Raw genomic sequence first — 57,671 nt, forward strand, 5'->3', positions numbered from 1 at the left:
TAAAAAAGTCGGGGGTGGCGTTCTTCTTTATGGACCACCTGGCTGTGGGAAAACCTATATCGCTAAAGCGACAGCGGGAGAATGTAAGGCTAATTTTTATCCCGTTCATATTACAGATATCTTAGATCCTTATATAGGTGTAAGTGAACAAAATTTAAAAGCTATATTTGATAAAGCTCGTTTCCAAAAGCCTAGCATTCTGTTTTTTGATGAAGTTGATACAATCGGGATGAGCCGATCTCAAACAACCTCACACGTTCGAGGTATCATTGATACATTTCTTACGGAGATGGAGGGTGTGGATACTAACAATGATGAGGTTTTAGTGATGGCTGCTACCAATACACCTTGGGATGTTGATAGTGCTTTAAAAAGACCTGGTAGATTTGATCGACTCATCTTTGTTGCGCCACCAGATGAAAAAGCCAGAGAGCAAATTTTTAATTTGAAATTAAAGGGAAGGTTCGTTGAAAATGTTGATACAACCGTATTAGCAGCCAAAACGCGATTTTTCTCAGGTGCAGATATAGCAAATGTAGTGGAATTAGCTACTGAAAACGTGCTAGAAGAAATATTACTATCAGGTAATGAAAGGCCGATTACTACCGATGATTTAGTAATGGCACTACAAGAACGTCAGCCTTCTACATTAGATTGGCTGCGTACAGCAAAAAATTATGTCAAATACGCAAACCAATCAGGGTTGTACAATGACGTGGAAAAATATCTCCGAGCCCATGCACGTTATATATAAATGGGCACTCGCTCATTTTTGAGACCATTTCACTAAACATAAATCCTCTTAACATAAGCCTTCTAAACATTCATTGTTTGACAAAATGTATGTTTAGAGGGTTTATTTACATATGAAAATATAATTTTCGGTCATGGATCAACCATTAAAGCCATACTTTACAGATGAAATAATTAATTTAATTATTATGAGGAACGTAGGCTTTATTAATATGTCTAAAGTGACGAAAGGCAACAAATATTCATAACTAGCTTTTCGTTTCCTTTAAATCTCGTAATTGTGTAATATATGTAAATAATAACATATTGGCACTGGGAAATGGTGAAGAGTTTACTGGCAAAAACAAGCAGAGAGGAACTTATCTATTAATAAAGATTGCTCAGTTGCTGCTATTTGATAGTAAACCAAAAGGAGTTGTGTTAAAGGTTTAATTTAAATCAACGTAGAGTTTCGTTGAATGAAAGAATTCGGGGTGGAGTTGTGAGCGGGATAGATAAACGAAATAGGCTAAACGAAGAACCATTTACTTATCAAATCACAAAAAAAGGGACAATTGTTATTTATTATGAAGGTAAACAAATTAAAATCGTGAAGGAGAACGAGGCTGAGCATCTTCTAGCAAAAATTCATAAAGTGGAGGGTCAAACAAAGGAAATCCAGTTATTGTTAGCTAAAATTACGGGTAATTTTAAGCGTGGTAACGAAAAATCGGGGAAAAATAAAAGAACATTTTGAATGGGGGAATAACTTTTTAATATAAGAATTATGCAAATCTAGTATGAACATTTTTAAGGAAGAAGGTATGGGAGTTAATTCGAAGTTAATAAATGCATATAGTTCGACTCGCCATTTGAATCCAATTCCTAGACCTTGCTAATGTAATATTCATAATAAAAACATATTGATAGGATAGATTAATGGGAAGAGGAGAGGCAAATGAGGTTATGGCATGTAGATTTAATCGAGTATTTACCGAAAGGGCAGCTACTTTCACAGTGGAGAGAGCTAAATAGCATATTTGCTAAAGAAGACCAGCATATTTTGATTAATTATGTCTACGAATACCCTAAAGAGGACCTGTATGTGTATAGCGAAAAAGTCATGGAAGAAATGAAGAAGCGCGGTTATCAAATTAGAACATATGAAAAAATGAATCGTTACTTTGATGGCTTGGGGCCAGTAAAGGATAGGAAACCGTTTCAACAGCATCATGATAAGGAATATCTTGAAATTTGTTTTTATAATTTAAAAGAGAAATATATTCGTGGTCAGAAGGATTATGCAGAGGAACTATATCAGCAATTATGCATGTATGTAAATAACGTGCTTTAACTAGGAGGAACACTCATGTTGAGAGCGATTATTTTTGATGTAGACGGGACGATTTTGGATACTGAGCAAGCGATTTTACAGTCATTGCAAAGAACGTTACGGGAAGAAACGCAAAAAGAGTATTCATTTGAGGCACTACGATTTGCTTTAGGTATCCCAGGGAAAGATGCCTTACAGAGGCTCAAGGTCGATAACATAGAGGCTGTTCATCAGAAATGGTCTGCAGCGGTTCTTGATTTTTCACACGAGGTGACCGTCTTTGAAAATCTAGAGGCGGTCATCAAGCAGTTAGCAAAAACATCGCTACAAATGGGCATTGTGACTTCTAAAACAGCTCAAGAGGTAGTGGATGAGTTTAATCCGTTTGGGTTAAGTGATTATTTCCAACATATTGTTAGTGCTAGTGATACGGAAAAGCACAAACCACATCCAGAGCCCCTTTTAAAATGTCTGGACACATTGCAGGTAGCTCCAGAAGAGGCTATCTATATTGGCGACTCTATCTATGATTTCCAATGTGCTAAGCAAGCCGGAGCCAAATTTGCCCTTGCCCTCTGGGGAGCCAAAACCACTACTGGATTTGAGGAGGTAGATTACATTTTATATGAGCCAAAGGATATTTTGACAATCAGTTAGATAAGAAAAAAACACCCGAATTATGACAAAACACTTAAGGTATGGAGTGTTTTGTCATAATTCGGGATTTTCATTGCTTACAATTCTTTTGTTCCCGTCCCTTCGATTGCTTATGTAAAAATTGGAGAAACCTTTCTTGCGCTTGCTTATTCTTCATCATTCGCTTGACCCGAACATTACTTTGAAGGTATTTTCTGACATGGCGATTCGCAAAAAATAGGCTGCGGTATTGATCATGATGGTAAATGTCGTGAAACCAATCGCAGTGCTGTAGCCTTGCTATATTTTGATCAATTTTTCTTGTATGTAAAGTTGGTTGACCGACATAGGTATTTGATAAGAAATTAATAATAAATTCTAACATAAATCCACATCCCATAATGACGAATAAATTCTATCATAATGGATGTCGTTGAAGTGTGCAATAGCAAAAAAATAGAAGGGACACTCGATAGAAGTGCCCCTTAGTAACAAATCGGGAGGTGCCATGTTAAACGAATTCGCTTAACACTACTATTTATATGATAAGATTACTTGGTTTTATAGACCATCATCCTGAGTAAGCTAAAATTTACACTTCGTATCGAAGAATGGCTGTTATCCAGTCTTTTACTAAACGTTCCCGCTGTAGCAATGAGCTATCTAAAGGAAGAGAAAGACTTTGCAACTCTTTGGGGAGCAAGTGTATTTTGTGACGAATCATTTCATTGTCAGGTGATTCTGTATCGATAAATAAAAGATAGCGTCCGATTAAATCTTCCTTGTACATAGATGGAAAATCAAGAGCTTTTAATACACGTGTAGAAAATTCTACACCATTTAGGTTCACTTCAAAATGTCCCCGCACATTAAATCCACAGCGAATATGTGTACCAGGCAATCGATGTAGCGCTTGGACAAAAGCAGCTAATGTGTTTTCACTGATGAAATAGGTTTCAAAATAGTATTGATTCTCTGTATGAAGATTTGAATTAGCATCATATGTATCATATCTTATTTCTAGTGTGTCTTCTGCTGCGTCAGGTTTTTCCGTAGTGAGGTAATGCCGAACAATTTTTTTAATGGTGTGATGATCTAAGTCACATCCATAGCTGAGAATAGTTACTTGTCTACGTTGTGCTTTGGCGAATAACCACATTTCCAAATGTGCATCATCATTTAAATCCCAGCCATAGCGTGGGTTGTAATGGATATATTTACTTTTGCTCATGGAGTCCTCCTTTTTGCCTTGTCTAATAATAGTATAAATAATTTTGTCTAATTTTCCTTATTTTTCTTTTTAAACTTTTGGATTTTAAGTCTCGTATAAACTGGAAAATACTTTTTAGGAGGTAAACATGGCACAATCCTTCTATGTACTTTGCTATTAACAGCCTGTACAGCGGAAACCGTTCAACCTAAAGAGCAAATACAAGAAAAAAACGATGAAAATATTGTGGTGACAAAGGATGGTAAAATAACTTTTGAGATTAAAAATATATCAACGTTCCAAAAGAAAAAGTAGCTATCTTAAAAGATGAAATCCTTAAGGCGTATGATAACATTCAGCAATCCATACATACTTCCTATGTGCCATCTGACAAGATAACTATTTGACGGTCAATCATGGGGCGTAGCATCAAAAATCGAGTTAACTGGCGTTAAAGAAGATATATATCCACTTGTCCATGAAATGACACATTCTTTACTTGGTTATGGCAATAATTTTGGATCTGACCATGGCTATTTTACGCAAGAGGGTTTTGCGAGTTATATGGAGGATCAATATGGAAAAAATAAATTATATTTGAAAAATACATGAAGCATTATATGGATTCAGACAAGTTAATTCCTATTAGTAAGTTAATTGATCCAAATCAAGATGATGCCTATTTTCGCCCAAAACTTTCAAATATAAAAGAGAATCAAATCCTTATGGAGCTGAGCTACACACATGCGGCTTCATTTACAAAATATTTAATTGATACCTACGGACTAGAAAAGTTTGAACAGATCTACAATGAGAAAGATTTAGCAAAAAAAGTAGAGGAAGTTTACGGAAAGAATAGCGGTGAGTTAGAAAAGGAGTGGTTGGCATTTATTCAAAATCAAAAAGAATTTACTCATGAGGAAAAATTTAAGTCGGGAAATTTTTATGATATGAATACAACTCTTATTCAATTAGATCTAAAATATTTTGAGAAAGAATAATTTTTTCTAAATCATCAAGCATACCCAAGTGCTCTTTATTTTGAGTTCCTGGGTTTTCTTTTGTATGAATGTGGATGAAATTGTCTATGTAATAAATGAACGCCCTGTAAAATGGACAGGACACCAATGATTCTTAATAATATATTTTTGAGCCATACCGTATCGTCAACCGTAATGGCAATCAACATAGGACCAACCATAATCAATGCGATTCCTAGTAATGCTTTTATTACTCTCAACATGTAGGGTTCACCTCAATTTGCCATTTCAGTTAGGTGGGATATTGTTACAAAGCTAATTCTTCTTCATTATCGCACGTCTGTCTGAAATATAAAAGGGTCACTAGGCTGGTAAAGCGACCCTTATAAAATGGTTAAAATGACTTCACACGGCTTTAGCAGCGTGTAAAAGGGTGTTCTAGGTGCTAGTTGGGATGATTAATACATGAAAGAAGCGCCAACGATAACTAATAGAATGAATAACACGACGATTAATACGAATGTTGATCCGTAATAGCCGCCACCGCCAGAGTCGCCGCCATAATAGCAGCTGTTGTTGATATTACCTACGTTTCCACTGTATCCCACTGAAAATCCCCCCTTTCTACAACATATAATATGTATCGATGCAGAAAGGGGAAATGGTATTTACCCTATGATTGCTTTTTTTCTTTTGATTCGCCAGAGATTCACATGACAATATAAAACATAAATAGAGGAAAAACCCTTTATTTGTTGAGACACCTTTCAGGAAGCATGTTATTTGGATATGTTATGATTAAATTTGTGAAGAGATGTAGCATAGTTAAGTGAAACAGGAGGACAGAAGATGGATAACCAATATTTCGCAGGTTGGGGCACATTGGCGTTGATAAATGCTGGGCTTGCACAAGGGAAGAATAGATCGGGGTTAAATTGGTTTTTACTTTCTCTTGTATTAGGTCCATTGGCAACACTCATTTTGTTGTTTGTTGAAAAGAGACAGTAATACAGTAAAAGCACTATTCTTATGCGAAATAGTGCCTTTTTTGAATCCCTCTATTCTGTTTTCAGAGCCAATGCTATTCAATTTTACTAAAGATATTACATTTTTATTTAAAATGGTGTCGAAACTGAGTATGCAATTAGAAAATGTTAAACATAGTATTGACAATCGAGTTAGAGTTGTAAAGTATGTTAGAATTAGATGCGGGATTTGATGGGAGGACTTAATTTGGCTGCAGAAAAAAAGTTAAAAGTTTGTGAAAAAGGACATACCTTTTACAAAAGCACGGATTGTCCAAGTTGCCCTACATGTGATCAAGAAAATAAACCAACTAGTGGCTTCCTTTCAAAACTTAGTGCACCTGCAAGAAACGCTTTAGTACATGAAGGCATTGATACGTTGGAAAAGCTATCTACGTATACGGAAAAGGACATATTAAAAATACATGGTATTGGACCAGCCTCCTTTCCCATTATGAAATCTTCATTGGAAGAAGAGGGCTTGTCATTTAAATAAGCGAGGGGGAAGACAAAGATGACAACGAAGGAATTATCACAAGAGCAACGTGAGGAACTAATCCATACTTTGCAAGTTCGTTTTGAGAAAAATACGCCTCGTCATGAAGGGCTTGACTGGGCTAATGTACAGGCTAAGCTAGAGGCTAATATGGAAAAACTAGGGTCGCTCCATGAAATGGAAGCAACGGGCGGTGAACCAGATGTAGTTGGCTATGATGCAAATACAGACGAGTTCATTTTTTATGATTGTTCTGCGGAAAGCCCTAAAGGTCGCAGAAGTTTATGTTACGACCGTGAAGCATGGGAAGCCAGAAAAAATCACAAGCCAGAAAATACGGCGATGGATGTAGCCAAGGATATGGGCATTGAGCTTTTAACAGAAGAGCAATATCGACATCTACAAGAGCTTGGCAAATTCGATTTAAAAACATCGAGCTGGGTACAAACACCCGACAACATTCGAAAACTCGGCGGTGCTATCTTCTGCGACCGTCGCTATGACACGATCTTTATGTATCACAATGGAGCAGAATCCTACTACGCAGCAAGGGGCTTCCGGGGCTCATTACGAGTTTAAGAAATAAAGGCATGCGTTCGATATACGGTCGAGCACATGCCTTTTTCTATGGGAAAGGGGGTTCACGTCAGCATCTAATGCTGAAAACATAAGGAAACAATATTACATAAGAAGCCTCTCGAATGTCTAGTTATCTTACATTGTATGATAAACTAAAAAGGAGGTGGAAAGTAATGTTAAATTGTTTGAAAATTATTTTCTCAATCATTGGTATTTCTCTCGCTGCTTCTGGACTAATCACACGTGATTTCCAACTGAATTACCTCATGATATTGTTCTTAGGCTTATTCTTGTTCACTTTAGGCATTCAAGAATGTCAAAAACAGAGAACCGTTTATGGGTGGTTGCTAATCGGGCTATTTTTATTTTCAATCTATGTGTCCATTCAAAGCTTTGTCTTGATTTAACGGAAGAAGTAAGGTTGTTCCAAGAATCAATTAGTTCGATTAAAGCAGGAACCACTTCTTCATTCAAATAATACATATCGTATAAATAAAACCTTCCTTAATCAAATCCTTCCAGTTTATATAATGGTCCTTCATCTGTATGAAGTTCTATTAAAATGTTGGCGTTTTGCATGGCATTTTTAATTCGATGTTCACAGCATGTCCTATTTCTTGTCTATTCCCTTCACTATTTGCCCCTTGTCCCGTCACCATTCATCAGGAAATGCAAACATTGTTACTCAGTTTTCACATTACACCCTACAAGTAATAACAAACTGAATAATAAGAACATTTTGGTCCTTTTCCATTTGATTATATACATAATGTTGAAATTTTGAATGGACTGACACGATCCTCAGCGTTAGCTAGAGCGTGTAACGAGATGGAGTGATTTATGTTATAATTTACATTAATTACATAAAGAGGTGAGATAATGGGAAATGAAAAGTTAGTTTGCAAGGTTTGCGGTCGAGATACCTTTACAACTGGACAGGTTGGGGGTACGACGAGTCAAGGTAATATAAGACCTATAGGAGCAATAATGGCAGTAGGGTCACCACTTTTGATGACTTTCTGTAAAAACTGTGGGGAAGTAGCTTCCTTTAAAGTGGTAAAACCAGAAAAATTTTAAATAATTGGTGAAAGGACCACTGAATGGAAAGTGACTCTTTTTATATAGTGAAAGTTTCAGATTACCAGATATAATCAGAGAGTCTCAATAAATTTTACTTTCACTAATGGGAGGGAGCAGGCTTAATGATTGAAATAATTTATGATACGAATTCACTCGAAGGTTCATGTTATATCGAGATTTTGCCAGATCAATACAGGGGCGAATGCTGGAATAGTTCTTCTATTTACTTTACCGAAGACAACTTCGGATACATTTTGCCTGCGATCGACAAGCACTACAAGAAATTCGATTATTTTGCTTTCAATGAAATAGAGATGGGTATATGGGATTTAATCAATCAGGAATTGGAAAGAATGAAACAATTTTTAAATAGTAAGCCCAATCCTAATTCATTAAAAGAGGGTATAGGATTTCTATACGGCTATTCAGGGCAGGAGTTCATAGAAAACTATGATACTAATGTCCAACAGCTAATTACTATGATAACGGAATTTCAATCTTGGATCATGCAAAAAAGATCAACAACCCAGTTCATTTCTGTTTTGGGGATCTAATCTATAAGACAGGTGTGAAACGACACCAATTCAAGCATCTCGCCGTTCATTTCTCCTGAAACCCGCACACTTGAGATTGAGTAATTAATTAATCGAGTCATATGTAGGCTATTCAAAGGGGGTTTGAAAATTAGAAATTCCACTTTGTAAATTTAAAAACACCCTCTAATTATTTGGAGGGTGTTTGAACGCTAATAAAATTAGATTGAATGTCGATAAGCGTTTAATGTTGAATTGTGCTTAGTGTTTGATAAAATTTTTTGGAGATTGTATTTCCCCCATGGTCCTAATGTTTTAGCACTAGAGCCTAACAAACCATCCTTAGCAGCACTTTTAAGTGTTTCAATCTGTTTCGCAGAGAGTCTGGAGGTTTTGCTTTCTTCAATAATTTTACTCACACTGTTAATTCTCTCTTGACCCTTTGTAGAGGTGTTATTAGCTTCATTGCCAGTCTGTTTTGTTAACCCATAGTACTTAGATGAAGACCGACGTGCCATTAAATATTGCATGTTTGAAAATTGAGAAGAGATCATAATTGAATTTACTCCTTTCTATTAAATAATTTATGAATCCATTTTGTTATCGAACAAAATCTGGAATAATTTAGTGTCTGTACATATTTTATAGACAAATATGTACATTTATTGAATTGATTTGAGCCTGGGCGTTTTTGTTTTGATGAAAAAGTAATATCGATTGTATAAATTCCATTTTTGGATGTATAACGACCCTAGATAAAATAATTATCCGTTACACAAAAAAATTCGCATTTCTCTCTAAAACTCATGAAATTGAATAATAAGTATGTCTTTATGCATTTGTATATAAAACTTACTATATTTTCTTATTTAACGTAATTATTGATTCTGTTGCGAAAAAATCATTGTTAAAATAACAAACAACTAATTGCTAATAAAAGACCAGACAATAATTTTTTGTAATATGCTTATATATACTACCTTTTGTGCTCATGTTTACAAAATTTTAGCAGTAAGTATGCTGTGATATATTCAATGTAGGGAAATTCAGTAAAAAAGGAGAGTGGTCAAATGAATAAAATAGTTTTACCAATACTACTAGTTATTATTTTGACCGGATGCAATGTATTTCCAACCAGTGTTCATAAACAACCAGAAGGTAAAGTTATTTTTGATGATGAGCATTACACTATGATTTCAAGTAATTATGAATGGAAAAACGGGGATTATGAAGTAAGCCTAAAAGGTTCTTCTGATATTAGCGAAATAGCAGATAACTTTGAAACATTAGAAGTCGAAAAAGGGGATATATTAAAGTTTAAAATTGATAAGAATCCTATCTCCATTAACGCAACTAAAATGAATGAAGATGGCACAATTGAAAATGTTGAGATTAAAGATGAAAAAATAACTATGCCATCTAAAGAAGGGTATTATATTTCTGAACTTAATACTCTATGGGATAAAGGAAAAGAAACATTTGTTTTTGATGTTAACGTAAAATAATCAAGAATCCACCAAATCCTATCCCGTTTCTATTACCTCTTTAATAAATGCATTTGCATCCAGTTCAGGTAAGATAAGATTGGTGAAGTAGAAAGAAGGGAAAGTGTTTTAATTTGATTACATATATATTAGTTTTTCTATTGGCTATATCATTTATAGTGGGAGAGATTGATATACTATGTGCTTTATTATTCTTATTAATCTTATCTTTATTTCATGAATATATACTTAGAGAAGCAAAAAGGTATTTTGAAAATTATAGAATGAAAAACAAAAGATGTATTATTGTTACTGGAACACTAATGATTACTGTAGGAGTAACTTTTACTATCAACCGTATATTTTTGAAAATAATGTATTTTTACTATAAATATGATTTTTTTTATAAAATTGGAATTAAACTAAAAAATGCATTAAGTGATTCAGGGATTACAATTAATAATGATATCGAATATATTACTTTAATAATAATAACTTTATTTTTAACATTTTTTGGTTCTTTATTGATTTTAAAATATCTAAGTAAATTTTTAAATAGTAAAATTAGTAGTTATAAATTTTTCTATTTATTTGTTGAATCAAATCAAAAAACTAAGGATATTTTTTCTGTTATAATATTGTGGTTAACACTGGTACCAACTTTTCTCGGTGTTTTTTTTGTGAAAAGTATTGACGAGGAGGCATTGATGCCTTTAATTTGGTTTATTCTAACCATAAGTATTGCCTATAGTATGATTTTTTTGGATATTTACACGTATAAAGAAAGTTCTATTAGCAATCTGGAGGACAACGAAAGATAATAGCGATACGCTGATATCTTTCGTTGTCCTCTTTTTATTTTATCCAAAGGAATGAACAATATACGAACATTGCAAACTGGATTAATGTGTAAATAGTTTAAGGGATGCCCTTGTGATAACGCAGTGACTGAAGCGATGTCTAAGCTATTTAATGCAGAATTCGCTAGCGGAAGACATTTCTCTACTCTTGAACTTGATGATTATGTCTATTGGTTCAATAACATTCGAATTCACGGAATGATAGGGCATTTATCACCAGTAGAATTCGAGCAACAGATCTTGTGATTTTTGGTAAGTTTAGTGTTGACATACCAGTCAGTTATCAAGGGAAGGGGACGTTTGAGGAGTTTAATCTATTAATTGGCATATGTAAAAACGTATGTTAATATATATATAATATATGTTTAACATATATTAATTGTTTTGCAGAATTTTGAAAATACATATAGGAAGGAGCATAATATGAGTTCTCTAAAGGTGATTAAGAAAATTGAGGACGATGGCTGGGTGTTAAAACGTATTAATGGTAGTCACCATCACTTTAAGCACCCTACGAAATCAGGTCTTGTTACAGTACCACACCCTCAAAAAGATATACCAATCAAAACTCTTAATAGAATTTTGCAACAGGCAGGCTTATCAAAATAAGCCTCCTGTCCGATGGAAATTTAAGAGATAGAAAGAAGGTGATATATGGATAGATTAAAATATATAATTTCTTATTGAGTTTATAATATTAGATGAAAAATAAAATTTTGTTCAACATTATATTTATCGCTAATATTTAAATATAAAATTAAAATCAAATTATAAAAATAAAAATCCTAGAGAACTTAAAATTGTGACTTGAAATCCTATAAATTTAAATTTTGTAAACTAAATGTATGTTAAAGAAAGAATATAATTTTATCAAATAACGAGGAGAGATAATATGTCTAAATATACGTATATATTTATGTGGGATTATAGTTGATAGATAAAAAATAAAATTTTGTTCAACATTATATGTATTGCTAATATTTATATACTAATTATTAAATTAAAATCGATTTATAAAAATAAAAATCCTGAGGAATTAATAAATTATTATGACATAAGATTCTATGAATTTTGTAAATTAAATGTATGCTAAAGAAGGAATGTGGTTTGAGAATTATTTAATTTAACCAAGAAAAAGAATTTAAATTAAAATATTGGGATCTAAATAATGAGGAGAGATAATATGTCTAAATATACGTATATATATTTATTTTTATGTTGAGATTATAGTTATTGCTAATACTAAAATATAAAATTAAAATCGATTTAAATAATAAAACTCCTAAAGAACTTTCAAATAACATTAAATTTGATCCTACAAATTTTGAATACTTAATATGTGTTTTTAAGAAGAAACAGAATTTGATAAATACTTAATTTAAACAAAGACTTAAATTAAAATACAGATATCTAAATAATGAGGAGAGAAAATATGCCTAAATATATGTATATCGCATACTTTGAATGGGAAGAAGAGTCGTCAGTATACAACGTGAGCTTTCCTGATTTGGCAGGGTGCGTGACATTTGGAAAGGACGTGGCTGCAGCCATTAATATGGCAAGAGATGCTTTAGAAGGATATTTGTTAGTTTTAGAAGATGACAAAGATGATATACCAAAAGCTTCAGCTTACCATGAATTTAGACATAATATAAATGAACAAGATTTTATTCAATATATAGAGGCAGATACGGATGCTGCAAGAAAGAGAGAAGATCAAAAAACTGTAAATAAGATGGTAACTTTGCCAAATTATTTGGTGCAATTAGGTAAAGCAAATAATATTAATTTTTCTGCTTTACTTCAAAAAGCATTGAAAAATGAGTTAAATATTAAATAATAAAATGCTTGAGAATAGCATATCTAAAGTTTCTTAAAAAAAACGAAACTGGAACAATAGTGATACATTAAATAATAGTAAAAATAATTTAAACTAATTTCTTTTAGATAGAATTCTAGAGTACACTGAAGAACAACATTGGATAGTAGCAAAGGCTCTATTATCTTTTGTTGTTCTTTTCGTAATTACATAATTTAGGGAATTGTGTATTCTTTTAAACTTGTGTTTAATTAAGAAAGGTTACCGAGAACCTCACTAGTATAACGCCAAGTTGATTTATTTGTTTGGAAAGAAATGCACTCGTTGTCACCAAGTTTAGAAATTACATCACAAATTGTTTTTTTAGTTTCTCAATATCTTGCTCATTGAAGTTGGGGAGAGACTTATAACATTGCTGTAATGATGGGTTGTTAAGTAAAGGCACTTTTAATGCAGGTTTATAAAGAGATCATCTCAAAACTGCCGTTTCAATCAGCTTTATTTCACAATATCTATATGCCATTGGTATTTGTTGTAATGTTTCTGATGTTAGTTTAATAGGAGTATCTGTACGATGATTCTTGCCACAATCAAGCATACATAAGTAAGGCAACTTAATGTTTATATACGCTTAGCGACATCATGTAGACCTTCATTTTTAATTATAGAATATTAGAATAGAGTCATTTAAGTAGTAATAATAATCTAGTATGCATGCATTATCTATTTAAAAGAGCACTTGGCTATTATCGGCCCAGTAAAACTATTGAATACTTCGATGTGTAGCTATTTTTTAAAAATTAAGTTGGTGTGTTTTAAAAATGTCCAATTTATATAAAGAGGCTGGGACATAACTCATTTTATTGAGAAAAAGCAAAAAATGAATGTTATTTTTGTGATTTATTAAAGTATATGTGTTCTAATAACGCAAAAAAATGTTAGACCAAACTTGTAAATGGTCTAACATTTTTTCTTTTGTCCCAGCCTCTAGAACATATCTTTTTCAATTAAGAGTCGTCGGAAATTCTTGAATACAATGTTTTCAAAATCAGGAATTTGGTTTTCGAATTCTGAATATATATATTTTAAATCTTTAGGATATAAAATTTTTCTATTCAAACGTGCAAATGGGCCGTCTGTTTCAAATAGAATTAAGTGTTTAGGAATTCTGCTCAAAATTTTTTGACCGTTTTTGCTGTAAAGCATTTTAGGATTGACAGAAAAATAATAACCTTGTTTTGCAATTTCATCTAGGGTTGTTAATTTACCACTATACCAATGGAATATTGCATGCTTCACATTATTTTTCTTCAAAATGCTTAAAATAATATCTTCTGTACCTTTACTGTGAATAGAGTATACTCGCCCTTTGTTAAAATTTTCTGATGTAATATATTCAAATGCATTAATTTGTGCTTGTTTGTTTACTTCATCAGAGTCTTGGAAATCTAAACCGACTTCCCCGATATACCTTGTTGTTTGTACGTAATCACAAAATAAATCCATATTAAATTTATATTCACTTGAAACCTGAGGATGATAACCGATACAAAGTCGTACATATTTAAAATTTTTAAATGATGATGAATGTTTCTTGAATATTTCAGGCAAGTTTGTCACAAACATTGCGTAAATCTTTAGGGATTCATATTCTAGAGCAACTTTCATTGGATCAGGATAAAAATCAATATGGACATGTGTATCAATTAGGGGCATATTTCTCCATGTACCTTGCATAATCAAATTTGGACAAATATTAATAATCAACCTGCCGAAGTAAGATGCTTTGTTAATAAAGATGGTCAAATAGAGAGTTTTGATATGTTCTTTCGTGCGGTAAGTCAGCCTAAACCAGGGGCAAATTTGATTATCGATTAAAAAAATGAGGATGAAAATTTCATGAAAAAATTGCATTTGAACGGACATTCACTTACACAAAATGAAAATATATTATCTTTCGCAAGTTTTTCTGAAGATGAGAATAAAACTTACTATTATCAATATAATGGTGAAGATATAAAAGAAATATCAAGAGAATCGTATGCGAAAATTAAATTTGATAATAGATGGGGTATTATATCTAGTCAATTGGAAGTATCAAACTATTCATATATAGAAAGTATAGCAAAATGTTGGATAAGTGAAGGAGGAAAAAGAAAGTTAATTAGTCTTAGTGAATACTATAATAACACGTATGGTGAGGATTGGGGAGATAACTACGATTTTGATATAATACCAAATAATATTTTTTCTGATGTTACTAATTTTATGACATGTGCTATACGAAATGAAACGATTTGTCTTCTCTGGCCTCATAATATCATATTGCACTTTAATGAGCATGATCAGCTTGTGCAATATATTTTGTTGGAAACCTCTGACTATTATGATACATTACATAATATTTGTTCAGATGGACAAGCAGTCTGGAGTGTATCCCCGACTATGAATTCTGTTGTAAAATATAGATTTCCGAGTTTTGAAATAGAAAAAATCTACCGTTATACTACTGATGTAGAACTTGCACGAAATCCAGAAGCTATAAATGATGATCTCCATGTAATTTATTGTGAAAATGAGCTTATAGGTTTACAATACCCAGAATATATTTATTATCTTAATGAAGGATTTTATATTTGTGATATGGAAAATAAACGCATTGCAACTTTAAATCCTAACAGTGGGAAAATTGATCCATATATTGCTCTGAATTCTAAACCATTTGAATTTTTAAAATATAAAAATCAATTTGTTATTCAAACAGATACAGGAATATATCTATTGAATGAGAATGAAAAGAATGATTTTTTTGATTAAAAACTCATTAATTTGAGCTGATCCCCTTTTTTGTAGACAATGTTACAATACTTACAGTCCGCTGTAGATAACATTTTCCTTAAAGGGGGTTTTTTCTATCTTGAGAAAAAGATACGCATTCAAATGAGTTGGAGAAGTAGTACAGGCTTATTTGGCGGGAGAAGAAAGGTATGCAAAAGATAGCATAAAAATACAATGTTTGTAAGATTTCGCAAGTAAAGGTTTGGGTGATGATGGGTAGCCATTCATAAAGGTAATTGCCACTATAATCCTGCATGGAATCCTTCTTCTCACATTTTAAAAGCGAGTGTTTGTAACTTTCACAAGATCAATCTAAAGACGAAATGATCCGAGCTGTTGAGCAGTATATCTACGTTTATAACTATAAAGCTCCCAATAACGACTCAACCACCTGACACCGATAGAATATCGACATCAGATGGCCACTTAATCTTTTTAAAACTGTCTACTTGACGGGGAGCTGTTCAGAGTACAAGCTTGGGCTTTTTTATTTCCATGAAGATTGTGGAAATTCATTTTTTAGGTTAGTAACGACTTTAAATAAATTCATTCTCTGTTACAAAAAAGTCAAATTTCCCCAAAAATCAAACAAAAAGCATGTCTTTGTACATTCACACAAAACCTTGCTATAATAAGCTTTGCGAATACATAGGAAAGAGGGGAAAAGCATGAACGCTTATGATGAATATATGAAGCAGGTTGTGAAGCCGATGCGTGAGGAGCTAGTGGAGGCTGGGTTTACAGAGCTGACAACGGCTGATGCGGTGAATGAGTTTATGGCAGAGACGAAGGGGACTTCGTTAGTGGTTATTAACTCGGTATGTGGATGTGCGGCAGGACTTGCTCGTCCAGCAGCGCGCGAGGCAATTGCTGCGGTGAAGCCTGACCATCTTGTGACGGTGTTTGCAGGGCAGGATCCAGAGGCGACTGCAGCAATGCGCGGTTATTTTGAAGAGGTGCCACCGAGCTCACCGTCTATGGCGATTTTAAAGGACGGGGAATTGGCTTACTTTATTCCACGTGAACAAATCGAGGGATTCCCTGTGGAGCAAATTGTCTCTCATTTAACTGGCGTGTTAGAGCAAACATGCGAGAACTAAAAACGATTGTGACGACAGCGGGCAGACCAGACGAAGTATCGATGGTGCTCGCTGCTTTTGCGTGTCAAACATTAGGTGCTACATTCGAGCCACGGAAAAAGCGCTCTGTTCGTAAGATTTCACAGGAGTTGCAGGCACATGTGATGGTGGCGGGGAAGAATCGCTATGAATATTATGCCTATGGGGCACAGGAGCCCTTTTTCTTTCATCCGAATTCTGCAGCGTTTCGACTAAAGCGTGTTGCTCGTGGTGAGGCAGAGCCCTTTTTGGAAGCGGCACAGCTTCAACAGGGTGATTCGGTGTTGGATTGTACATTAGGTCTTGCTGCAGATGCTATGTTAGCGGCTTATATCGTGGGGGAGACAGGCCATGTAGTAGGGCTGGAAGCAAATCCAAATGTAGCGTTTATTGTCAGTCGGGGGACGCAAACCTATGATACGTCCGAGTTACCATTAACCGCCTGTATGCGACGAATCGAGGTAGTTCAGGCTGAAGCGATTGCTTATTTAAAAACCTTGCCAGACAAGGCCTTTGATGTGGTCTATATGGACCCGATGTTTGAAGAGGTCATTGAAGAGGCGAATAATTTTCAGGCGTTACGGCTCGCGGGTGAGCACGTTACATTAACGGATGAATGGGTTTATGAGGCCAAGCGTGTAGCGAAAAAGCGGGTGGTATTAAAGGCACATTTTCGTTCAGAGTGGTTTGCACAGTACGGTTTCCAGCAATTGACGAGAGTAACCGCGAAGTTTCATTATGGTGTGCTAGAAGTCTACTAAGCTCCAATAGATGTAGAATATATGACAAAAGATGTCCAACAGTTCGAAATGTCTGACTTGGGCATCTTTTGTCATTTTAATTTTTGCGGAAGTGAAGTAGTAGAGGACATTATAATGCATCAGAATATCTGAAATGTGTGAGTGCTACTGAATATTGCTCTCCATGATCCTTGGATAGAGCAAGCCTTTCAACAATTTTAGCTTGCGCAAATTTTTCATTAAGTTTTTTTGTTGAGATGGTTATTTATGAAGGCTTAAAAAAGTTTATAATAGAATATATAAAAGCTTATGGAGGGATTGTGATGGAATTGAAGACATGTCCAAATTGTAATAGTCAGAACATTCTTAAGGGTATTATTCGAGCTGTTCATGCTCCGCTCCACATGTTTCCAGAAGAATCATTTAAAAAAAAATGCACCGCTTAATTCTCATCTAGGAAATTCCTCTAAAATAACCTCATACTATTGTCAAGATTGCGGTTATATTTTAGGCGCATTTGTAGATGAACCGAACAAACTTGTTAAATAAGTTAAGGTTAAGAATGAAACTTTTTATGAAAATCTTAGCTATAAAGAAAACTTCACTATTCGGGGCTTTTTGTTCATTTCACAAAAAATCTCATTATACTAAAATATACGAAATGAAGAACGGGAGAAATTAGCATTTCGTAATACTAGTTCACTAACTGACATTAGGCTTGATAATATGGGCAGTTCATTTGGGGGTATTTTTGGAAACAAACAGTGATGGTATCGCCATTCGTGGATTTACAAAATCATTGGCTGTTGGCAATTTCGTCTTTGCCCTCAATATTTTTGGCTATTATTTAGTCGGCTGGCTGATTGGTGCAGGGTTTTATCGCTATGGCGGCTTGTTTGGTCTAGCTTTTATAATCATGGCTTTCGTTATTGTTTTGGTACAGGCTGTTTTAGTAAGGGCTGTACTTGGTTTGCCATTAAACTCAGCGATTGTATCGTTTGATGTGCCTGCTGTGATTGCAGCCATAGGGATTTTAACAGTCATCAGCCTTGATCCGTCAACTAACAAAAGGGTTGTCATTAAAATGTAGAGTGGAAATGGAGTATGCAATAATAAAATCAGTATGCTAGGTGACATGTCCTACCATACTGATTTTTTGTCATATATCATGATGTGTATGTTGTATATAAATTTCCAATGTTTATCTACTTATAAACTGGCTTTTTTACAGAAATCACAGGTATTTGAGATTGTTCGATTTACTGAACAGGCACTGTTTGTTGAAGTAGAACTTTCATTTCCTGTGCATAGGATTCTTGATGGAAGTTTTCAGCGTGAATGTACAATTGTTCAGAGGCTCTTGTGATACCTACATACATAGTTTTTCGATATTTTAATGCTTCTTCTTTTACAGAAGTAGAGATAAATCGATCTGTATCCAATAAAAATACGATCGGAGCTTCTAATCCTTTTGCTGATTGATAAGTTGTCACAATAATTTTATGCTCAGTGGATGCTTTTTTATTTAATGATTCCGCTTTTGCTTGTAACACCTTTGGAAGTGTTTGGATGAAAGTGTTAGCTCTCTGCCAGTCTTTACAGAGTACCATTATCTCATTTGGATTATAGCCAGCTTTATAAATCAATTCCTCAATTTTTATGGCTACCTCTTCAAGTTCTCCCTCAATCATCCCGATGCCATTTTCAACCGAATTTTCATACTCAATTTCCTTCATAGGGCAATAAAATTTTTCTACCTCGGCTTTTAATTTTTCATCTACACTTAAAAATTGTAGAGCTAAATCAATATGCTCATTGGCTGAACGATAGGCTTTTTTTAGTAATTTACTTCTGCCGCGCATGTCTAAAATAGGGTCAATTTCTGTCCAAGGTGTATCTGTTGAACGGTAGAGACCTTGTAAGCGATCGCCAGCTAAAAATAAATTAATGCTGTTTTTTTCTTCTTTTTTACTATCAATAGTTTTAAAAGTCTTACAGCTTTGAATGGCTAAACGAATCCAATCGTCTAAAAAATCTTGGTATTCATCAATTAAAATTGCATCATACTTCGGTTTAGCTTTTTGTAGAGACAAACTTGGCAAATCATAGTCCCACCATTTTTGCTGTTCATCACCAGATAGTTTTGGGACAGAGGCATGTGCTATATCTAGTGCAAACTTGTGGAAGGTACTGATTTCAATATTCTCAATATGTATATCTAAAAATGATAAATTTTCTGCTAAGCTTTTTACTTTTTGTTCTAGTTTTGTAGCTAAACTTCTATTGTATGTTAAAACGCGTATTTTCCAATCGGGGTTTTCTCTGATCAAATGAATTGCTCTTGCTAAAAGCATAACTGTTTTTCCACTGCCAGGTACTCCCGTCACCATATAATGACCGTATGAAATATTTTTAGCAAATCGTTCTTGCTCAGCATCTAATGCAGCAATTAGTTCCTGCGTGTGGTTTTCACTTGTAGAGAGAATTTGAATCTCTGGGAAGATAATTGCTCTGAGCATCTTCAAATACATAGGGCTTAAAGGCTTAATTTCTGAAAATAAGTCTGAGATTTCTAAACCGTTAAAATCCTCCGATAATAGATAGTGTGCAGGTTTCTGATTAAAAACATCTGCTAAGCGATTTTCTTCAAAGGTAGCTCTTTTTAAATGAGGCAAAATAGCAAAGGAAGAGAGCTTCACATCTAGTTCACCTTGCGTGTTGTATAATCTATCATCCATTGAAAATAAGCCTTCCAGAGATTTATAATATTGACCAGCTTTAAATACTGGATTATCTAGTTTTTCGCCATTGATATTTTTAATTTCTAGACGAGTCCAAGAGGCAAGGTAGTCAATACTCCAGTCCTTCACTTCTAAAATACTTACTCCTCTTAAACAATCAATTAGAATAAAATCTGGAATAAGATTTTTAATCTTGGGTTGAATATAGAGATAGGCATCACTTTGTTGTGTTTTATATAAATTTTTAATCTTATTGAGCACACTGCGCTCGCCCTTAGTTAATGTAGGAAGATCATTTGGTATGATATGTAGCAAAATATATTAACCTCCAAATATTAGTGTGTTATACAATATTTATAATACACTATATATTGTAAAAAACAACAACTTTAGTCTTGTGGTAAAAAAGTATTATTATAAGCTAAAACATTGGTTATTTAAAATATGATCCTTTCTAAAGAGGAATTTTTATGAGTCTTTAGGTATATGAATTAGAAAGAGTAAAGAGTGAAAAAAGAGTGTGAAATTGTATTTTGTATAAAATATTTTACTTATTTAATTCACTGTGCTATAATAAGAGACGTGCTATTTTAGGTAGCATATTTCTGTAATCTGGCATTCTGCTTTTTGTTTTTGTAGATACTTATTCACACTGGCGCATGCTTTGGGGCTGCAAGGACGCAAAAGATGGTAGGGTTTGCGTTGCTTAAGTTAGAAGGCACACAGTGGAATTTTACCGCGGTGATGAAACGAATCTGGTTTCAAGATAATATTCCCCAGACGATTGGGTTGAGACTTTTACAATTTACGAGAATGTTACCTATAAATACTAAAGGGGTAGTTTCGCAATAGCGAGGCTGCCCCTTGTCTAATTTTCCCAGCCTGTCGTCCCTAGCTACGACAGGCTTTTTTGGTATACATTACCGTTTACTCTATACCTTAAATAAGTGATAATAAAAGCATGAATTTTAGTAAGAATCTAAATTCCGACATGAAAAAACTGAAAAATCAAAAAGGTGAGGGATATTTATGGAAACAATGAGCACACAATCCACGAATGTGTTTACACAAATAACAGAAATGGCTGCAGCACGGCAAGAAAATAGGGAACAGCTAGTATCACTTTATTGTCAAGAAAGGCTCCTTTATCGTTTATCTGTCTCATCATATAACGATCAATTTTACTTAGCAGGGGATTTATTATTATTTGCATTAACAGAGGGATTGGTGAAGCCCACAAAAGAAATCACACTGCTAGCGAAGCCGAGTGCTCGTCAACAGGAAATAGTGAAACAAGCATTGAAAGAAATTTGTTCGATTGCAGTACCAGAGGATGGCATTGAGTGGAACGCAGAAAAAATAGAGAGTGCTTTAACAGAAGACGGTATTCATTTCACAATACCAGCTACACTAGGCCAAACAACAACATACATAGAAGTAAGAATAACCTATAAAGAAAGTGTGCCAGTGACACCGAAAACCATTATGTTTCCAACCTTACTAGCCAGCGAGGTGGCTGTGCTTTATACATATCCAACGGAATTCGTGATAGCACAAAAATTTATCGAAATGTATCAATATCCAGCCTTAGAGAAAACATCAAAAGCAATGTTGGAAGTCAATCAACTGTTGCAAACCCAAAACATAGAAGGACGTATCTTACAGGCGTATATAGAAGCATTATTTGAGCGCCATCATTTTACAATTGAGCTAAACACTACACTCGAATTAACAGGCGTACTAAAACAATTTTTCAGCCCAATTCATGAAGTGCTATTGGCTGAGCATGAATTTTTCCAGCAGTGGCACTTTGACAATCAGGCTTGGCAATAACGATAGAAACCCGCGGACATTATGTTGTTCGCGGGTTTCTACGTAGTATAAGTAGTTATATGGGAATAGAATAAACATTTTTAGTTATTATCTAACGCATCAATGCATTAAGAAGTAGACATTATAAACTAAAAAAGGAGAGCGGATTTATCTATTATGACTGATGAATTTTCCCTTCTAGAATCACTAAGGGATTAGGTGAAGAATAGGATAAAGCTGGCTAGCTTATGTGTTCAAGAGATTGTTCAAACAGGCGAATTGCTGTGCAGCCGACAAAAAATATGTCTGAGGCGGGGAAAACTTTGCAAGAGGTATAGTTAGATAAAGTATTTTTGCTTGCCTTGACATCCTCAAATAGTATTTGTTATGTTGTAAATCTGAATGAGAATGATAATCATTGAAGCTGTATGATCTATGGGAAGGAGCAATCTAATGGACAGGATTAATAATGTTCATTTCGTGGCAATATTATGAATATAAGCGAAGAAATTCAACTGTGGAATCAAGTCGTCATTCGTGTACTGGACATTCGGGTAAAACGACTTGGGCGTGGTGATGAAATTCGTAATTATGTAACACCAGCAAGCACGTTTATGTTTGTGGCAAATGGACGTGCTGAGCTGTGGGTAAACGATGAAGTATGGCTATCCGAACGGTTTCATTTAATACATATCGGCAAGGGGCAGCGGATAACGGTTCAATCTACTGACTTTCTTGACATCTACATGATTTTATACAATGCTTCTTTGCCAGCTTCAGCATTGCGGGAGTTTCATATGATGATGCAAACAGACAATCCATTTATGAAAAGTTGGGCAGTGTCGCCATCCGAACCGCTCGTTATGTTGGAGAGGCTAGAAACAATGTTGAGCGATTGGCAACAAATAGATAATGGGCAGATAGACAAAGAGAAAGACATGAAGGATATCCATGAATTAAGAAGATTGAAGGCTAAGGGGGAGTTCATCCGTTTCGTCCATGCAGCGTTACAGGAGCGGATGGAGCTTGCACACGCCCCAACGTTGGCTGAACAAGTTGTCCGCTATATCGCAAGGAATTATCGTGGAATGATTTCCATGGAGCAGTTGGCCCATCAAATGAATTACACCCCACAGTATGTTTCAAGGAAATTTAAAGAGCAGATGGGATGCAGCCCACTTGATTATACGATTCGATTACGCATAGACTTGGCACGAAATTTGCTGTGTGATACCGAAGCGACGCTACAAGAAATAGCTGCTTATGTTGGTTATCCAGACACAGTCTATTTTAACCGTATGTTTAAGAAACAAACAGGTATAACTCCAGGGGAATATCGCAGGCAATACCAGTTTGTAGGTTCGAAAGATACTATGAATTGGACAGATTTGTCCATTGTTGCTCCACATCCAGCCATGTATCATTTAAACGGTGATGATATTCATTATCAATTAATGTTAGATGGAGGAAATGATATGGCAATGAGTAAAAAAAATATGTTAGCGATGACACTATTGTGTCTAACAATGGTTACATCGGCATGCGGGACATCATCAGAAGGGACAAAGGGAACTAGTGGCGCAGCCAAATCTGATCAATTGAATGCAGAAGCACCTGCCAATATCGAAATGCGAACAATTAAGACCGCTCTCGGAGATGTGGAAGTGCCTGCGCATCCACAACGTGTAGCAGCATCGGCATTTTTAGGTACCGTGTTGGCACTAGACGTCCAACCAGTGGCATCTGATTTTTTATTGATGGAAAGTCCGTATTTAGAAGGGATGCTTGACGGTGTCACTAATGTGGGAGATTCGCTTGAAGCACTGGTTGATTTGAAACCAGATTTAATCATTACAAATATTAATAAAGAAGAAACAGTGGACAAATATTCGCTCATCGCGCCAACAGTGGCTATGCCTTATAATAGCTTTGAAAGTATTCAGGAGGAAATGCGATATTTCGGTGATTTATTAGACAAAAAGGATGTCGCTGAACAATGGATTACCGATTTTGAGAGTCGCACAAGTAAGTTACATGATGAAGTTCAAGCTGTACTTGATGAGGGAGAGACCGTCTCTATCATGCAGGAGTATGATGGAAAGGTATTCTTATTCGGACCGAAGTCTGGACGAGGTGGTCGAATCATGTACGAAATATTGGGCACGAATCCGCCTGCTACGATTCCCGAACATATGCTAGCTGAATCATTTTATGAATTTTCACTGGAATTGCTTCCTGAATATACTGGAGATTATTTGGTTTTAACAACAGAATCGACATTGGAGGAACTACAGGCTGATCCGATTTGGGGTAACCTGCCTGCGATTCGCGATGGAAAAGTATTCTTGTGGACTGAAAGCCAGTCATGGTTCCGAGACCCAATTGCTGTAGAAGGGCAAATAGACAATTTAGCTAATTGGATTCTGGAAGCTGCCAAAACAAAATAAATATTGTAGCGTAAGAACTGACTTACTTAGGCTAAGTAGCTGAAAAATATTGTCTTCTTCATCATCTCGTTTTTCCTCTATTATTTACAATGAATTTAATCCCTTTACAGATTCCTAACAAGGCTCTAGAAAGCAACCGATTAAAAGTTGCTTTCTAGAGCCTTCCCTTGTCACAATTTCCTATGTATAGATACCTCGTCTGCTTTTTGCAAATTTCTTACGAACGTATGATGATAGGTAAAAATTAATAAATTGTGACAATTGATACTACCATCAATCATTTTATTGCATCCTTCTGCCCTAAATACAAAATAAATAATATATTTAGGGAAAGAAACGATTAAAAAACGATTAAAAACAATCCATATGTCTTTATAAAAGATAGTTTAACCCCTTTTTTGTGAAAATTAGTGACATTTAATATGATATGTACATTAGATAATCTATGAACGCCCCTAGCCAAAAGATCAAAAGTGTACACACTCATTGGTGATGGCACGTTGTATGGATACGGTTAACGTTCATAAATGGGATAGTATAATCAGAAGTTCTATAGTATAGGAGGTCAAATGAAAAATGAATATTAACAACGTAAAAGGAATGATGAATTACAATAATGTATTACATGGTACAAATAATAAGTCTAAGTTCAATAGTATCTCGAATCAATTTAATCATTTCAAAGATGCAGTAGAACTCTCTAGTACAGGGAAAACAGTGATGGAAACACTTGATAAGGGCACAGCAATCAAAACGACACTTTATGTAGATTCCTATACCTATAACCAAATTTTAAACTACACTACCAATAATCCTGAATGTCAATGGAGTGAAATGGGCTTTGATGGTGAAAAACGTTGGGTTGTTGTGAATGGACAACGTTTTGAGTGTCCATTAAGCGAAAAAGAAAAAGCAGCTAGAAAAAGGGCACAACTTACTCTTTTAGATTACATGGAGGAACATCGATTACAGAAGGAGAAGACTAGGCTAAAACATAAAAAATATGAGCAAATAGACATTGATTTTACTGGCACATCTAATGCTAGTATCCTTGGAATTGATCCTAAAATCGATCATTTATTGAGCAATGAAAAAGCAATAAACATGCTTAAAGATATTTCTAAATATACAAATGGAAAGATCTCTTTATCGTCTAATATATAATTTCTTTTTTAGACCGAATTGTAATTTAGGTAATCGTTGATAACTAAATACAGTTTTCTGTTGGATGTCAATCAGAGCTAGTATACTTTAAAGCTTTTACAGTTTGGAACGCCTCTTTTAAAGGCGTGTCTATTCGTTTTTAACAATATAAAATGAGTTCTACAAATACTAGTAACTATATGCATGAATCAATCAATGTAACAACTAGCTACTAATTTAGCTATAAGGTTCTTAAATACGCAGCATAAAATTTTCGATTCTATCCCATTCTTTGTGTATCAAAATAGTACTTAGAAAGGAAAGGAGATAAACGTGAATATAAATTCCCTTTCTATCGAAAATCTACTTTTCACACAAACACTCCTTCAAGAATTGCCTGAAAATAAAACATTAAATTTATCAGAAAAACAAAAAGCTTCTTTCAAACAAATATTAACAGAAGTCCTTCTTAAGAGTTCAGATACAAAAAATTTATCTGATTTACAAAACCAACTGTTTTTAAAAAATCCTACATTATTTAATTTGATCAATTTAAATACTCAGAGTGGTTTTCTAAATCTACTCGAAGCTCAATTAGATGAGGATCGTTATCTATCCAAAGTGCAAAAACAACTATTAAAAAGTACTGATTTAACGAGCGAAGGATTTATCTCACCTTCTTCAAATATAGTTATGAACACGTTAGTAAATTCTAGATTAAAACCAAATAAAATGGCGGCTAAGTCTCATGTAGACAAGCATAATACAGCTAAAGCAAAAGCATCATATCCACAACAAATCCCAATAATTTTAAGTACAAATATGGGTGAAATGTTCTCAAGAATTCAACAAATTACATCTAGTTTTTGGTTTAGAAATCCATTTTCTCTTTGAAGAAACTGAGGTTTAAATATCTTCTGTCGATTGTAGAGGCGGTACACCACCGCCTTTTTCGAAGGTATTGGTTTTAACTTTTCTTAGCTTAGTAAGAGACGTTTAAGTTGAACAAAATAGATTTTTTCTTCAAAATTTGAATAATTGTTGTATGATAATAATCTGCTGATTCTAAAATAGCAACAAGTATTCGTCCTATTATCGATTGAATCGCTATTATATACCTCGTAAACTTATTCAATTTTTCACAATTAAGCTTTATTAGAGAATTTCCCTATATGAATCTCTTTTTTGAGAATCCTGCATCTTACTTCCCACTTAGCTATATTACTTCCTGCTACTGCACTCATTTTTTACCTCCTCTAACCACTATACCTTCGTTTGTTATACAAGATATACGTCCCAACCAACCCGCAACATATTTTTACTTTCATTCTTGGAAAACACTAAATCAATCCTTATCGTTCAAGTTGAATTCATTTTTTTGACATTTTACTATTCAAACGAATGGACTGATAAGAATTATGCGTATTTAGCTTCTATTTGTGCTGCGTTTATACAGAATAATAAGCGATTTTTTTAATTTCAGAGAAAAATCAAATCAATAAATTATGACAATTTATGCTAATTTTTATTGTTTTTTATATCCTTCTGCCATAAATACAAAATAAACAATATATTTAGGGATAGAAACTATTAAAAAAATAGTAAAATCAATCCATATGTCTTTATAAAAGATAGTTTTAACCCCTTTTTGTAAAAAATTGTGACATTCGATATTATATTTATATTAAATAATCTATTAATATTAGATATTTAATAAAAAAATATTAGGAGGGTTTCACAATGAAAAATAAAATAATACTGTATGGTGTAGTAACAAGTACTTTATTGGCAGGCGGTCCCTTTTCTAATAATGCAAGTGCTTCTGAAAATCAAGGACTGACGGGGAATAATATTGGAGTTGTTTCAAGCAACATAAAAGCGGCTGAACAAAGTCAAAATAAAAATAGTGCCTATCAAGATATTGATGAAAGAGTGAAAAAGATGCTGATCAGTGCTGCTTTTGATGGTACAGAATATAGATACCACCATATAAAAGATACCGAATTAAACGGTAATATTATAGAAGGGTCTATGATTGAAAACGCTCAAATTTTGACAATTGGAGAAAATATTTTAGAAAATAATCTAGGGCATGAGGTAACGTTATTTACTAGTGGATATGAGCATGAATTTAAGGAAATGACTAGTACAACCAATACTTCAGGTTGGACATTTGGATATAACTACAATGCAACCCTATCTGTAATGATGGTCTCAGCTTCGCAAAGTTTTAGTGTTGATTATAATATGTCCACTTCAAACACTACAGAGAAATCACAAGTTAGAAAGTTCACTGTGCCTCCACAAGGATTTCCTGTTCCAGCAGGGAAAAAATATAAAGTTGAGTATGTATTTGAAAAAATAACAATATCGGGCAGAAACAGACTGAATGCAGATTTATATGGGGACGCTACTTATTATTACAATAATTTACCGATGAGCCCTCAACTTTTATATTCTGCCATGAACTTTGCTTCAGATACTCAAGGATTTGAACGCGTAATTAGAGATAATGCAGAAGGAAATGATCGATTTGGAATTAGAGCGACGGGCGAAGGACGATTTAGCACAGAATTCGGTACACGTTTATATGCTAAAATAACAGATATTACAGATTCGAAAAAGCCCGTAACAATAGAAACAAAAAAAATTCCTGTTAATTTTGAAACCCTTTCTGTGGCTACTAAAATAATTGAATAAGAATAGAAGCATGCAATACCCTTAGCGTATTAAAAGTAAGGGTATTGCATTTTTATATTGCCTCTAAAAATTGGATAACATTTTACATTATCAAAATTTTTATAGCTTTAGGTATGTTACAATGAATGGCAATCGAAACGATAGATTATCAATCAACTTTGTGAACAAAACATTCTTGGAAAACACTAAATCAATCCTTATCGTTCAGGTTGACTTCATTTTTTGTGAAATTTACCCTGGGAGAAATACTTCCATATTCTTGCCTAAAGCATATGAATTATTTTTTGTGACATTTTAATATTTAAACGAATGGACCGATAAGAATTATGCGTATTTATCTTCTAATTGCGCTACATTTATACAGTGAATGAACCAATATAGAATAATAAACGATGTTATTTTTAGTATTTTTGTTTAATTTAATGAAGATTCGCAATTGAAAATAATAATCTGTATGATTGTAACAAAGGAAAAGCAACAGGATTTCCAAGAAAGGAGGAACCACATGAGAAATTTTTTCGAAGATCAATATATAAATAGTGGTGAGCAACAAATAATAAACTTAGTTAGTGAAATTAGTGAATATAAAGGAAAGTTGACCGCTTACCAAGAGCAAAGACCTGATATGTTCACTAGGCTTGCAAAAGCGATGCCACTACAATATATAAAAAACTATGTTTCTGTATATGAGGATATAAAAGTTTCTAATAAGCGCTTAAAAGAACTTATTTTAGAAGATATGATACCCCAATCGATCTCAGAAGATGCGATATTTTGTTATTATGAAACGCTGACACTTGTACATGAAAAATCTAGTGCTTTCTCTATTAGTCCAGATACTATACAAGAATTGCATTTTCAATTAGTTCATTTTATTACCTCTGACGGTGCAAAATGGCGTCAAAAGCCATTCTCTATCCCGGGAATTCCGGAGAAAGGGATGCACACGATTGTTTATCGTCCTCTTCCTCCTGAAAATATCCCAATGGCTGTAGAACAATTATGCAACCAGTACAATGTATTAAACCATAAAAAAGAGTTACCTACACTTATATTGATAGCTCGTTTTATATTCAATCTTTATTGTATAATCCCATTTAGTCAAGGTAATGGTAGATTAATGCTTATGTTAATGCAATTATTACTAGTAAAAAGCGGACATACATTTGTTAAATATGTTTGTTTAGATGAATATATCAAGAAAAGAGAGGCAGAATACTATGAAGCCGTCTATCAATCATCGGTAAATTGGTATTGTAATGGGCATAATATGAGCTTCTGGTTAAAAACATTCTTATCTATTATTTTAGAGGCTTATAAAAATCTACATAACAGAATACGGGATTCTATATGCAGACATACTAAGATAGAGCGAATTCAGAATTTTATTCTTAATCAAGAACAACCCTTTACAAAAGAATACATTCGAAGTATTTATCCTGATATAGCCGAAAGTACAATTAGTAAAGCTTTAACTGATTTACAAGTAGGTGGTGAAATTAAACTGATTTCAAAAGGGAGAAATGCGTGCTGGATGAAAGTCAAATCTTGAAGTCGGAGGGCTACTAAGTCAGAAAAAATAGTAGTAATGCGAAAAGGAATATTGGAATTACACTGGCCAAGTCACTTATCCATGCTTCACGTTCAACCACTGTGCAAATGGTAGGAATGAAAACGAAATGTGCTAAAAACTAACTGAGAAAAATAACAAATCGTATTGGTTGTAAAACGTTGGTCATTTTATGTTATACCACCTCCTAATGATACTCCTCTTGTTTGATGCCATCTAATCTAAGTGGACACGTTTTAGTTTCTATTGACTCACATAAACTCCCTTCTATCTCTAGATACAAATTCCACGTTCTCCATATTGACGCCAAATAGGTCGAATTTAGTTGGACGATCAAGGTGATATGAAAATAAATTTTTTCAAACGTGCATTCAGTATTAATAGAATCCACTCATATCTAGCAGTGGGCAACATCTCCTTTTCTTTAATGATTATACGAAGATGAAAGAGTTCCATTTTATAAAAATTCCATGTCATGATGAAGAATACATTCCTCCAAAAAAATCAGCAGATTCAAGATTAAGCCTGTGGATATTTGGGGGAATTTTATTCTATGATGGAACTTATTTTTATGAAATCTAAGTATGACTATAATCGTAGGGTTCATTTATATTTTTTTAGAAAAAACGAGGTATCTTCACATAAACTACAGATTGCGTGGTTATAATGGCTAACTAGGGGGAGATCTTAATGAACTACAAGATTCTTGTAATAGAAGATGATTTAGAAATTCAAGAATTAATTAAGCAGTTTTTGAAGACACAAAATTATACTTTAGCGGTAGCGTCAGATGGAGTAGAGGGAATAAAGAAATTAAATACTCAACCCTTTGATTTAATTCTTCTTGATGTGATGATGCCAAATCTAAATGGATTTGAAGTAGCCAAAATGATTCGTAGTCAATCTAATATACCGATTATTTTCCTAACGGCATTAGAAGAAGAACAAGATCAAATGAAGGGCTTTGATCTTGGTATTGACGATTATATAACGAAGCCATTCTCATTTCATGTGTTGATTAGACGTGTACAAGCCATTCTCAGAAGAAGCAATTATAAAAATCGGGGTAACGATTTACATTTTAATGAACTTAATGTTGATTGTGACGGATACAAAGCTTATGTAAATAAAGAGGAAATATCTTTAACGACAAAGGAATTCGAGATTTTACAACTATTACTTCATAACGAAAAAAAAGTACTTACTAGAGAAATCATTGTAGAAAAAGTCTGGGGATATGATTATTCAGGAGAAACACGGATGATTGATACACATATAAAAAATTTAAGAAAAAAATTAAATATACCCTATATTAAAACAGTCAAGGGTATTGGATATAAAATTGATGAGTAGGATTGTAGACATCATGAAGATGAAAAAAATAACCTATAAACTTTTTATGATTACTTCTCTTATATTGCTATCTTTTGCAGTATTAATTTATTTAACATTATACTTCTTCCTTCCGACATTTTACGAACAATATAAAACAAACCAACTCCAATCAGGTATGGTCGACATCATTAAAAAATCAGAAAAAATAAAATTAGAACATGCAAAAAATCTTTTGGACGAGTACTCCAAAGAAAATAATGCCATCATTTACCTACAAGAAAAGGACGGAAATATTATCTACTCACCTTCGTTCATGATTCAGGGAAATTCGCCGCCACCAATTATTACTGGAAAAACAACACCATTACAAAATGAAGAAACAGTAAATGCATTTCATAAATCTTTCCCCATTCAATTTCTAGATGAAGGTAATTTAATCGTGAATGTATTTGCTACATTTCAACCTATCGATGAAGCTTCACAGGTCTTAGTACGTTTTCTCCCTTATATTAGCATCATAGTAGTGGGTATTGGATTGGGCAGTGCCTATCTATATTCAAGATTTATTACAAAACCACTCCTTTATATAAATGAGCGTGCGCAAAAGATGGCAAACCTTGATTTTTCCGAAAATATAGTAGTTCGTTCCAATGATGAGTTAGAGGAATTATCTAATAGCTTAAATGAAATGTCGAATAACTTGCAAAAGACAATGAATGATTTACAAATAGCAAATGAGCAATTAAAAGATGATATTGAAAGAGAAAGAAAAATCGAAACAAAACGTAGGGAGTTTTTCACTACAGTTGCACATGAATTAAAAACGCCACTCACTGTCATGAAAGGTTATATAGAAGGGATGATTTATAATATCGGACCTTATCAAAATCGTGACTACTATTTAGAAAAAAACCGTAAAATTATTGAAAGAACAGAACAACTCGTCCGTGAAATTTTAAGTATGTCCAAACTAGAACAAGATACATTTAAAATCCAAGCAAGAGAAATAAATCTCCTAGATTTAATTGAGACTATTACGAAGGACCTCGCTTTTTTTGCATCTCAGAAAAATATTAGAATCATTAACAAAATCCCACCAGATAATTACGTATTTACAGACAGTGATTTATTAGAAAAAGCATTAAAAAATATTATCCATAATGCAATTATGTATTCACCACAGGGAGAAACTGTATATTTAGCATTGACGGAGGATTCAAAACAAAACCAGATTCAAATCCAAATCATTAATACAGGTGTACAAATAAAAGCAGACGAACTACAACAATTGTTTCAGCCTTTTTATAGAATCGAAAAATCAAGAAATAGGAACACTGGTGGAAGTGGCTTAGGCTTATATATTGTCAAACAAATATTTCAATCACTCTCTATTAACTATTCAGTGAATAATATGGAGAATGGTATTCAATTTTTAGTGACATTTCCTGAAAGGTAAATAATTGTTACGAAGGGCAGCTCAAATTTTAGAACCGAATGAAACAGGAATCTTGATTCACTTGAAGATAGGAGATAGATAGATAATGAAGATCAGGGCAAAGTTAATTGTGATTACATTAAGCCTCTTATTCATTCCAAGCTTAATTATCGGCGTAAGCAGTTATTATTCTGCTAAAGAGCACTTGGATGATATGGGAGAAAAAATGCTGAAAAATAATGTTGAAATGGCACTTCAGTTAATTGATGCAATGAATTATGCCGTTCAAACGGGAGAAATATCATTAGAGGATGCTCAAGAAAAAGTAAAACAACATTTAATTGGCGATTTACATAGTGATGGTACCCGTAAAATAACTACTCATGTTGATTTAGGTGAGGACGGCTATTTTGCTATTTACGGATTAGATGGTCAAAGAATAGCCCATCCTTTCTCAGAAGGGAAAAATGCTTGGGAGAGCGTTGATAGTAACGGAATTTATATGATACAAGATATGATAAAAGCAGCAGAAAAGGGTGGGGATTTTACATATTACGCTAGAGCATTACCGAACCAACCTGATACAGAAGAAGACAAAATAGCCTATAGTGCTTTAGATCCGAACTGGGGTTGGGTGGTAAGTGCTAGTAGCTTCATGGCATCATTTAATCACGGCGTTCAGTTAATTCAACATACGATTATGGTTACACTTGCTAGTAGTGTTGTTATAGGTTTAATCGTTATATTTTTATTTTCAAGACATTTAGCAATTCCAGTTCAGATGGTCACTGATAGTGTTCAAAAGATTGCTAATCAAGATTTAACCTTTAAGCATCTAAAAGTTCAAAATAAAGATGAGTTAGGTCATTTAGCGACAGGAATTAATACGATGACTACAAATTTAAGAGGTATGATTGAATCCGTTTCAAGTTCAGCCGAACATGTGGCAGCTACATCTGAACAACTCACTGCGAGTAGTGAACAAACAAGCATGGCCTCAGATGAAATTACTAAGGCTATTCAAGAAATTTCTACAGGGCAAGAAAAGCAACTGGCTGGTATGGAGGAAGCAAATCATTCAGTTTTACAGATATCATCAAGCATCACAGAAATTACGAAAAATATTAAAGAATTAAGCGATCTATCCATTGAAACTTCTAAGGTTTCTCTTTATGGTAATGAAGTCATTACACAGACAGTGGAACAAATGAATCAAATTAATAGACAGAACATCGTGACGACTGAAGCAATGCAATTGCTTGAAAGTAAATCACAAGAGATTGGTGAGATTATTAATGTCATTACTAGCATTGCAGCTCAAACCAATTTACTAGCTTTAAACGCAGCAATTGAAGCAGCACGAGCAGGAGAACAAGGGAAAGGATTTGCTGTTGTTGCAGATGAAGTGAGGAAATTAGCAGAGGAATCAGGCAATGCAGCTAACAACATCTCTGCTTTAATAGGTGATATTCAAATGAATACACAAAATACAGTACAAACTGTCAATGAAGGAAAAATGGTAGTGGAAAAGGGGATAGATCATGTTGCGAATGCGGGGAAAACATTTGAAGAAATCGCATTTGATGTAGACCTGATTAACAATAAACTAGCATCTGTCTCTACAGAAATTCAAGATATTAGTGCGAATACAGACATTCTTGTAAATGAAATATGGAAAGTAAAAGATGTTAGCAATCAGTCATCAAGCTATACACAACAAGTCGTAGCGGCAGCGGAGGAACAATCTGCTACGATGATTGAGATGACATTTGCATCCCGTTCTTTAGCAGAGATGTCGCAGGAGCTTCAAAATTTAGTATCGAACTTTAAAACAGATGAATAAATAACGATGGTAAAGGCAGCCATTTAAACTAAATATAGTGAGCTAGCAAATTTCTTGAAGTGGTGATTTGTTAGCTCTTTTTTTGTGCAAGTAAAAGAGCTGAATTATCCACTTTTAACCAATTATTAGTGCTCCACATAAACTTCACATTCAATACACGCCAACTACAGATTCACTTTATAAAATATATTATATGTATAGTAATTTTTTGATAATAATTGGAGGAATTAGGATGGAGACTGGGATAACAAAATTTGAATCAAATCGTAAGTTTGTATTGACGAGTATTGAAAATAAAAAATCTTTCGCATTAGTATATATTACAATCATAAGTTGGCATAATGTAGATACTTTTAATTGTATAGATGAGGTTAAGAGAGAATTAGCAATGTATCAAACAGAGGTTGAATGTTACAGAGTATTTGATAAGGAATATATAGTAGTCTGTAATGTTCAGTCGCAGGCTCTTTCCATTATTAATGATTTATCACATATTGATTATGTAAGGACACAATACCTATATGTACAAGATAGAAGACTTCCAGCGTTAAATTACGTTAGACAAGTCTATTCGCAAAATAAGGATAGTTATGCTGTAAAAGCACCCATTTCACAGGAATGTTTACTATCGAAAGAGTTTGAAATCGTTTTCCAACCCATATTGCACAATGATAGGCAATTATCCTTTGAAGCACTAAGCAGGTGGAAATGCGAAGAACTAGGTTCGATATCACCAGGTGTTTTTATTCCGATGTTAGATAATGAGAGTTTGATAAAGTTAACTAAGAATATTATTAATAAAGCTGTTGATTTGTTGAAAAGATATAATGAAATAGTTTATGTCTCGATTAATTTAACTGCTTCATTAATCAATGATATCACTTGGCTAATGGAGCATTTGGATGACATTAATTTTACGAACAACAAACGAATTGCTTTTGAATTAACGGAGGAAACCCTAATGGGAATCGAAGCGAGAGAAAATTTAAAAATTATTCGTGAACGTGGTCATATTTTATTAATTGATGATTTTGGTTCTGGCTATTCCAATTTTCAATATATTTCGCTGTTTCCTCTAGATGGGGTGAAATTAGATAGATTGTTTATTGAGGGCAACTCAAATAAAAAGGTAGTTGCATTGCTTACAAAATTTATCAAAACACTAGATTTAAAAGTGATTATAGAAGGAGTAGAAAGCGTTGAGCAGCTTAATTCCATATCAGAGGCCGAATATGATTCAATACAGGGCTATTACGTATCTAAACCCCTCACTATAAATGAATTGATGCTATTTATGAATCTTACTAGATAGACAAACTATGAAGCAAAAAGGGAACTCCAGACAATCTCCAGTGTAGCTGCACATATAGGATTAACTTGTAAGACAAAATACACCTTAAAAGGAAATGAAATATTATAAAAAGAACATGAGATTGGTTGCTACAACTTTTGATACTATATTTTCTGCATTTGCAGCAAAGTCCCCAACTCAAATTATTGGAAGTAGTGAATTTGTGGTAGATCAAGTGAGTAACCAGCTAACGCTAATGAGATTTCAAAAGAGAAGGTACAAGTCATTTTTAACAAAGCAGAAGCAGAGACATTAACGAAAGAGGAAGCGATAAAACAACTAGGGCGCTTTTCTGAAATAAGAAAACTCTGGTATGTCAACACTAAACTGGACAAAAATTATAAGGTCTGTTGCTTGAATTCCACTGGAGTTAAATAGCCTAGTGTCCCGTGAATTCGAATGTTATTGAACCAATGAACATAATCATCTAGTTCAAGAGCGAGCTGTTCAAGAGTAGAGAAATGTGCTCCGTTAGCGAATTCGGTTTTAAATACCTTAAACATCGCCTCAGCCACGGCGTTATCATAAGGGCATCCCTTCATGCTCAGGGATCGCTGGATTCCAAATGTTTCTAGGGCTTTTGAAATGAGCTTATTATCAAACTCTTTACCTCGGTCTGTATGAAACATTTGTATGTCGTTCAAGTTACCTCTAATACTTACTAGTGCTTGATAAACCAGCTCTGCTGTCTTATTTGCACCAGCACTACGGCCAATGATTTCACGATTGAAAAGGTCGACAAATAAGCATACATAATGCCATTTTGTTCCGACACGGACATATGTTAAATCACTCACGATGACAGCCAACGGCTCTTCTTGCTCAAAATGGCGCTGTAATTCATTTTTTATCGGCGCTTCATTACATGTTGAGTTATGCACCTTATACTGTGCTACTGTATAGTTTGATACTAGTCCAAGACCTTTCATTAATCGACCAATTCGACGACGTGATACGTGTTTTGGCTCTGGTAATTTACTTAGTTCTTTCTTGATTTTACGCGTACCATAATTATTACGGCTTTCTTTGAAAATACGAGCAATCTCTTTGGAAATCTCATTATCTTCAGTTTTTAGCGCACGTTTGCCACAAACATCGGCATGATAGTAATACGTACTTTTCGGAATATCAAGGACGTCACACATTGCTGATACTGAATATTTGTGAGCGTTATTTCGAATCACATCTATTTTCGTCCCATGATCAGCGCTGCTTGCTTTAAAATATCATTCTCCATCAGTAAACGTTGGTTTTCTTTGCGTAATCGAGCTAGTTCGTTATCTTCTTCAGAGCGATTATCTTTGGCAGCGAATGAACCGGTTTCTTGATGGTTTTTAATCCAACGGTCTAAAGCCGAAGGCGTTATATCGTACTCTCTGGCAATATCTGCACGGGATTTTCCATTTTCATAAAGTTTTACTAATTGCAATTTAAATTCAGATGTAAAAGTTCGACGTTGACGTGACATAGTAGCACGCTCCTTTAAGTTGGTAGTCTAAGTGTACTAGCCCTTATTTTTTATGTCCAACTTAGTGTAGCCGATTCACTCCTTTCTCAAATAACGTAAACATTTCTAATATTTTTGTGTATTTATGATGAGAAAAGCGTAAGTTAATAAAATAACCTTTTTATTTATGAGGTTATTTTAAGGGATTTATCAAAATCTATATGGATTGTTAGCTTATCATTCAAATAAGTGACTGATCTAAAATTAATAAGAAACATCTATCAATTCCAATAAGAATTGATAAATTTTATGAAATATGAAATTAGATCCCTTGACGAAGTAATTATAATGAACTGCCATTCAAAGCGTAATCATTACTAATTATGAAGTGTTAGAAATGAGAGTCAATATTACTTTAGCATGTACAGAAACAGGTGATAAAAATTGTATTACGACTAAAAATAAACGAAATAACCCAGAACGATTAGAATTAAAAAAGTATTCTCCCCGACTAAAACGTGTACGTTTCGCCGAGAAACTAAATAATAAAGTAAAAACGCTTTTAGAAAGATTCGTCAGTAATTTTCGAGTCTTCTAAAAGTGTTTTTAATTTAAAAAAATACTTGCAATATGATTAGAAATATGATTAACTAAAATATATTTCAAATCGTAATGATTACTATTTATTAGTTTTAACATGGATAAAATCACAGTTACATCATTAAGTGGTTATTTAGGGGCTGGTAAAACAACAATACTTAATAATTTGTTATCGAATACAAAAGATTTAAAAATGGCAGTCATTGTAAATGATATGAGTGAAATTAACATTGATGCCGATTACTTTTAGATAGCATTCATCTTACTTTTATACCCCTCATATCATTAAGCTTTGGAATCGTGTGAGATCCATGTAGAATCCTCTGTTATTAAGACTATGAACTGCTTCCCATTGTAAAATACCCATTTTAAAATAGAGTAATTTTTCTATATTTACATTTAGCTTAATAGTGAAATAACAGTCTAAGAGAGGTACATAAAAAGATTATGAAATAGAAATAAAATAAAGTTCCCAGTAGTATTGCGAGAAATGTTATGAAGGAATTTGGCCTAAAGGTAATACTTATTGAAAAGAGGCAGTCAAATCATGAATAGAAGATACTAATTGAAATGTCTAATGGGTTTATTTGTTAGTTTTTTGGAAGATTAATAAATGAAATACAGATACATAAAGACTTTGGGTGTTTGGAGTAGAATGAAAATAAATAAAAAAATATTGATAATAGTAATCATTACTATTTATAATGGTGGAGCGACCTGTTCAAAGCGTAATCATTACTTTTTGTGAATTTGAAGGAGGGAGGAATAAATAACATTATTTATAAAAAGAAATCAGATTAGAAATTACTTCTTTTTGTGTGGATTGATTTTAGCATCAATTAAATGGAATAACGATGAATTTAAGGAGACTAAACATGTTAAAGAGAAAATATTTTTTATTTATCCCATTATTTGTTTTACTTTTTTTAGTAGCTTGTAGCGATGATACAGCACCCAATGCTGGTGAAGAAAGTAGTGTTAATAAAAATACATTGAAAATGTCTTGGCCGTCAGATATAGGAGAGGCGAACCCTCATTTATATTCACCAAACGAAATGTTTGCACAGGCGCTGCTATATGATCCATTAGTTGCTTATGGAAATGATGGGACAATATCTCCAGGATTAGCTGAGAATTGGGATATTTCTGAGGATGGTAAGGAATATACATTTCATTTGCGAGAAGGAGTAGTATATTCTGATGGTTCTATGTTAACAGCAGATAACGTTAAACGTAATTTTGAGACAGTTATCGGAAATAGTTTAGCGCATAGTTGGTTAGAGGTAGTAACAGTTATTGATGAGGTTGAAGTAATTGATGAGTTAACAATAAAGGTCTCATTAAAAGAATCATATTATCCGTTTTTACAGGAGTTGGCTTTAATTCGTCCATTACGTATGTTAGGTGACGCTGGATTTCCAGACAGTGGCAATACAGCAGATGGAATCAAGAAACCAATTGGTACAGGGCCATGGATTTTAAATGAAGCAGATGAAAATCATGCTGTATTTACGAGAAATGAAAATTATTGGGGAGAAAAACCCTCGATTGAAAAAGTAGAAGTGAAATATATTGCTGATTCACAGATGCGTATGATGGCTTTAGAAAATGGTGAAATTGATTTAATTTTCGGAAGTTCCCAACTTACTCCAATTGAGTTTACCACATTGAGACAGAATGACGAGTATTTGACTGAAGTTTCAGACCCTCTATCAACTCGTATATTATCTCTTAATACCACTTTTGGTGTAACTAAATATAAAGAGGTACGATTGGCGCTTCAACATGCACTAGATCGACAAACTATTATTGATCATATTTTAAGTGGTATGGAGCAAGAGGCACACTCTTTATTTTCACCAGGATTCCCATATAGTGATATTGAAATCGAAGAATATAATTTTGATGTAGAAAAATCTAAAAAAATTCTAGATAAAGCTGGCTGGATAGTTGATGGAAAAACTGGGATTCGTTCAAAGAATGGTGAAAAGCTTGAATTACTAATGGCTTACAATTCAAGCGACCAAATTCATAAAGCAATATACGAGTATTTACAAGGAGCTTGGAAAGAAGTTGGTGCGGATGTGAAATTGGTAGCCGAGGATAATCAAGTGTATTATGCGCGAACAAAAGCAGGTGAATACAACATAGTAATGAATGATACTTGGGGCGCACCTTATGATCCTCATATGTATATACGTACTATGACAGGAGAGCAACAAATTGGTAACTATTCCATTATGGGAACAGATTCGAGTGACAAACTTATAGAGGAAATTACACGTGTTATTAGATCTACAGATGTAACTGAGCGGGCTTCATTATATGAAAGTATAATCCAAACAATTCAGCAAGAGGCTATCTTTATGCCAATTTCATATAAGCAAAATTATCTTGTGGCAAATGATGTATTCAAAAAAATCAAATTCTCTCCTCAACAATTTGAGGTACCAATTAATTTATATGAGATGAAGTGATAATAATGGCAAAGTACTTTTTAAACCGCTTTTTTAGTATGACTATAGCAATGATTGGTTTAACGTTAATTGCATTTTCACTCATGCGTATTATGCCTGGTGATCCGATAGAGTCATATTATATGGCAAACCATATTCCAGTAACAGATGAAATACTAGAGCAAGCAAGAGAGGAGCAAGGGTTGGATAAGCCCTTGCTCACACAATATGTAACATGGCTTGGTGGAGTATTAAAATTCGACTTTGGAACTTCATATATGAATGGAAACGCAGTTAGTGAGGAATTATTGTCCTATTTTGGTGTTACAACTCAGTTGGCGCTCGTAGCTTTTCTATTAATATTAGTTATTTCTATTCCACTTGGGATTTTTAGTGCAGTAAAAAAGGGCTCTGCTTTTGATAATCTAACAAGAATGACTATATTTTTCATTGCCTCGATGCCTAGTTTTTGGCTAGGTTTCGTTCTGATTTATGTTGTAGCTTTTAAGCTTAATCTTCTTCCACTTATGGGATGGGGAAATTTAGATGCAATCATTTTACCAGCATTAACTTTAGCTTTGGCCAATGTACCATTTTACATTCGTATGATTCGTACAAATATGATTGAGCAAATGGATAAGCCTTTTATAACGTTTGCACGTGCTAGAGGTATAAGTGAGTCAGTCATTATTCGTAAGCATATTTTTAAAGCTACATTGACACCATTTATAACTTCACTTGCGATGACATTAGGGGTACTTATTGGTGGGGCTGCAATAGTTGAAATTATTTTTTCTATACCCGGCATAGGCCGTTATATTGTTACTGCAATAACAGCGAGAGATTATAACGTAATGCAAGGTTTCATTATGATTATTGGTTTCTTCTACATTATCATTAATTTTTTAGCGGATATAATATGTGCGTTTATTGATCCGAGAATTCGATTAAAGGAGGAATTGTGATGAGAAAAAAATGGGCATTTTACTGTAGTACGTTTCTTGTAAGCATCCTATTTTTTGTTGCGATATTTGGACCATTGCTTATGCCAAATGATCCTCATTTACCGAATATGGCCATGAAGCTACAAGGTTTTTCAATACAATATCCTCTTGGGACAGATCATTTAGGACGTTGCGTTTTATCAAGGTTAATCGAAGGTGCGAGAGTGTCGTTATTTGTTGCACTCATTGTACTACTAGTCACGCTACTAATTAGTATGGTCGTTGGTATAACTGCAGGCTATGTTGGAGGTTGGATTGATTTAGTCTTAATGCGTCTATGCGACATTTTGCTCGCAATTCCAAATTTTATTTTTGCGCTTATTATTGTTGGTGCACTTGGAGCAGGGATGGGAAATCTAGTAATTGCAATTGTCATTGTAATTTGGGTCGGCTTTGCACGAGTTATACGGAATATGGTTGTGAGTTTAAAAGAAACGAATTATGTGGTTTATGCCAAAATTTGCGGTGTCCCGACTTTGAAAATTATGTGGCGTCATATCGTACCGTTTGTATTTCCGCAAATGCTTCTACTAAAGCTAATCGGTTTAGGTTCAACGATATTAATGATTTCAGAGTTGTCTTTTTTAGGACTTGGGATAACGCCTCCAACAGCTGAATGGGGCATGATGATTAGTGAGAGTAAAACATACTTAATGATAAAACCTGAGTTAATGATCATTCCAGGTGTAATGCTTTCAATAACTGTATTAACTTTTAATGCATTTGGTGATTCGTTAAGAGATTTACTTAATCCAAAATCAGTGTGAGAAGAGGTGAAATAATATGTTAGAGATTAGAAATTTAACTGTATTTATCCATAATAAACAGGTGCTAAATCAAGTGAGCTTATCAGTTCTGAAAGGCAAGGTTGTTGGAATTATTGGGGAGAGTGGTAGCGGAAAATCTGTATTATGTTCGACGATTTTAAATCTTTACCGTAAAGAGCGATCTGCAAAGGGAAGTATTGAATTTGATGGAAAGAGTTTGCTTTCGATAGAGGAGAGAAAAATGCGTGAGGTGCGAGGAAAGGAAATTGGGCTCATTATGCAAAATCCAATGTCCATGTTTAATCCAATTGTGTCGATTGGTGGACATTTCATTGAAACGCTTCAAGCACATACAAAAATGTCTAAAAAGGAAGCAATTGAGAAAGCAAAGGAGCAGCTCGCACTTTTTCAATTAGGTAATGTAGAGATCTTAAACAAATATCCAAATGAACTAAGCGGAGGAATGCTTCAGCGTATCATGATTGCCATTGCAGCAAGCCTTGAGCCAAAGCTATTACTTGCTGATGAACCTACCACAGCACTAGATACTATGACACAACTTGAAATATTAAAAGAATTAAAAAAACTTCATGAGAAAACGGCAATGTCGATGTTGATTGTATCGCACGATTTAGGTGTTATTGCAAATTTAGCAGAAGAAATAGTTGTAATGAGAAGAGGGATTGTAGTTGAGCAAGGTCCCACTTCCCATATTTTATTGCACCCGATTCATCCTTACACTCAAACGCTTGTTGCAGCACGAGATGAGCATAGTAAGTTAGAAGAGCTTGCTGATAAGTATGAAGGTTCAGTATCAGGAGAGCTTGTCTTATATGATCAGAACCACTGGGTGAGAATGGAGGGGACAAACAGATGATCCAAGTACAGCAAGTATCTAAAAGCTATAGTCAATCACGATTTTTTAGGAAGAAAAATTCGATGGTAAAGGCAGTAGAAAATGTGTCGCTTAATATAAAAGAAGGCAGTTGCTTTACGTTGCTAGGACAAAGCGGTTCTGGAAAAAGTACGCTTGGTAAAATGATACTTGGAATTGAAAAGCCAGATGATGGTGTGATTTTATTTAATGGGATAAATGTACATAAAACAACTATAAATGAACGAAAACGATTGCAACAATCGTTACAAGTGGTATTTCAAGATTGTCATAGTGCAGTAAATCCTAAGCTTAAAATCAGAGACATTATTGTGGAACCAATACTAGTATATGAAAAGCTAGATATAAATCAAATAGAGGATCGTGTAGGAAAGTTACTAAAAATGGTTGGTCTGTCAGAAGAGGATATGATGAAATATCCTCAGCAATTCAGTGGCGGACAATTACAGCGAATTACAATTGCACGTGCGATTTCCACACAACCTCGATTGATTGTTTTAGATGAATCAGTAAATAGTTTGGATGTCTTGGTGCAAATTAGTATTTTAAAACTACTCAAACGATTACAGCACGAGTTAAAACTAACTTACTTTTTTATCACCCATGACATACATGTAGCTCGACTTTTGGCAGATGAAATCGCGATTATGCATAAAGGAAGAATTGTGGAACAACTACTGATAGATGAGTTAGAGAATGCAAAACATGTGGCCACAAAAGTATTATTGGATTCACAACTTAAAATCGATTCTATTCACCACCAATTGGACCTAAAAGAGGAGTTGGAATTATGAAAGTAAGTCCATTATCTTTTAGCATGCTACAAAACTACGGCTTGGCAATTTTTTATTTTACGGCTAATTCTGTATTAACTGTCATATTCCCTTTGCAGGCAGCTAATCACGGAATGAAAGAGGCAGAAATCGGTCTGATGATGGGAATCTATATGTTTGTTTGTATGGTGTTACGTCCATGGGCTGGTCAAATGGTATCAAAATACAGTGTCCATACAGTAATGAAATATTTATTACTAGGGCATGTAGCAGCACTCCTTTTGTATGTATCGCTTGGTGTTGAAAGTCTTTATGTTGTGCGCATTTTGCAAGGAATCGTGACGGCATTTTTCTCCATGTCGATGCAAATGGGTATCACGGAGACTTTACGAGATGAAGATAGAGGACAAGGTATGGCAATGTATTCTTTATCAAGTGTCATGCCAGGGTTATATGGACCAGCATTAGCAATGGTTATCTGGGTTCAAGGAGATGTATCTTGGCTATTAATTTTTATTACCTGCTTAGCTTTTGCACCTCTTATGTTTTTCATTAGATCACCATTACCGAAAGTAAAAAAAGAAAATGTATCGTTCACCTTGGAGGATATGAGAAAAGGAATGAAATTAGCTCGTGCGCATAAAGGGTTAATCGTTTCTTCGGGGGTAATGCTTATAGGTGCAAGTATATTTGGGGCAATCTCGACATTTTTACCTCTGTACTTTTTAACTACAAATACAGGGAATGTTGGGCTTTATTTATTTCTGCAGGCTCTAGTTGTTGTAGGGAGTAGATTTATTTTTAGAAAATATATTCCATCTGATGGAAAGTGGCATCCAGGTTTCATAACCCTTATATTGAGTAGCTCTATTATTGGGACAACGATGCTAGCGGCACTTCCTCTTATCGGATCGTTTGTCTATATTAGTGTTTTATTTAATGGAATAGCAGCAGCGATGTTATATCCTACATTAACCACATACATTTCTTTTGCAATTCCGGAGTCACATAAACATGTATTATTAGGGTTATTTTTAGCATCGTATGACTTAGGTTTTTCTTTAGGTGGGATGGTAATGGGTATTATCGTACAATTTGGTTCATATCCAATGATGTTTTCTGCATGTTCAGTAATTGGTTTATTGGCAATTATATATAATTTAACTGCTAGTGGAGAATATACTAACTTAGAACATTGTGATGCCCTTCAAAGGTCCAAGTAAAGAAGTCAATGAGAATGTCCAAAATACCTTCATTTTTAGCGTGACTTCGCTTCAACATCATTATATTTAATTTAAGATTGATTAGGAACTGATATTTTTTAGGATGGTTGAAAGAATGAATGATCAGATGGGTGCTATTTAAGGGCCATACCTAGTAAAGAAAAATGACAAACCCCAAAAGACTGCATATAACAGGCTTTTAGGGCTTTGTAGGGTACATATTACAAAATAAAAAAATTAGTCCGTGAAGCATAAAGATGATAAGTAACCTAACATTAATAAAAGACCAATACCCATTACGATGCTCATGATTTGTACCTCCTTTAAAAAACCGACACATTATTCATAAATATTGTACAATGAATTATAGAAATATGAAACCTTTTAATGGCGAGAACGTATATAATAATAGGAGAATTACCAATTTGTACATAAAGAGTAGGTGACAAAAAATGAAAACGTGGGTTAAAAAAAGTATAGTTATCATGGTTGCGTTTTTAACATTTGGTTTAATAACGCCTACACATGAAATTTGGGAAGCATTTGATCACAATCCTTCGAACCGTGCATCCATCGGCCCTGAACCGAGGACAAGCACTGCTGTTGCTGCTGAGCATGATGATTATCAAGACGAACAGATACAAATTCAAGAAGAAGAGATCGATTATAATGCCTTACTCCTAGATGCAGCAAGAGAGCAATCGTACATAAAATTTGGCACAAAAGTCGGTCCGAAAATTAGCAATGAATTCGACAGCATCATCTTCCCAAAAATGGAGGAAGCAATTGCGATGACAGTGGCTAATCTTGGCGATCAAAGCGCTGCATCATTAACAATCTCTGAAAAGCCAAGTGGTCATTATGGTGAAAAAATTTTCAATGTCATTAACAATGAAACCGGAGCAGATGTAATCCGTTTCCATGTGCGTACAGAAAAAAGACCACAGGAAGGCTACTACTATAACTTCCACTATCACAGTGCCGAGGACGAATTCATGGTACACCACAACCTTGGCGATATCTATTGGGAAAAAAACACACCACCGAAGTGGTTGTCATAAAAGATGTGAAACACTCGTTTACAATGCGAGTGTTTTTTTATTTGGAAACATTGATATATCAACGTTTGTAGTAAATGTTTTTGTCATAGTCTTTTAGAGATATACAGAGTGGGGGGAGGTAATGAAATATATGTACCCTAAAATCATCATTTTTTGATTTCCTTAGATTTAAATGAATCTAAAGTGATGATTTCATCGTTAAAATAATGGCTTTTGAAATCCATTAATGCGGGCGATAAGCGAGATTTGTCCAACATGATATGCTTCATGCGTATACACATGATTAAACAGCTAATTTAGTGTAGGTACTGAAGGTGGCATCCATCCATCTGAAAATTTAAGAATTTCGACTAGTTTATTGAGTAGCGAATCTCCTAATATATGTAATATGTCATCAGTATAGTCTCTAATTTGAATATAGCTATATAATATATCTTTAGGTGAACAAGCATCGTTAAGATTTAAAATACAACTTTTTTTAAGTCCAATTTCATTCACCCAATAGTCTTCGCTACTTGATATATGAGAAATTATCCAAGCTAGATTATTTGGATAGAAATCTGGTTTCTTAAACCAAAATTCCTCATCAAGATTGTTTAGGTAAGGTATCAAAATTTTTCTAAGATCATTACGATATGGAAGCAGCAAATCAATACATCCTTTCACTTATTAATATGTTTATTATAAATGAATTGATAAGAAGGGTTTTTAGAAATTATAAAAATACTTTATTTCATAGTTCAAGAAGTATATGGCTGGAGAATTAAATATTTGGAATGATCAATCGAAAGAAAATGTGACATAGTGAGGTGTAAATAATTGGACGAAAGATTGACTGAGAAATCAGTAGGTAATTTTAAATACGACTGAAAAACTTTAAACATAAATCGAATGAATTCAATGATTATGATACTTTCTTTGCTTATTGCAAAGCTGTTAAAAGGTTGGGAGAATTAGAAGGTGCAAATGAGTCAAAACTAATTAAAGAATGGTGCAAAGATGATGGAGGTGTCTCTGGTGGAGTTTCCCTATAGTAGAACCACCGTATGGTAGAACACCTTTAGACAGCGACGTCTCTAATTAAGTTACGCATTCTAGGAGAATTGTGTTGCCAATAGGAGTAAATGAATTTGAATAGTTTAATGTCGCACTTTGAGGATGAAGGATAGCAAATGGAACATTATTATAAAAACCAGCACTCTGTTTTATTGGCACTATTTAGAACTCTATATAAAAAAATCCCCACTAATACGTTTTAAACGTCCTTAGAAGGGATTTTACATTTATTAAATTATTAGTGGATTAGACATACCATAACATGAGAACCTAAACAACTAGCACAAGCAACAGCATCTACAACATTTCCACCAAATATTACTGACGCACATGCAGCACTACATATTTGTTTTGTTAGTTCAGGAGCATCATACCAATAGTTTTTTAAGCATTCCCATGAATCACTCCAATAACCTGCTTTAGCACTATTAGTTGATAAAAGGGAAACTTCTGAATTTTCATCGAAATAAACATGTTTATCAATTACCTTATTTGTACTTGCTTCAAGAGTCATACCAAGCATGTCTTCGTTATTTAATGTTGCATAAGTAACATTGATTTCATCATTCTCTACATCTAGAGTTGATTTCATTATGATAAATTCACCGACTTCACCAGTTGTTTTATCATAAGTAGTCAGTAATCGTATATCAAAACTTTCATTGTTCTTTTTATAAGGAATCATCAAACCATCTTTATTCTTACCGTAATCCATATATTCAGTATTTTGCCAATCAAAGTCTTCTCTACTGTATTCACTATGTGTGAACTTCTCTGCAATATCTAAATCCTCTTTTACTTCATTTACGACTACTAAGTTATTAAGAAAACCATTCTTTTCAATTTGCAAAGGTGCTTGTTGTGAACAACTTACAATCATTATGTTCATTTGTTTCTTTAGCCAAAGCACCTAAATTTACAGATAGGGGTTGAAATGCTAAAAGTATAATCATTACAAAAAGGATTAATTTTTACTTCATTTACTACTCCTTCTAACTTTAAATTTACTTTTTGAAAAATTTGTACCACGGCATACCTATAAAGAAAACAGCAAACAATAGGATGAGAAAATCATAGGTTTGTATCCCATCTGAAAAAAGGATTAGTAATACGGCTATCAATGCCAATACTCTAAGTAGGACTGATTTTTTCATTTAAGACCCCCATTCTTTTCTGATATTTCGGGAACAGTTTATACACATAAACCATTCATAGAAAATTTTAACATTAAAATGAATGTTTTCTATATAAATTCCAAATGTTTTTCTTTTATATTATGAAGTTTATTCTCTTCTATTAAATATGTGTAACATAAAGTTTCTGTTTTACATAAGCAGGTAGTAAAATTAAAAGTAGACAAGAAGAGTCAAAGTCTAGTTTTTTGAGAAAAGGGGTGTTTTTATTAGAATTTAAGATTTAATAGAGTGATAGATGTCAAAGGATTATTAAAATAAAGTAGCTTGTTTCTACATGTGTAAACATCTCTGAAAAAAAGTAGAAAAAAGAGCATACATACCAATTTGAAAAATTAAAGCAGTTGACTTTTCAGAGTATGTTTATGCTCAGAAAGGACAAAAATTAGCAGTTAATAATGAATCTACAGGTCAATTTAACTTTATTACTCAATTGGTAGATTCTAATAATAATATAGGAGATGAAGTATATTTCACTGATACTCAATATAGGACTGTACCAAGTTCTGGTAATTACAGGGTGAAAGTATATTGTAGTGATACATCAATAAAGGAAAGATGTACTGGAAGAGGTTCAGTCTCCCAATAAATATAAAGAGTAAGGATTTAAGTTCAAGTGTTAGTGAACTTAGATCCTTTTTCAATTATATTTTGTAATACAGCTAAATAATTCATACTTTTATTGAAATACTAAATATCGAAGGGAGATTTATTGAAAACAGTTCAGAGATTAATGCTTTATTTTATTGATTGGGGTGTAGCAAAATGGTTAAAAAAGTTTGTAATATTTTATTTATAATTAGTTGCATTTTTATTTTTACCTTTAGTGTTAATGTTTATGCAAATACTCAATCGTCCTCTTTAGTGGATAAATATTCTGAAGGAGGATATAAATCCCTTGACAGTGCTGTTCATGCGTTTGAAAAATACTACAAAACTGAAGTAAAGTTACCAACAATTCCTTCTACCATTTCATTTACACACAAATTCGGTAAATTTTATGTAGATTCTGAATATAATCTGAATACCACTTTAAACTTAATTTTTGTAAATGAACATATAAAAGAGAATATATTTAAAATTGATATTCGGTCTTTAAAACATAAATTGGACTTTGAAGGTGAAAGTTATCCACTCAAAGATGGTAGTAAAGGAGTTTATTTTGAACATCAAATATATACGTTCTTTGTCTTTGAAAAAAATAATTTGCAGTATATGTTCGGCATTCATAAAAAAGGTGCCGATTCCATCAAACCAGAGTTACTTGTTGAAATGGCAAATTCAATTTAGCTTTAAATAAAAACCAGGGACTACTTGTTTTTATTAAAAGTAAGTTGCAAACGCTGATTTTATACAGAAAGAAACCAACTGTTTTGAAACAAAGTTTGATCAAAACAGTTGGATCTTTATTTATCTAGTTTGGTTTTTATAAAAAAGTTTGGTTATTTCGGGATGTGAATATTCAATTAAAGCTACCCGTTAGCCATCCATGTAGCGCAAAAACCAGCGCTACACCACAGAAAATGAAAGAGGATTACGTTCTTTCATGGGAGTTTAATAAGAACAGCAACGCTTCTTCCACAATCGCGCCCGATTGCATAATACGAATTCTTTATCTCGCATTATGCAATCAGAATTTTTATAATACCTATTTGAACGAATACCTTGCTTTATTAGGTAATATATTTTATAACTAATTATGGAGGTGAAAAACTTGGAAATTAACAAAGAGGTTTTAAAAGGACATATTGATACAATAATCCTATCGTTATTGCGTAGCAGAGATATGTATGGATATGAATTAGCAAAATTTGTTCGTGAAAAAAGTGAAGACCAATTTGAATTAAAAGAAGGTACGCTTTATTTGTCTTTAAAGCGATTAGAAAAAAACAAATGGATTTCTTCATACTGGGGTGATGAACAGGGACCAGGCGGAAGAAGAAAATATTATAAACTTACACCTTTAGGTGAAGATGGTTTAGAAGAAAAGCGTGAGGAATGGAGATTTGTAAAAAAAATTATTGATACATTTATCGAAGGGGTAGATAAATTTGAAACAGATTGATAAATATGTTAATTCGGTTTATCAGAATGCAAGTGGAGATAAAAAAGCAATAGAAGAATTAAAGTTAGAGATGAAAAATCATCTTTTAGAAGCTGTAAGTGAATTAAAAGAGTCTGGGAGAACAGAGCAAGAAGCAATTAATATTGCAATTGAACGATTCGGCGAGGAAAAAGAAATGCGTTCTATTGTATCCCAGCTATTTAAAGTTCAAAAGGCATTTGCTAAATGGGTTCTTTATATTGGGATAGCCCTTTTACTTCTTTCAGCTGTTGTTTTTGCATACTTTTTAAATATTGGAAATGAAAGAACATCGGAGCAATCAATAATATCATACGAAATTGGCGATTTGATTGAAGACGATACTAAATTAACTAAATTAACAGAAGAGAAAATCAAAACATTACTAAGTAAAGCTAGTTATATAAAAAAGATGAATGTTTATCTAAATGAAGACAGAGAGACCTCTGTTTATAATTTAGATAAAGACATTAATCATACATTTTCTTTGGTATATAGTGACTTACATTATGGAAGTGATAATAGTTTTGTGGAAATTAAAGTTCTTGATTATCGTAATATTGGATTTCTTGCGATGCTTTTCGGACTTACATGCTTTGGAGTCCTTTTCTTTATTTGGGCTATAATAAATGTTTATCATAAAAGAAAAAGTCATAATGCTATTTGAAGGTTAAGAAAGTAATATTCCATAAATTTCAATAAAAAATAGCAACTGAGCGAATTCAGTTGTTATTTTTTATGTTATTCACATATCAAAATGTTTGCTAAAAGCAATGAATTTAAGTGTGATTTTTTGTTTTCTCCCCATCAACTGAAACAGTTAAATATATCAATAAAATGTATACCAACAAAATTAAGAACCCTACGGGAACATACGAACAAATTGTTTAGTAAGAAAAAGAATGGGCAGTCCACTACTTATTACGAATGCCCATAAATTTTAAAATTATTTGAACTGTTCAAAATGATTTGCGACCCATCGTTGATGATTTTCAGCCACATATTGTTCAACTGCTATTAAGCGATTCACTAACTCCTCTTTTGAAAGCTGCATATATTTCTTCTTAGCGTTATTTACATCACGTTCAGAAGAAATCCTTCTTAATGCTGTTTCGTCAAATTTAGAAGGTATTACTGTTTTTTTACGAGTATTCTTCACTTTGTACGTTCTGCTATGCTGTTTAAAATATTCATGTAGTTCCTCATTACGCTTAATGGTATTCATATGGATGCCTTTACCGTTGTCATCAAAAGATTTGGAATGCTCGCTAATGTTATAATAGGTTACAGGAGTTCCTTGTGCGACAAGAAAGTCGCCAATAGAAACAGAACGCTTCTTACGTTGCTGATGTACTTTATCAAGCCACTGATGTTTATCTAAATGGATTCCTTTTGGTGATTGGTTCATAGCTACGTTCCTCTCTATATTGTTTAATTAAATCAATCTCTTTCAATTCAATCTTCGCTTGTTTTGCCATCTCTTTCGCTTTTCGAACTTCGACCCCTAATCCCATTTGTTTAAATCGCCTTTCCATATCTTTTGATAATTGAATGACTTCTAATAATTCATCCTCTTGATCTGGTTCGGGTATTTTTGCTTTGCAACCTAAACATTGCATTTTAGTAGGGCAAATGTAATCTGTAACGCAAGTGCCACCCAATACTTTATTGAATACGCCAACTTTTTCTGCATGGGCATCAAATTCTTTTTGTAACTCTTGTGGACTTCTTAAATACACATCATCAATGTCTACATAACTTGAAATAACATCATGTAACTCACTTACTGATTCTGTTATTTGGGTAGGTGTAGGAGCTGAATAATACGCTGTTACGTTGAAATCCTTTTGATGCAACATTTTTGCGACAATATCAATCGGCATTTTTTGACGTTGAACAGCTTCTGTCGCAAATGGATGACGCAATAGGTGTGTTTTTATAGTTACAGCTTTTCCATCCTGCATCTCAAACAATAATCCATGAAGTAAAAATCGAATGGAACTGTATAAAGCAAAAATGCTCAATGCTTTCCCTGCATATTGGAAATAATAAGGCATAGGTGTGGGAAATAAGTACTTTCTATCATCTCTGTATGAGACACTTGGAATTTTATCACTGCCATAATGTGCTTTTAACATCCTTGATACCATTTGAATATGTTCCATCGTTTGTTTACTTATATAAAATTCTTCTAATGAATCTCTTCCTTTAGGAATAGTTCTATAGGAATAATGTAGCTTGTTGTTAATTTTCTTTACCTCAATACATTCTTTTGTATTACTAATTTGAAGTAATTCGTTCAGTCTTGCACCTGTTGTTGTTAAAATATCGATGGCTAATAACCCAAATGTACAAGCCACATAAAATGGCTCTACATCTATTAGTAAGCCTTCTGCTTTGCCCTTGTGTAAAGTGATAAAAGTTGAAGGGGTTAGTATGCCTTTATGCTTCGAATTAAACGGTTCTGTTTTTTGCTCGTTTTCAGACTCGTATCCCCATAAAAACAAGAAATTTAAAATCTTCTCGTGTTCTTCAACTGGTCTGTTGCTAAACCAAGCTCCTAATACATTCTGCTCAATTAATTCATTAAACCAAAACCCTTCTGGTACTGAATCGCTCTCTATTGATTCAACAAGAATAAACTCAAGGAAATAAGCATTATTTTCATCAGAATAAGTTGATTTTTTATGTTTTGCTCGCTTTATAACAGTCTCTGAAAACTCCTTTTGATGGTTCAGTACAAAGGAAGGTTTATCCCATAAGTGAAAATAAAATACTTCTCCAATCCGTTTGGGTTCTGCATAAGAAAATTCAATAGGCAATGATATTGAATCGGCTTCTACAATCTTTATTTGTTGCTGAAATGCATCTCTTAGTCTTTTTCATTTGATTCCATCGTAAATTCGGTTCGGCACGTATTGTTGGAAGATGGGGAACTATGGCATCAGTTTCATTTTTTCTAATATCTTGTGCTTCTTGAATTGCTAATTTGGTAAAGGAAAAGTCTCTTGAATCAAATGAAATAGGAGGAAGCAAAAATTGTTTATAATATAACTGTTCATCCAAAGTTAAATTATTCTCAATCTACTTTTGGGTATAATATAAATCCGCTCTATATGTACTTAATAATTCACTATTCATCCGATTTGATGCGTTAAAGCAAACTGTTAAAGGTAGAAAGGGGTGATTTTCTTTAAATACAAGTAGCTCATACTTACTTTCGATATGCTTTGGACAATACTCAAACCAATACAATAATTAACCTCCCTCAAAAAAACGAACGTTCTTATATTAATTTCCTTTTTAGTCATTGTACAGTGTTTAACTTTTTAATAAATGTAGATGGGAAAGATGGTCAAAATAAAATGCACATCACTAAATAATTTACAATTTAGTAATGTGCATTTTTATTAAATGTGTAACATTATAAATGAAACACTATTGAATAAGACTTCATGTACAATTACTTGTACTTAATCTTACAGAGTAGTACCTGGTTTTTTGAGGAATATCTACATCGTTTATTATCGAACATAACATTACTTCATTTGGTTATTTTTGGTATGAAACTATTCGTTTTAAGTAGAACCAAAAGGCTCAATCATTACAACTTTGTAAAATGGCGATAACTCTTCTACAAGCGGCTTAAAATCAAGTGCTGGTGTTCCTGTCCCAAAACCTGGTAGTAGCACGACTGTTTCTGTGCCTTGTCCTTGAATCAAAACATTCATATTTTTTCCATCCACTAATTTTTCTATCTTTTGAAAATTAATTCTTGATAGTCCTCCAAATGTTCAGTAATGGATAATGGATTAAACTACTATATGAATTTTGAGCGTCTAATTTGTAATAACAGTATACTTAGTCTTCATCTGGTTTGAGAATTAGTGTAAACGGAGGGGGAGGTAGGTTTACTTTAAATGCTGCATCATACCTAATGTTTAAATTCCGTTGAAGCTGCCTCTGTTGGAATTGCTAATGCTTAAGGTTTGCTAGCTGAATTTCAGGTTTGGCTACTTTAAATCAAGACACTTCACCACAATTTTTGCAAAACAACAAAATAAGTGGGGAGCCCGAAGCAATTAAAGATCTTATAGGTCTAACATTTCTATCACTAGATAATTTATCATGACCAAGCTAACCAGTTGCAAAGGCTACAGCTTGAAGTCTTACAAACTCATCGCATTCTCCTAACTTTCAAAACTACCTAAAACCATAAAATCTACAATAACGCCACTTACTGGATTTTCTGAACCTAATACACTAATTCCTAATACTGTGACACCACTAATATTTGTAATATTAGCAGAGACATATTTTCCAGTACTATTCTTTTCTCTCATTTGTACTCTTGGTCTTGCATTGATCGATGAATTTGTAGAATATACACTTGCCACGGCATAGTCAATCGTTGATAATAGTGGATTGCCATTAGCTAATGCATTGTCTGTAAAATAAAACGTAGCTATACCATTTGCGTCTGATGTAGCTTGCCCATAAACAATGCGCCTTTCTTTTTTGGGATTCGACTCTCCCGCTTTAAACACATGCAATAATGTTGGTGCTAGTGTGATGAATTCAATACTCATAGCCTTACCCCTTGTTATATTTTGGCATTATTACTATACTATGAATTTTTTATTCGTTTATTACTTCTTCACTGTCCTTGATGATTCTTGTTTAGAGAGGAAGTTGAAAGAAATGATTGAGTGAACTACTTTGAACAGAATGTGCATTTAAAAATATTTAGTATTACAGGTGGTGAGCCAATGATGAGTAAAAAATCTGTCTAAAATTAAAAAGCTGTAGCGTTGTTACACGCTACAGCTCAAATCGGTTAATGCTCTTTGTTGGTTTAGTCATATAGCATTATAACATACTGGAGAGCAAAATGGTGTTAAAAGGATAACAGGTAGCTACTACAGATCATTTATGGGTGATAATAGTAGCTATATTCATGCAAAGATAGCCATGTACGAAATCAAGAGGGATGCAAGTAATCAAGTGTTAATTACAGCAGCTTATTTAGTAGTCAAAATTATAAAATGAAGGCATACGAGCAAGCGATTGCAGAGTACAACAGATGCAGCCATGATCCCACTTATGCAACTCATACTGTTAGTCAGTTCCTTGATTTCGCAGATTGTCTCCTAGTAGCATTCATGTTAGAGCTTATGCTAGATTTTGAGAAATTTTGTTTTACTAGTATAATTGGAATATATTCGTTATTGTGTTTTGAGATGGGAGAAATGTATGAAAGATCGTAAGCAAGTGGTCATCGAAGCAACATTGCAATTATTTACTGAAAAAGGGTATCAGCACACATCAGTTCAAGATATTTTAGATAAAGCCAATATTTCAAAGGGGACATTTTATAACTATTTTTCATCCAAAAATGAATGTCTTTCAGCTGTGCTCGAACAAAATCGTCTAGAAAGAAATGTTTTAAAAGAGGAAATTCTAGTCGGCAAGAAAATAGATGATATAGAAGTTTTAGTTGAACAATTAATCGCTTCCTTAAGGATTAAAGAAAAATATAACTTAATGCCTTTATTTCGAGAAATCTCTTTTTTGCATGATGAAGAGTTGCAAAAAATTCTTGCTGAACACCGTTTTTATGAAATCACATGGCTAAAAAATAGATTTTATGATATTTATGGGGAGGATGGAAAGCCTTATTATTATGAGTGTGCAATCATATTTTTTGGTACGTTCCAGTATATATCCTTTTATTGGAATTTAGCAACTAAGACAACAATTGATATAAAAAAGGTAGTCTACAGATCGATAAAGTATGTAGAAAGTTTTCTTCCAGAAATGATTGAGAGTGGAGAAATATTATTAGAGCCAAATGATATGTATTTGCTTGAAATGGATTCAGCGTACAAGCCGATCACAAACGATCAAATTCAAAAGAAACTAGAACTGTTTTATAAAAAAATATCGACGGTTGAGCTTCATCCAAAATCAACGGAACTAACGACGTTGCTTTTGGATGAAATGAGTAGAGAAAAGCCGCGCATAAGCGTTTTAGAACTCATTATCCAACCATTTCGTAGTTCTTTTTCTGACACAATTTATAAATATGAAGCGGAAGAAATCGCTAATCTTTGCTGGCTTTATATGAAAAGTCCAAACAAAGCATAATGACCAGACCAGCTTTTTCTCATAAAGTTGGTCTTTTTCGTCTATCCATGGCCAAATTAATAGGGCGTTGCAATTACTAATTCAGGAAATATTATTTGCATTTTACATTACAGCTTTATGTAGAAAGGTCGTGATGAAAGTCAGGGGATTATGGTTAACCACAATAAAAGTATTGTTAGAATTAATAAGAATTGTTTTGATTTTTCTCATTTTTGGATGCTTGCTGTGGGGAGGCGTAAGGCTTATTTATACTACTTTACGAATAAATGTCGATGGTACTTACGGAGGCTGGCTAGGAGGAATCGCCATATATTTTTTATTGTTTGTCCTCTATCGTAATAAACTACAATTTTCAGGTTTTTATGATGGCCCAAAGCAACAAAAACTACCTAGAAAAATAACTTACATTTTAGTTACTGGCTCTATTTTTCTATTAATACTTCCGCTGTTGCTCTCGATTAAATAGCGTCTTGATTTTATGCATTGCCCCACTTTTACGTGGTATATAATGGATATGACTAAAAGTAAAGGAGTTAGGACGATGCCAGAATTTAAGAAGAGGGCAGAAGTATCTTTTATCACGAATATATCCCGATTTGATTACCTGAAAGAACAACTACAAGAAGTAGCTGGAAAATTTAATTTCAATCATCTTCAGCTTTCCAAAATAGTTGATTTACCGATAAATGAGCTGGAAAGTTTGCTAAATGGTAAGGGGAATATTACGACTGACCAGCAGGAAATAATAGAGCATAAATTAGCCAAGTTATGTTTTGGTTTTCAAGGTTTTGATGCAAAAGAAAGAGCAACATTGCTCTTGAATGATCTCGTTAAGGATTACATGTTTTCAACAGCAAGTATCGCAAAAATAATTCATGTAGAAGAAAAGGAACTCAACGATTTTAGACAAGCACAAGTAATGGATAGAGAGGCAGAATTGAAAATATGTGTGAATGTGATTCTGCTACATTTTGTTTTACATAACTAATAAGCCCACATCGCCTTTACACGGGAATTGCCAGAAGAGATATAGAAGGATATTATTATCCATTTCATTATGACGAAATGCAAAATGGTGTATTGACAGACAAACTTTGTATACAGATTAGCGGATGATATTTATAGA

Annotated in this window: 61 protein-coding genes and 3 pseudogenes (1 of these 64 cut by a window edge); 48 read left to right on the forward strand and 16 right to left on the reverse strand. The window is 33.7% G+C overall.

The features are described from left to right. The 4 genes from MHI22_RS03020 to MHI22_RS03035 all read left to right on the forward strand — a co-directional run. Positions 1-754 carry the 3' portion of an ATP-binding protein gene (locus tag MHI22_RS03020; RefSeq protein WP_340810999.1) on the forward strand. The gene continues 521 nt to the left of window position 1, outside the view, so 754 of the gene's 1,275 nt are visible here — the last part of the coding sequence; the start codon falls outside the window, past its left edge; its stop codon occupies positions 752-754. Positions 755-1,234: 480 nt separating this feature from the next. Beyond that, positions 1,235-1,489: a hypothetical protein gene (locus MHI22_RS03025; RefSeq protein WP_340812693.1), complete on the forward strand. Its 255-nt coding sequence runs from the start codon at positions 1,235-1,237 to the stop codon at positions 1,487-1,489. A 201-nt stretch (positions 1,490-1,690) separates the two neighbouring features. Next, positions 1,691-2,086: a pyrimidine dimer DNA glycosylase/endonuclease V gene (locus tag MHI22_RS03030; RefSeq protein WP_036122666.1), complete on the forward strand. Its 396-nt coding sequence runs from the start codon at positions 1,691-1,693 to the stop codon at positions 2,084-2,086. Positions 2,087-2,101: 15 nt separating this feature from the next. Further along, on the forward strand, positions 2,102-2,722 hold the full coding sequence (locus tag MHI22_RS03035; RefSeq protein WP_340811001.1) for an HAD family hydrolase: 621 nt from the start codon (positions 2,102-2,104) through the stop codon (positions 2,720-2,722). A 70-nt stretch (positions 2,723-2,792) separates the two neighbouring features. Here MHI22_RS03035 and MHI22_RS03040 read toward each other — a convergent pair whose 3' ends face one another. Further along, positions 2,793-3,086 (reverse strand): hypothetical protein, encoded by a 294-nt coding sequence (locus MHI22_RS03040; RefSeq protein WP_036122660.1) that lies wholly within the window; start codon positions 3,084-3,086, stop codon positions 2,793-2,795. Positions 3,087-3,293: 207 nt separating this feature from the next. Continuing rightward, positions 3,294-3,932 carry a hypothetical protein gene (locus MHI22_RS03045; protein ID WP_340811004.1) on the reverse strand — a complete coding sequence of 213 codons (639 nt, stop codon included), beginning with the start codon at positions 3,930-3,932 and terminating at the stop codon, positions 3,294-3,296. A 462-nt stretch (positions 3,933-4,394) separates the two neighbouring features. On the opposite strand from MHI22_RS03045, the gene MHI22_RS03050 reads away from it, so the two are divergent. Together MHI22_RS03050 and MHI22_RS03055 are read left to right on the forward strand one after the other, a co-directional pair. Continuing rightward, a complete protein-coding gene (locus MHI22_RS03050; protein ID WP_255358776.1) occupies positions 4,395-4,523 on the forward strand; it encodes a hypothetical protein in 129 nt (42 codons plus the stop codon). An 8-nt stretch (positions 4,524-4,531) separates the two neighbouring features. Next, entirely contained in the window at positions 4,532-4,912 is a 381-nt protein-coding gene (locus MHI22_RS03055) for a hypothetical protein (RefSeq protein WP_340811005.1), read from the forward strand. A gap of 35 nt (positions 4,913-4,947) precedes the next feature. Here MHI22_RS03055 and MHI22_RS03060 read toward each other — a convergent pair whose 3' ends face one another. Both MHI22_RS03060 and MHI22_RS03065 read right to left on the reverse strand, forming a co-directional pair. Continuing rightward, positions 4,948-5,154: a hypothetical protein gene (locus MHI22_RS03060; protein ID WP_340811007.1), complete on the reverse strand. Its 207-nt coding sequence runs from the start codon at positions 5,152-5,154 to the stop codon at positions 4,948-4,950. A 195-nt stretch (positions 5,155-5,349) separates the two neighbouring features. Further along, a complete protein-coding gene (locus tag MHI22_RS03065) occupies positions 5,350-5,499 on the reverse strand; it encodes a YjcZ family sporulation protein (protein ID WP_082673667.1) in 150 nt (49 codons plus the stop codon). 241 nt (positions 5,500-5,740) lie between these two features. Between MHI22_RS03065 and MHI22_RS03070 the strand changes: the two genes are divergently transcribed. The 6 genes from MHI22_RS03070 to MHI22_RS03095 all read left to right on the forward strand — a co-directional run bounded on the left by MHI22_RS03070 (position 5,741) and on the right by MHI22_RS03095 (position 8,625). Beyond that, complete coding sequence (locus MHI22_RS03070) at positions 5,741-5,899, forward strand: hypothetical protein (RefSeq protein WP_170829801.1); 159 nt, start codon at positions 5,741-5,743, stop codon at positions 5,897-5,899. A 225-nt stretch (positions 5,900-6,124) separates the two neighbouring features. Next, positions 6,125-6,412: an RNA polymerase alpha subunit C-terminal domain-containing protein gene (locus MHI22_RS03075; RefSeq protein WP_340808894.1), complete on the forward strand. Its 288-nt coding sequence runs from the start codon at positions 6,125-6,127 to the stop codon at positions 6,410-6,412. An 18-nt stretch (positions 6,413-6,430) separates the two neighbouring features. Then, positions 6,431-6,991: a DUF4256 domain-containing protein gene (locus MHI22_RS03080; protein WP_340811009.1), complete on the forward strand. Its 561-nt coding sequence runs from the start codon at positions 6,431-6,433 to the stop codon at positions 6,989-6,991. A 173-nt stretch (positions 6,992-7,164) separates the two neighbouring features. Then, positions 7,165-7,398: a DUF3953 domain-containing protein gene (locus MHI22_RS03085; protein WP_340808896.1), complete on the forward strand. Its 234-nt coding sequence runs from the start codon at positions 7,165-7,167 to the stop codon at positions 7,396-7,398. A 472-nt stretch (positions 7,399-7,870) separates the two neighbouring features. Further along, positions 7,871-8,068, forward strand: coding sequence for a hypothetical protein (locus MHI22_RS03090; protein WP_036122627.1), 198 nt, complete (start codon positions 7,871-7,873; stop codon positions 8,066-8,068). 125 nt (positions 8,069-8,193) lie between these two features. Continuing rightward, positions 8,194-8,625, forward strand: a complete 432-nt coding sequence (locus tag MHI22_RS03095) for a hypothetical protein (RefSeq protein WP_340811010.1) — start codon at positions 8,194-8,196, stop codon at positions 8,623-8,625. A gap of 200 nt (positions 8,626-8,825) precedes the next feature. On the opposite strand, the gene MHI22_RS03100 is transcribed toward MHI22_RS03095, so the two are convergent. After that, positions 8,826-9,158: a hypothetical protein gene (locus MHI22_RS03100; protein ID WP_340811011.1), complete on the reverse strand. Its 333-nt coding sequence runs from the start codon at positions 9,156-9,158 to the stop codon at positions 8,826-8,828. Positions 9,159-9,674: 516 nt separating this feature from the next. On the opposite strand from MHI22_RS03100, the gene MHI22_RS03105 reads away from it, so the two are divergent. The 5 genes from MHI22_RS03105 (at position 9,675) to MHI22_RS03125 (ending at position 12,788) form a co-directional block, all read left to right on the forward strand. After that, positions 9,675-10,109, forward strand: coding sequence for a membrane lipoprotein lipid attachment site-containing protein (locus MHI22_RS03105; RefSeq protein ID WP_340811012.1), 435 nt, complete (start codon positions 9,675-9,677; stop codon positions 10,107-10,109). A gap of 140 nt (positions 10,110-10,249) precedes the next feature. Further along, complete coding sequence (locus MHI22_RS03110) at positions 10,250-10,909, forward strand: hypothetical protein (protein WP_340811013.1); 660 nt, start codon at positions 10,250-10,252, stop codon at positions 10,907-10,909. 135 nt (positions 10,910-11,044) lie between these two features. After that, positions 11,045-11,194, forward strand: a complete 150-nt coding sequence (locus tag MHI22_RS03115) for an IS3 family transposase (RefSeq protein WP_340811014.1) — start codon at positions 11,045-11,047, stop codon at positions 11,192-11,194. Positions 11,195-11,371: 177 nt separating this feature from the next. Beyond that, positions 11,372-11,557: a type II toxin-antitoxin system HicA family toxin gene (locus MHI22_RS03120; RefSeq protein ID WP_271913235.1), complete on the forward strand. Its 186-nt coding sequence runs from the start codon at positions 11,372-11,374 to the stop codon at positions 11,555-11,557. A gap of 823 nt (positions 11,558-12,380) precedes the next feature. Then, positions 12,381-12,788 carry a type II toxin-antitoxin system HicB family antitoxin gene (locus tag MHI22_RS03125; RefSeq protein WP_271913237.1) on the forward strand — a complete coding sequence of 136 codons (408 nt, stop codon included), beginning with the start codon at positions 12,381-12,383 and terminating at the stop codon, positions 12,786-12,788. A 966-nt stretch (positions 12,789-13,754) separates the two neighbouring features. Here the strand turns inward: MHI22_RS03125 and MHI22_RS03130 are convergent. Then, positions 13,755-14,504 carry a TatD family hydrolase gene (locus MHI22_RS03130; RefSeq protein ID WP_340811015.1) on the reverse strand — a complete coding sequence of 250 codons (750 nt, stop codon included), beginning with the start codon at positions 14,502-14,504 and terminating at the stop codon, positions 13,755-13,757. Here MHI22_RS03130 and MHI22_RS03135 point away from each other — a divergent pair. The 6 genes from MHI22_RS03135 (at position 14,499) to MHI22_RS03160 (ending at position 18,553) form a co-directional block, all read left to right on the forward strand. Continuing rightward, the gene (locus MHI22_RS03135; protein WP_340811016.1) at positions 14,499-14,645 is read left to right on the forward strand and encodes a hypothetical protein; all 147 of its coding nucleotides are present in this window, start codon (positions 14,499-14,501) and stop codon (positions 14,643-14,645) included. The genes MHI22_RS03130 and MHI22_RS03135 overlap by 6 nt on opposite strands. Positions 14,646-14,666: 21 nt before the next feature. Continuing rightward, positions 14,667-15,584: a hypothetical protein gene (locus tag MHI22_RS03140; RefSeq protein WP_340811017.1), complete on the forward strand. Its 918-nt coding sequence runs from the start codon at positions 14,667-14,669 to the stop codon at positions 15,582-15,584. Positions 15,585-16,273: 689 nt separating this feature from the next. Further along, entirely contained in the window at positions 16,274-16,705 is a 432-nt protein-coding gene (locus MHI22_RS03145; protein ID WP_036122610.1) for a BrxA/BrxB family bacilliredoxin, read from the forward strand. Continuing rightward, positions 16,693-17,484 (forward strand): class I SAM-dependent methyltransferase, encoded by a 792-nt coding sequence (locus MHI22_RS03150; RefSeq protein ID WP_340811018.1) that lies wholly within the window; start codon positions 16,693-16,695, stop codon positions 17,482-17,484. Before MHI22_RS03145 ends, MHI22_RS03150 begins: the two co-directional genes overlap by 13 nt. Positions 17,485-17,654: 170 nt before the next feature. Beyond that, positions 17,655-17,909 (forward strand): hypothetical protein, encoded by a 255-nt coding sequence (locus tag MHI22_RS03155; RefSeq protein ID WP_340811020.1) that lies wholly within the window; start codon positions 17,655-17,657, stop codon positions 17,907-17,909. A 305-nt stretch (positions 17,910-18,214) separates the two neighbouring features. Continuing rightward, positions 18,215-18,553, forward strand: a complete 339-nt coding sequence (locus MHI22_RS03160; protein ID WP_330494031.1) for a hypothetical protein — start codon at positions 18,215-18,217, stop codon at positions 18,551-18,553. Between the two features lie 169 nt (positions 18,554-18,722). On the opposite strand, the gene MHI22_RS03165 is transcribed toward MHI22_RS03160, so the two are convergent. After that, positions 18,723-20,519: a UvrD-helicase domain-containing protein gene (locus MHI22_RS03165; RefSeq protein WP_340811021.1), complete on the reverse strand. Its 1,797-nt coding sequence runs from the start codon at positions 20,517-20,519 to the stop codon at positions 18,723-18,725. Positions 20,520-21,233: 714 nt separating this feature from the next. On the opposite strand from MHI22_RS03165, the gene MHI22_RS03170 reads away from it, so the two are divergent. The 10 genes from MHI22_RS03170 to MHI22_RS03215 all read left to right on the forward strand — a co-directional run bounded on the left by MHI22_RS03170 (position 21,234) and on the right by MHI22_RS03215 (position 35,801). Beyond that, positions 21,234-22,037 carry a nucleotidyl transferase AbiEii/AbiGii toxin family protein gene (locus tag MHI22_RS03170; protein WP_058843099.1) on the forward strand — a complete coding sequence of 268 codons (804 nt, stop codon included), beginning with the start codon at positions 21,234-21,236 and terminating at the stop codon, positions 22,035-22,037. A gap of 470 nt (positions 22,038-22,507) precedes the next feature. Beyond that, the gene (locus MHI22_RS03175; RefSeq protein WP_340811022.1) at positions 22,508-24,463 is read left to right on the forward strand and encodes an AraC family transcriptional regulator; all 1,956 of its coding nucleotides are present in this window, start codon (positions 22,508-22,510) and stop codon (positions 24,461-24,463) included. A gap of 576 nt (positions 24,464-25,039) precedes the next feature. Then, positions 25,040-25,627, forward strand: a complete 588-nt coding sequence (locus tag MHI22_RS03180; protein ID WP_271913249.1) for a hypothetical protein — start codon at positions 25,040-25,042, stop codon at positions 25,625-25,627. A 312-nt stretch (positions 25,628-25,939) separates the two neighbouring features. Beyond that, on the forward strand, positions 25,940-26,500 hold the full coding sequence (locus MHI22_RS03185; protein ID WP_340811023.1) for a hypothetical protein: 561 nt from the start codon (positions 25,940-25,942) through the stop codon (positions 26,498-26,500). A gap of 846 nt (positions 26,501-27,346) precedes the next feature. Then, positions 27,347-28,306: an ETX/MTX2 family pore-forming toxin gene (locus tag MHI22_RS03190; protein ID WP_082673669.1), complete on the forward strand. Its 960-nt coding sequence runs from the start codon at positions 27,347-27,349 to the stop codon at positions 28,304-28,306. 505 nt (positions 28,307-28,811) lie between these two features. Continuing rightward, positions 28,812-29,858, forward strand: a complete 1,047-nt coding sequence (locus tag MHI22_RS03195) for a Fic family protein (RefSeq protein WP_058843103.1) — start codon at positions 28,812-28,814, stop codon at positions 29,856-29,858. A gap of 708 nt (positions 29,859-30,566) precedes the next feature. After that, positions 30,567-31,229, forward strand: coding sequence for a response regulator transcription factor (locus MHI22_RS03200; protein ID WP_058843104.1), 663 nt, complete (start codon positions 30,567-30,569; stop codon positions 31,227-31,229). Then, entirely contained in the window at positions 31,222-32,667 is a 1,446-nt protein-coding gene (locus tag MHI22_RS03205) for a sensor histidine kinase (RefSeq protein ID WP_340811028.1), read from the forward strand. Before MHI22_RS03200 ends, MHI22_RS03205 begins: the two co-directional genes overlap by 8 nt. 85 nt (positions 32,668-32,752) lie before the next feature. Next, positions 32,753-34,489, forward strand: coding sequence for a methyl-accepting chemotaxis protein (locus MHI22_RS03210; protein WP_340811029.1), 1,737 nt, complete (start codon positions 32,753-32,755; stop codon positions 34,487-34,489). Between the two features lie 232 nt (positions 34,490-34,721). After that, positions 34,722-35,801 carry an EAL domain-containing protein gene (locus MHI22_RS03215; protein ID WP_340811030.1) on the forward strand — a complete coding sequence of 360 codons (1,080 nt, stop codon included), beginning with the start codon at positions 34,722-34,724 and terminating at the stop codon, positions 35,799-35,801. A 377-nt stretch (positions 35,802-36,178) separates the two neighbouring features. On the opposite strand, the gene MHI22_RS03220 is transcribed toward MHI22_RS03215, so the two are convergent. Beyond that, positions 36,179-37,308 (reverse strand): IS3 family transposase gene (locus MHI22_RS03220; protein ID WP_340811031.1). Its coding sequence is split into 2 segments (ribosomal slippage): positions 36,179-37,062 and positions 37,062-37,308, totalling 1,131 coding nucleotides; the frame shifts between segments, so codons are not numbered across the junction. A 376-nt stretch (positions 37,309-37,684) separates the two neighbouring features. Here MHI22_RS03220 and rpmG point away from each other — a divergent pair. The 9 genes and pseudogenes from rpmG (at position 37,685) to MHI22_RS03265 (ending at position 46,066) form a co-directional block, all read left to right on the forward strand. Then, a pseudogene (gene rpmG, locus MHI22_RS03225) lies at positions 37,685-37,833 on the forward strand (50S ribosomal protein L33). A gap of 151 nt (positions 37,834-37,984) precedes the next feature. After that, positions 37,985-38,128: pseudogene (locus MHI22_RS03230) on the forward strand (GTP-binding protein); the annotation flags it as partial. A 634-nt stretch (positions 38,129-38,762) separates the two neighbouring features. Further along, positions 38,763-40,364 carry a nickel ABC transporter substrate-binding protein gene (gene nikA / locus MHI22_RS03235; RefSeq protein ID WP_036122534.1) on the forward strand — a complete coding sequence of 534 codons (1,602 nt, stop codon included), beginning with the start codon at positions 38,763-38,765 and terminating at the stop codon, positions 40,362-40,364. A 5-nt stretch (positions 40,365-40,369) separates the two neighbouring features. Then, the gene (gene nikB, locus MHI22_RS03240) at positions 40,370-41,308 is read left to right on the forward strand and encodes a nickel ABC transporter permease (protein WP_101966620.1); all 939 of its coding nucleotides are present in this window, start codon (positions 40,370-40,372) and stop codon (positions 41,306-41,308) included. Further along, complete coding sequence (locus tag MHI22_RS03245; protein ID WP_036122528.1) at positions 41,308-42,114, forward strand: ABC transporter permease; 807 nt, start codon at positions 41,308-41,310, stop codon at positions 42,112-42,114. The genes nikB and MHI22_RS03245 overlap by 1 nt, the downstream gene beginning before the upstream one ends. 16 nt (positions 42,115-42,130) lie before the next feature. Continuing rightward, complete coding sequence (locus MHI22_RS03250) at positions 42,131-42,991, forward strand: ABC transporter ATP-binding protein (RefSeq protein WP_058843109.1); 861 nt, start codon at positions 42,131-42,133, stop codon at positions 42,989-42,991. After that, complete coding sequence (locus MHI22_RS03255; protein ID WP_051891653.1) at positions 42,988-43,803, forward strand: ABC transporter ATP-binding protein; 816 nt, start codon at positions 42,988-42,990, stop codon at positions 43,801-43,803. Before MHI22_RS03250 ends, MHI22_RS03255 begins: the two co-directional genes overlap by 4 nt. Beyond that, positions 43,800-45,005, forward strand: coding sequence for a staphylopine family metallophore export MFS transporter CntE (gene cntE / locus MHI22_RS03260; RefSeq protein WP_051891652.1), 1,206 nt, complete (start codon positions 43,800-43,802; stop codon positions 45,003-45,005). The genes MHI22_RS03255 and cntE overlap by 4 nt, the downstream gene beginning before the upstream one ends. A 452-nt stretch (positions 45,006-45,457) precedes the next feature. Then, positions 45,458-46,066 (forward strand): YpjP family protein, encoded by a 609-nt coding sequence (locus tag MHI22_RS03265; RefSeq protein ID WP_036122522.1) that lies wholly within the window; start codon positions 45,458-45,460, stop codon positions 46,064-46,066. Positions 46,067-46,357: 291 nt separating this feature from the next. Here the strand turns inward: MHI22_RS03265 and MHI22_RS03270 are convergent, their stop codons facing one another. Beyond that, positions 46,358-46,714: a DinB family protein gene (locus MHI22_RS03270; protein WP_340811032.1), complete on the reverse strand. Its 357-nt coding sequence runs from the start codon at positions 46,712-46,714 to the stop codon at positions 46,358-46,360. Between the two features lie 646 nt (positions 46,715-47,360). Continuing rightward, complete coding sequence (locus MHI22_RS03275; RefSeq protein WP_340811033.1) at positions 47,361-48,011, reverse strand: hypothetical protein; 651 nt, start codon at positions 48,009-48,011, stop codon at positions 47,361-47,363. Between the two features lie 1,069 nt (positions 48,012-49,080). On the opposite strand from MHI22_RS03275, the gene MHI22_RS03280 reads away from it, so the two are divergent. From MHI22_RS03280 to MHI22_RS03290, 3 genes are all read left to right on the forward strand, one after another. Continuing rightward, positions 49,081-49,605: a hypothetical protein gene (locus tag MHI22_RS03280; protein ID WP_036122515.1), complete on the forward strand. Its 525-nt coding sequence runs from the start codon at positions 49,081-49,083 to the stop codon at positions 49,603-49,605. A gap of 424 nt (positions 49,606-50,029) precedes the next feature. After that, positions 50,030-50,380, forward strand: coding sequence for a PadR family transcriptional regulator (locus MHI22_RS03285; protein WP_340811035.1), 351 nt, complete (start codon positions 50,030-50,032; stop codon positions 50,378-50,380). Further along, positions 50,367-51,065, forward strand: coding sequence for a permease prefix domain 1-containing protein (locus MHI22_RS03290; protein WP_340811036.1), 699 nt, complete (start codon positions 50,367-50,369; stop codon positions 51,063-51,065). The genes MHI22_RS03285 and MHI22_RS03290 overlap by 14 nt, the downstream gene beginning before the upstream one ends. A 279-nt stretch (positions 51,066-51,344) precedes the next feature. Here MHI22_RS03290 and MHI22_RS03295 read toward each other — a convergent pair whose 3' ends face one another. The 6 genes and pseudogenes from MHI22_RS03295 to MHI22_RS03320 all read right to left on the reverse strand — a co-directional run bounded on the left by MHI22_RS03295 (position 51,345) and on the right by MHI22_RS03320 (position 54,987). Continuing rightward, on the reverse strand, positions 51,345-51,806 hold the full coding sequence (locus MHI22_RS03295) for a hypothetical protein (RefSeq protein ID WP_340811037.1): 462 nt from the start codon (positions 51,804-51,806) through the stop codon (positions 51,345-51,347). Continuing rightward, positions 51,772-53,220: a site-specific integrase gene (locus tag MHI22_RS03300; RefSeq protein WP_340811038.1), complete on the reverse strand. Its 1,449-nt coding sequence runs from the start codon at positions 53,218-53,220 to the stop codon at positions 51,772-51,774. Before MHI22_RS03300 ends, MHI22_RS03295 begins: the two co-directional genes overlap by 35 nt. After that, positions 53,210-53,464 (reverse strand): hypothetical protein, encoded by a 255-nt coding sequence (locus MHI22_RS03305; protein WP_340811039.1) that lies wholly within the window; start codon positions 53,462-53,464, stop codon positions 53,210-53,212. The genes MHI22_RS03300 and MHI22_RS03305 overlap by 11 nt, the downstream gene beginning before the upstream one ends. 18 nt (positions 53,465-53,482) lie before the next feature. Then, complete coding sequence (locus tag MHI22_RS03310; RefSeq protein ID WP_340811040.1) at positions 53,483-53,653, reverse strand: hypothetical protein; 171 nt, start codon at positions 53,651-53,653, stop codon at positions 53,483-53,485. A gap of 332 nt (positions 53,654-53,985) precedes the next feature. After that, a pseudogene (locus tag MHI22_RS03315) lies at positions 53,986-54,144 on the reverse strand (alpha/beta fold hydrolase); the annotation flags it as partial. A gap of 444 nt (positions 54,145-54,588) precedes the next feature. After that, complete coding sequence (locus tag MHI22_RS03320) at positions 54,589-54,987, reverse strand: hypothetical protein (protein WP_036122512.1); 399 nt, start codon at positions 54,985-54,987, stop codon at positions 54,589-54,591. 664 nt (positions 54,988-55,651) lie between these two features. On the opposite strand from MHI22_RS03320, the gene MHI22_RS03325 reads away from it, so the two are divergent. The 3 genes from MHI22_RS03325 to MHI22_RS03335 all read left to right on the forward strand — a co-directional run bounded on the left by MHI22_RS03325 (position 55,652) and on the right by MHI22_RS03335 (position 57,533). Then, the gene (locus MHI22_RS03325) at positions 55,652-56,545 is read left to right on the forward strand and encodes a TetR/AcrR family transcriptional regulator (RefSeq protein ID WP_058843115.1); all 894 of its coding nucleotides are present in this window, start codon (positions 55,652-55,654) and stop codon (positions 56,543-56,545) included. Between the two features lie 172 nt (positions 56,546-56,717). Then, a complete protein-coding gene (locus MHI22_RS03330) occupies positions 56,718-57,011 on the forward strand; it encodes a hypothetical protein (RefSeq protein ID WP_231744946.1) in 294 nt (97 codons plus the stop codon). A 75-nt stretch (positions 57,012-57,086) separates the two neighbouring features. Continuing rightward, a complete protein-coding gene (locus tag MHI22_RS03335) occupies positions 57,087-57,533 on the forward strand; it encodes an HTH domain-containing protein (protein WP_101966622.1) in 447 nt (148 codons plus the stop codon). Positions 57,534-57,671: the final 138 nt, after the last annotated feature.

The organism is Lysinibacillus sp. FSL L8-0312, assembly GCF_038003285.1.
GTDB classification, from domain to species: Bacteria; Bacillota; Bacilli; order Bacillales_A; family Planococcaceae; genus Lysinibacillus; species Lysinibacillus fusiformis_D.

Bases quoted from the DNA above. Each gene is read 5' to 3' on its own strand.
- MHI22_RS03030 (WP_036122666.1), top strand. From the start codon at position 1,691: ATGAGGTTATGGCATGTAGATTTAATCGAGTATTTACCGAAAGGGCAG.
- MHI22_RS03035 (WP_340811001.1), top strand. From the start codon at position 2,102: ATGTTGAGAGCGATTATTTTTGATGTAGACGGGACGATTTTGGATACT.
- MHI22_RS03040 (WP_036122660.1), bottom strand. From the start codon at position 3,086: ATGTTAGAATTTATTATTAATTTCTTATCAAATACCTATGTCGGTCAA.
- MHI22_RS03045 (WP_340811004.1), bottom strand. From the start codon at position 3,932: ATGAGCAAAAGTAAATATATCCATTACAACCCACGCTATGGCTGGGAT.
- MHI22_RS03050 (WP_255358776.1), top strand. From the start codon at position 4,395: ATGACACATTCTTTACTTGGTTATGGCAATAATTTTGGATCTGACCAT.
- MHI22_RS03055 (WP_340811005.1), top strand. From the start codon at position 4,532: ATGGATTCAGACAAGTTAATTCCTATTAGTAAGTTAATTGATCCAAAT.
- MHI22_RS03060 (WP_340811007.1), bottom strand. From the start codon at position 5,154: ATGTTGAGAGTAATAAAAGCATTACTAGGAATCGCATTGATTATGGTT.
- MHI22_RS03070 (WP_170829801.1), top strand. From the start codon at position 5,741: ATGGATAACCAATATTTCGCAGGTTGGGGCACATTGGCGTTGATAAAT.
- MHI22_RS03080 (WP_340811009.1), top strand. From the start codon at position 6,431: ATGACAACGAAGGAATTATCACAAGAGCAACGTGAGGAACTAATCCAT.
- MHI22_RS03085 (WP_340808896.1), top strand. From the start codon at position 7,165: ATGTTAAATTGTTTGAAAATTATTTTCTCAATCATTGGTATTTCTCTC.
- MHI22_RS03090 (WP_036122627.1), top strand. From the start codon at position 7,871: ATGGGAAATGAAAAGTTAGTTTGCAAGGTTTGCGGTCGAGATACCTTT.
- MHI22_RS03095 (WP_340811010.1), top strand. From the start codon at position 8,194: ATGATTGAAATAATTTATGATACGAATTCACTCGAAGGTTCATGTTAT.
- MHI22_RS03100 (WP_340811011.1), bottom strand. From the start codon at position 9,158: ATGATCTCTTCTCAATTTTCAAACATGCAATATTTAATGGCACGTCGG.
- MHI22_RS03105 (WP_340811012.1), top strand. From the start codon at position 9,675: ATGAATAAAATAGTTTTACCAATACTACTAGTTATTATTTTGACCGGA.
- MHI22_RS03115 (WP_340811014.1), top strand. From the start codon at position 11,045: ATGTCTAAGCTATTTAATGCAGAATTCGCTAGCGGAAGACATTTCTCT.
- MHI22_RS03120 (WP_271913235.1), top strand. From the start codon at position 11,372: ATGAGTTCTCTAAAGGTGATTAAGAAAATTGAGGACGATGGCTGGGTG.
- MHI22_RS03125 (WP_271913237.1), top strand. From the start codon at position 12,381: ATGCCTAAATATATGTATATCGCATACTTTGAATGGGAAGAAGAGTCG.
- MHI22_RS03130 (WP_340811015.1), bottom strand. From the start codon at position 14,504: ATGCAAGGTACATGGAGAAATATGCCCCTAATTGATACACATGTCCAT.
- MHI22_RS03140 (WP_340811017.1), top strand. From the start codon at position 14,667: ATGAAAAAATTGCATTTGAACGGACATTCACTTACACAAAATGAAAAT.
- MHI22_RS03145 (WP_036122610.1), top strand. From the start codon at position 16,274: ATGAACGCTTATGATGAATATATGAAGCAGGTTGTGAAGCCGATGCGT.
- MHI22_RS03150 (WP_340811018.1), top strand. From the start codon at position 16,693: ATGCGAGAACTAAAAACGATTGTGACGACAGCGGGCAGACCAGACGAA.
- MHI22_RS03170 (WP_058843099.1), top strand. From the start codon at position 21,234: ATGGAAACAATGAGCACACAATCCACGAATGTGTTTACACAAATAACA.
- MHI22_RS03175 (WP_340811022.1), top strand. From the start codon at position 22,508: ATGAATATAAGCGAAGAAATTCAACTGTGGAATCAAGTCGTCATTCGT.
- MHI22_RS03180 (WP_271913249.1), top strand. From the start codon at position 25,040: ATGAATATTAACAACGTAAAAGGAATGATGAATTACAATAATGTATTA.
- MHI22_RS03190 (WP_082673669.1), top strand. From the start codon at position 27,347: ATGAAAAATAAAATAATACTGTATGGTGTAGTAACAAGTACTTTATTG.
- MHI22_RS03195 (WP_058843103.1), top strand. From the start codon at position 28,812: ATGAGAAATTTTTTCGAAGATCAATATATAAATAGTGGTGAGCAACAA.
- MHI22_RS03200 (WP_058843104.1), top strand. From the start codon at position 30,567: ATGAACTACAAGATTCTTGTAATAGAAGATGATTTAGAAATTCAAGAA.
- MHI22_RS03205 (WP_340811028.1), top strand. From the start codon at position 31,222: ATGAGTAGGATTGTAGACATCATGAAGATGAAAAAAATAACCTATAAA.
- MHI22_RS03210 (WP_340811029.1), top strand. From the start codon at position 32,753: ATGAAGATCAGGGCAAAGTTAATTGTGATTACATTAAGCCTCTTATTC.
- MHI22_RS03215 (WP_340811030.1), top strand. From the start codon at position 34,722: ATGGAGACTGGGATAACAAAATTTGAATCAAATCGTAAGTTTGTATTG.
- nikA (WP_036122534.1), top strand. From the start codon at position 38,763: ATGTTAAAGAGAAAATATTTTTTATTTATCCCATTATTTGTTTTACTT.
- nikB (WP_101966620.1), top strand. From the start codon at position 40,370: ATGGCAAAGTACTTTTTAAACCGCTTTTTTAGTATGACTATAGCAATG.
- MHI22_RS03245 (WP_036122528.1), top strand. From the start codon at position 41,308: ATGAGAAAAAAATGGGCATTTTACTGTAGTACGTTTCTTGTAAGCATC.
- MHI22_RS03250 (WP_058843109.1), top strand. From the start codon at position 42,131: ATGTTAGAGATTAGAAATTTAACTGTATTTATCCATAATAAACAGGTG.
- MHI22_RS03255 (WP_051891653.1), top strand. From the start codon at position 42,988: ATGATCCAAGTACAGCAAGTATCTAAAAGCTATAGTCAATCACGATTT.
- cntE (WP_051891652.1), top strand. From the start codon at position 43,800: ATGAAAGTAAGTCCATTATCTTTTAGCATGCTACAAAACTACGGCTTG.
- MHI22_RS03265 (WP_036122522.1), top strand. From the start codon at position 45,458: ATGAAAACGTGGGTTAAAAAAAGTATAGTTATCATGGTTGCGTTTTTA.
- MHI22_RS03275 (WP_340811033.1), bottom strand. From the start codon at position 48,011: ATGAACATAATGATTGTAAGTTGTTCACAACAAGCACCTTTGCAAATT.
- MHI22_RS03280 (WP_036122515.1), top strand. From the start codon at position 49,081: ATGGTTAAAAAAGTTTGTAATATTTTATTTATAATTAGTTGCATTTTT.
- MHI22_RS03295 (WP_340811037.1), bottom strand. From the start codon at position 51,806: ATGAACCAATCACCAAAAGGAATCCATTTAGATAAACATCAGTGGCTT.
- MHI22_RS03320 (WP_036122512.1), bottom strand. From the start codon at position 54,987: ATGAGTATTGAATTCATCACACTAGCACCAACATTATTGCATGTGTTT.
- MHI22_RS03325 (WP_058843115.1), top strand. From the start codon at position 55,652: ATGAAAGATCGTAAGCAAGTGGTCATCGAAGCAACATTGCAATTATTT.
- MHI22_RS03335 (WP_101966622.1), top strand. From the start codon at position 57,087: ATGCCAGAATTTAAGAAGAGGGCAGAAGTATCTTTTATCACGAATATA.